A 57,671-nucleotide genomic window follows, 5' to 3' on the forward strand; every position below is an offset into this window, starting at 1 on the left:
AGAGTTCGGTTTCACCGTGGACAACGTGGTGGCCAAGGCGCAGGCGCTGCTGAAGTAAGTCACGGCAGGGGCGGCTTATGCCGCCGCCCTGAACATGACGACGCCAGGCCCGGCAATTTTGCCGGGCTTTTTTATGCCATAATTCGGTGAATTTGCAGGTATTGCAGCAGCATAATGGTTTTGCCGTCTTTGATCCTGCCGTCGGCGATCATCGCCACCGCCTCGGTGAACGGCAGCTCCACCACTTCGATATCTTCGTCTTCGATACCACCGCCGGCAGCACGGCGCTCATCGTCATGGTATTCGGCGATAAAGAAATGCACGATCTCGGTCACGCCGCCCGGCGACATGTAGGCCTCGAAAATCTTCTTCACGTCACCGACCTGAAAACCGGTTTCCTCCACCGCTTCGCGGCGCGCGCACTGCTCCGGGGAATCGGCGTCCAGCAGGCCGGCGCAGGCTTCCAGCAGCATGCCGCTGTCGTTGCCGTTGACATAGGTCGGCATGCGGAACTGATTGGTCAGCACCACCGTACCCTTGGCGCGGTTATACAGCAAAATGGTGGCGCCATTGCCGCGATCGTACACCTCGCGCATCTGCTGAACGGAACCGCCATCCTTGCGCTTCAAATCAAAGGTGTACTTGTGCAGCACATACCAGTTATTCGACAGCAGTTCTTTTTTCACATTCTCAATTTTCGCCGACATGAACCCTTCTTCTTTTCCGTTAGCTGGATCGCAAAAATGATACCGCGATTGAGTCCCCAAGCGACAACGGATTTGCAACAAAAAACCCCGCGGCTCCGGGAGAACGGCGGGGCTATGGGTCTTGAAGGGTTTAAAACCCGTTGGGGACGTCGCGCATATCCGGCAACTTGTGGGCGATGCCCTTATGGCAATCGATACAGGTTTTGCCTTCGGTTACCGCCTTGTCATGCATCTTCGCCGCCACGGTTTTCTGCGCGGTGAAGTCCATATACTCGAAGTTATGGCAGTTACGGCACTCCTGCGAATCGTTGGCCTTCATCCGCGCCCATTCGTTGCTGGCCATCGCCAATCGGTGCTGGTCAAACTTCTGCGGCGTATCGATCAGGCCGAACGCCTTGGCGTACAGTTCCTTGCTGGCCTTCAGTTTGCGCAGCATTTTCGGTGCCCATTCGTGCGGCACGTGGCAATCCGGGCAGGTGGCGCGCACGCCGCTGCGGTTGTTGTAATGCACCGTGCCCATGTATTCCTCATACACGTTTTCGCGCATTTCGTGACAACCGATACAGAACTGCTCGGTATTCGCCGCTTCCATGCCGGTATTAAAACCGCCCCAGAAGATAATCCCGGCGCCAAAACCCAGCAGCAACAACGTGCCCAAGGCCAGGCGGCTGGGCCTGCGCCACCAGCGCCACAGCCGCAGCAACGGGCCGGCTTTTTTTTCGGTCGGGGTGTGATCAGGTTCTGCCATAAGGCCTCCGTTTAGCGCCCAAAGCCCGGCATGGGCTGGAAATCATTGCCGACAATCGGCGCCGCATCGGTTTGCAGCACGTGGCACTGCAGGCAGAAATAACGGCGCGGCGCGACGTCGCTCAGCACCCGGCCATCACGATCCATAAAGTGCGTCGGGCTGATACGCGGCGCGCCTGTGGTGCGGTAATGCTCCACCCCATGGCACTGCAGGCAGCGGTTGGTGTTTTTGCTGACCTGATAACCGTCCACGCTGTGCGGGATCATCGGCGGCTGATTGACATAGTTCAGCGCCATCCGTTCCTGCTGTTTAGGCGTGGAGATTGGCCCGACGGCGGTGGCGGAGACCTCCGGCGACTGGCTGAGATCGACATCGCCGGCGGCAAAGGCCAGGCCGGCAAACGCCAGCGACAACGCCGCCGCCCACAGGACAAGCGTCTTTTTCACGACAGGGCTTTTCATTTTTATTTGGCTCCCGGGTAATAAAATGGGGGTCGAACGCACCGAGGCGCACTCACACCTTCTCCAACTTCACCGCGCATTTCTTGAAATCGACCTCTTTCGATAGCGGATCGGTGGCGTCCAGCGTCAGGGTGTTCACCAACTGCGCGGCATCAAAGAACGGCATATACACCAACCCACGCGGCGGACGATTGCGGCCACGGGTTTCAACCGTGCTGATCACCTCGCCACGGCGCGACAACACTTTGACTTTATCGCCACGGCGCAGATTACGGCTCTTGGCATCCAGAGGATGGATAAACAGCACCGCCTCCGGGAAGGCGCGATGCAGCTCCGGCACCCGCCGGGTCATCGAACCGGTATGCCAGTGTTCCAGCACCCGGCCGGTAGACAGCCAAAGGTCGTATTCGCCGTCCGGGCTTTCCGCCGCCGGTTCAAACGGCAGCGCGAAGATCACCGCCTTGCCGTCCGGTTTGCCGTAGAAACGCACCGCTTCCCCCGCTTTGACATAAGGATCCGTACCTTCGCGGTAGCGCCACAGCGTCTCTTTGCCGTCGACCACCGGCCAACGCAGGCCGCGCGCCTGATGGTACATATCGAACGCCGCCAGATCGTGGCCGTGGCCACGGCCAAAGCCGGCATATTCTTCGAATAACCCTTTTTGCAGATAGAAGCCAAAGGCGCGCGCTTCGTCGTTGAGCTGGTCCGCCGGGATTTCCGTCAGCGGGTATTTATTCACCTCGCCGTTGGCGAACAGGACGTCGTACAGCGTTTTGCCCCGGTATTGCGGGTTTTGTTCCAGCAGTTGCGCCGGCCACACCTCTTCCACCGTGAAACGCTTGGCGAACTCCACCAGTTGCCACAGATCGGATTTGGCCTCGCCCGGCGCTTTCACCTGCTGGCGCCAGAACTGGGTGCGGCGCTCCGCGTTGCCGTAAGCGCCCTCTTTCTCCACCCACATGGCGGTCGGCAGGATCAGGTCGGCGGCCAGGGCGCTGACGGTCGGATAAGGATCCGACACCACCACAAAGTTGCGCGGATCGCGCCAACCCGGCATCCGTTCCTCATTGATGTTCGGCCCGGCCTGCATGTTGTTGTTGCACATCACCCAGTAAGCGTTCAGCTTGCCGTCTTTCAGCGCACGGTCCTGCGCTACCGCGTGCAGCCCGACCTTTGCCGGAAGGGTGCCGGCCGGCAACTGCCATTTCTGCTCGGCTGTCTGGCGGTGTTTTTCGTTGGTGACCACCATGTCGGCCGGCAGACGGTGGGCAAAGGTGCCTACCTCGCGCGCGGTGCCGCAAGCGGAAGGCTGGCCGGTCAACGAGAACGGCCCGCAGCCCGGTTTGGCGATCTTGCCGGTCAACAGGTGCAGGTTGTAGCACAAGTTATTGGCCCAAACGCCGCGCGTATGCTGGTTGAAGCCCATGGTCCAGTACGACACCACCTTGATGTTCGGATCGGCATACAGCTTCGCCAGCGCTTCCAGTTGGTCTTCCGGCACGCCGCTCATTTTGGCGACTTTTTCCAGCGTGTATTCCGCCACGAAAGCCTTGTACTCGTCGAAGCTCATAGGTTCGGAGGCATCCGAACCTGGGTTTTTCGCCGCTTTTTCCAGCGGGTGGGTCGCGCGCAGGCCGTAACCGATATCCGTCGCTCCCCGGCGGAAATTGACGTGCCGATTGAGGAAATCCTGATCTACCGCGTTGTTTTGAATGATGTAGTTGGCGATGTAGTTCATGATCGCCAGATCGGTCTGCGGCGTGAACACCATGCCGTTATCCGCCAGTTCGAAGCTGCGGTGCTCATACGTCGACAGCACCGACACGTTGACCTTCTCGTTGCTCAAACGGCGATCGGTAATGCGCGACCACAGGATCGGGTGCATTTCCGCCATGTTGGAGCCCCACAGCACGAAGGCGTCAGCCTGCTCGATATCGTCATAGCAGCCCATCGGCTCGTCCATGCCGAAGGTGCGCATGAAGCCCACCACCGCCGAAGCCATGCAATGGCGGGCGTTCGGATCCAGGTTATTGGTGCGCAACCCGGCTTTGAACAGTTTGGCGGCGGCATAGCCTTCCCACACCGTCCACTGGCCGGAGCCGAACATACCCACCGCGTCGGGCCCCTTCTCCTTCAAAGCCTGTTTGAATTTTTCGGCCATGATGTCGAAAGCCTGTTCCCAACTGATGGGAGTAAACTCGCCTTCTTTATGGTACTGGCCGGCTTTCATGCGCAGCAGCGGCTGGGTCAGACGATCTTTGCCGTACATGATTTTCGGCAGGAAATAGCCTTTGATGCAGCTCAACCCACGGTTGACCGCCGCATCCGGATCCCCCTGCGAGGCGACGATACGGCCATTTTGGGTACCGACCAGCACACCGCAGCCGGTGCCGCAGAAGCGACAGGGCGCCTTGTCCCATTTGATGGCATCCGCGCTGCCCGCCACCGCCTGCGCTACCGTTGGAATAGTCAGCCCGGCCGCCGCCGCAGCGGCCACCGCGGCGTTAGCCTTCATGAAGTCTCGACGACTGAGTTTCATGGCATTACCTCACCTTGCAAGTCCTGCTGGTGATAAACCAGCGATACCGCCAGCACGCCGTCCAGATTGCGCACTGACTCAATTTTTTCCAGCAGCGCCTGGGAGCAAGCCGCCTGCATCACGACCACCAGCTTGCCCTGCGGACGATCCTGCACCGGGATTTCCGTGTCCGTGATCGCCAGCAGCGCCGTGACAAGCCGCGGAATGTTTTCCGGCCGGGCCTGTACCACCAGCCCGCTTACGTGCCATTCGTTATTCATTGTTTTCGCTCCGGATTAGGGTGACGGCATTCGCCGGGCAGCCGGCGACACAGGCGCCGCAGCCGTTGCAGGCCGCCGTATCCAGCATCGGCTGCGCCATCTCGCCCAGCCGCGGCCGAAAGCGGATCGCCTGCGGCTCGCAACTGTCCTGACAACTGCGGCATTCAACGCCCCTGCGCGCCAGGCAATCGGCGCCAAACGCCGCATATTGCCGCCAAGGGGTTTCCGCCAGCGGGCGAAACAGCGGCGCTTCGCAGGCCTGTGCGCAACGCCCGCAAAACGTGCATTCCGCCCGCTGGAAATCAATCTCGGGAAAGCCGCCGCGGCCGCCGATCAGCACGCCGCTTTCACAGGCGCGAATGCAGGCCTGGCAGCGGGTGCAACCGGCAATGAAAAGGGATTCTTGATGCGACCACGGGGGGCGGATCGCCGCCGAAGAGAGACGCCATTGTCCGCCGAGCAGCCTGCGCCGCGACAATACGGTCATGCTGTTTATCCTTGAGGTTGCAAACATGCCCACACGCCAGTTTGCGGGCAGCGGCTATAGCCTATGGATTTAAAACCCTGAAAAATACGGGGGTAAAATAAGAGGAGTCCGAGGGGTATATAATCACCCTAAAGGGGTAAATGCGGGGGTAGCTTGCGCCAGATCAATCTATTACTGTGCTTAAGGGCAGTTAGCCGCCCGCTTTTCGCTGATTCGTTATCTATTTAATTATACAACGCGCGTTTTTTCCGTTGCTTACATCTTGAGATAAAACCCGGCGAATTTTAGTTGCAAAACTTATAATTTTGCTTTCGAATGAAACCTGACGATGCGCATCGCCCGTGAGAAAAGGATCCGTGATTGCTTGTTAAACGTTCAGTGACCGGCAGCCTGGCCAAGGCGCTGTTTTGCATCGTTATTTTGTCCGTGATCTCCACCGGGCTGGCGTTGACTACCGTCGCCGGCAGCCTGCGTGACGCCGAAGCGATAAATATCGCCGGTTCGCTGCGCATGCAGAGTTATCGGTTGGCTTACGATCTCACCCGGCAGGCTACGGGGCTGGATCAGCATCTGCAGCAATATCAACACTCCCTGCAGGCCCCGGCGCTGCAAAAGCTGGATCGTTTTTACGTGCCTGCCGACGTCCGTGAGAAATACCTGTCGCTGCAGCAAACCTGGCAGCGGCTGGCGCGGCAGATCCAGGCCGGGCAGTCGGCAGACTATCAGGCCAACGTCGCCGGTTACGTTAACCAGATTGACCATTTCGTTTTAGCGCTGCAACGCTATTCCGAACTCAAGCTGGCCATAGTGGCGACCATCAGCGTGGTGGGTTATATCGCCATTATCGGGCTGGTGCTGTTTTGCATTCGCTTTATGCGCCGCCAGGTTGTGGCGCCGCTGAAACACCTGGTGGATGCCAGCCAGCGCGTGCAACAGCGGGATTTTCACCACCCGCAGTTGGATATTGCGCTGCCGAACGAGTTGGGCGTGCTGTCGCTGGCCTTTGCCGCCATGTCGGACGATCTGGCCAAGCTGTATCAGTCTCTTGAGTTAAAGGTTCAGGAGAAAACCCAGCGTTTGCAACAGGCGAACGAGACGCTCGAAGTGCTCTACAACTGCTCACAGGCGCTGAGCGTGCGGCAAATTGGTCGGCAGGCCTTTGAGCAGGTCCTGCACATCGTGCGCCAGAGCGAGCAGTTGCTCTGCATCCGGCTGAACGTGGCGGACAGCCTCAGCGAATGGCAACTGACCAGCGGCACGCCGTCGCCAACGCAGGCCTGGCAGCGGCTTACCATCGTTCAGGACGGCAAACCGCTGGGGGAACTTTGCTGGCAGCACCAGGATCAACCGCCGCATCCGCATTTGATGCAAAGCGTGGCTAACATGCTGAGCCGCGGCGTTTATTTCAATCGCGCGCAGAAACAGCACATGCAGTTTTTGCTGATGGAAGAGCGTGCCACCATCGCCCGCGAGCTGCACGATTCATTGGCCCAGGCGCTGTCGTTTTTGCGCATTCAGTTGACGTTGCTGAAACGCACGCTGGCGGGCGGTTCACCGCAGGCGCAGGAGATCATTAACGATTTTGACCGCGCGCTGGCCGACGCCTACCGCCAGTTGCGCGAGTTGCTGACCACCTTCCGCCTGAACATTCAGGAGGCCGATTTGAACGCCGCGCTGCACCAATTGCTGGCACCATTAAAGGTTCTAACCGGCGCGCGGATTCAGTTACACTGTCGGCTTTCCTCCCAGGCGCTCGATGCCCAACAACAGGTGCATGCGCTGCAGATTGTACGGGAAGCGGTGGTCAACGCCATCAAACATGCCGATGCACGGGAGATAGTGATCCGTTGCGAGGTCACCGCGAGCGGTGATAATGCCATCAGCATTGTTGACGACGGCTGCGGCATCGCCAGCCTGAGCGAGCCGGAAGGCCATTATGGGTTGAGCATCATGAGCGAACGCGCCGCGCGGCTGGGAGGCACGCTGCTCATCCAGCGAGGTGAACCCAAGGGCACGGAAGTCCGTTTGACATTTCCGCCATAAATCGGGGCCATTCCTCCCCTAGTGACCTTTTAGGCGGGGATGAGGGCTATTTCGGCGTTGATTGCCACTATTTTATAAGAGTCTGTCCCACTGTGAAGCGCGCTGCACAGCGTGTTTGAGTGGCTTTACTCGCTACAGGGAGCATATGTCATGGTGATGAAGAATTACCGAGTATTGATCGTCGACGACCATCCTCTGATGCGCCGCGGCATCAAACAGCTGCTGGGGCTGGACCCGTGGTTTACCGTGGTGGCCGAAGCCAGCGACGGCAACGAGGCCATTGCCCTCGCGTTGCAGCACACGCCGGACGTGATCCTGCTCGATCTGAATATGAAAGGGCTGTCCGGCCTGGACACGTTGAAAGCGCTGCGCAATGAGAGCATAGATGCGCGCATCATCGTATTGACGGTGTCCGATTCGCGCAGCGACGTCTATGCGCTGATCGACGCCGGCGCCGACGGTTATCTGCTGAAAGACAGTGAGCCGGAACAGCTGCTGGAACATATTCGCGCGGCGGCGGAAGGCCAGAACGTGATTAGCGATGCGGTGGCGGACTATCTGTCATCCCGCAGCGAACAGCACGATCCCTTCGCCGAACTGACCGAACGCGAGCTGGACGTCTTGCAGGAAGTGGCGCGCGGTATGTCCAACAAACAGGTGGCGGCACAACTGCACATTTCCGAAGAAACGGTGAAAGTGCATATCCGCAACATGCTGCGCAAACTGGACGTCCGTTCACGCGTGGCGGCGACGGTGATGTATCTGGAACACAAAAGTCAATGATGCTTCCCCCGGCATGCCGGGGGAAGTTTACTCGATGGCGGCCAGCAGCGTCTGATGATGCTGGTGGATCCAGCTCTTGTTGAGTGGCCCCCAGTTTTCCAACCGGTAAAAACCGTCGTTATTGCGCACGCCCTGCTGCACAAACTGCAACTCCACCCCCAGGCCAGGCAAGGCTTTCAGCACGTCTTGCAGAGTACGGCGCGGCCAGCCGGTCACTTCCATCAGACGCGGGACGTTCGGCCGCTCACTGTGACTGATCAGCCAACACAGATAAAGGCGTCGGGCAAATACCGGGTTAATTTCCATGCCAAGCTCCTGCTTTGCGGTAAGTCCTGATTATTTTCCGGGAACCTTGATCGGCCAGGCCCTTGATAGTCATAAAATTGTCTTAATGATGCTTTTCACTGTCGCCGGGACGTCATTGCCGGTTTCTACTACCGTTATTTACATTATCTCCTTTTTTTCTCCACGCTTTACTCCCCCTTCGCGAGTAAAGTGCAGTAACGCCGGAATCCTTCCCAGCCGCTGGTAAACGCAATCCAGATGCGTCTTAAAGATAGAACAAGTCATAACGAGGTTCGCGCTGCATGGCCAATTTTTTTATTGATCGCCCGATTTTCGCTTGGGTTTTGGCAATTATTCTTTGCCTGACCGGCGCTTTGGCGATCTTTTCCCTACCCGTCGAACAGTATCCGGACCTCGCGCCGCCGAACGTTCGCATTAGCGCCACTTACCCTGGCGCCTCGGCGCAAACGCTGGAAAATACCGTTACCCAGATTATCGAACAGAACATGACCGGCCTGGACAACATGATGTATATGTCGTCGCAGAGCACCAACACCGGGCGAGCCACGGTGACGCTGACCTTTGAGGCCGGCACCGATCCCAACGAGGCGATGCAGCAGGTGCAAAACCAGTTGCAGGCGGCGATTAAACGGCTGCCGCAGGCGGTGCAGACTCAGGGCGTGACGGTATCAAAATCCGGTGATACCACGCTGATGATGGTGGCATTCGTCTCGACCGACGGCAGCATGGACAAACAGGATATCGCCGATTATCTGGTGTCCAATCTGCAAGATCCGCTCAGCCGCATCAACGGCGTGGGCAGCATGGACGTTTACGGTTCGCAGTACGCCATGCGCATCTGGCTCGATCCCAACAAGCTGACCAGTTACCAGCTCACGACTGAGGACGTGGTAACTGCCATCAAGTCCCAGAATGCCCAGGTGGCGGTCGGCCAACTCGGCGGCACGCCGTCCGTCGACAAGCAGGCGCTTAACGCCACCATTAACGCCCAATCGCAACTGCAGACGCCGGAACAGTTCAAGCAAATCACCCTGCGGGTCAATCAGGACGGTTCGCTGGTGACGCTGGGCGATGTCTCCACCATCGAGCTGGGCGGCGAAAACTATGACTTCCTCAGCCGTTATAACGGCATGCAGGCCGCCGGCATGAACATCAAGCTGGCTTCCGGCGCCAACGAGCTGCAGACCGACCAGTTGGTGAAGGACAAAATCGCCGAGCTGTCGCAGTATTTCCCGCACGGGCTGGAGGCGAAGGTCGCCTATGAAACCACCCCGTTCGTTAAAGCCTCCATCAAAGACGTGGTGAAAACCCTGCTGGAAGCCATTGTGCTGGTGTTCCTGGTGATGTACCTGTTCTTGCAAAACTTCCGCGCTACGCTGATCCCCACTATCGCCGTGCCGGTCGTATTGCTGGGCACCTTCGCCATTCTTTCCGCCTTCGGATTCAGCATCAATACCCTGACCATGTTCGCCATGGTGCTGGCGATCGGCCTGCTGGTGGATGACGCCATCGTGGTGGTGGAGAATGTCGAGCGGGTGATGAGCGAAGAAGGCCTGCCGCCGCGCGAGGCCACGCGTAAATCCATGGGGCAGATCCAGGGCGCGCTGGTCGGGATCGCCATGGTGCTGTCGGCGGTGTTTATCCCGATGGCGTTCTTCGGCGGCACCACCGGCGCGATTTATCGCCAATTCTCGATCACCATCGTGTCCTCCATGGTGCTGTCGGTACTGGTGGCGATGATCCTGACCCCTGCCCTGTGCGCCACGCTGCTCAAGCCGCTCGCCAAGGGCCATCACCACGGCAAGCGCGGCTTCTTCGGCTGGTTCAACCGCATGTTCAATCGCAATGCCGATCGCTACGAGCGCGGCGTGGCGCGCGTGCTGCATTTCAGCTTGCGCTATATGGCGATTTATCTGCTGTTGCTCGCCGGCATGGCGCTGCTGTTCATCAAGCTACCGAGCTCGTTTCTGCCGCAGGAAGACCGCGGGGTATTCACCGTACAGGTGCAATTGCCGCCGGGTTCTACCCTGCAACAGACCGCCAAAGTGGTGGAAAAAGTCGAGCACTACTTCCTGACCAAAGAACAGCAGGATGTGCTGTCGGTGTTTTCCACCATCGGTGCCGGGCCGGGCGGTAACGGGCAGAACGTGGCGCGCATGTTTATCCGTTTGAAAGACTGGGATCTGCGTACTTCCGGCGCCAATACCTCTTTCGATATCATCGAACGCGCCACCCATGCGTTCAGCAAGATTAACGAGGCGCGGGTGATTGCCAGCAGCCCACCGGCGATTACCGGCCTGGGCAACTCCGCCGGCTTCGATATGGAGCTGGAAGACCACGCCGGGCTGGGCCACGCCAAGCTGATGGCGGCGCGCGACCAACTGCTGCAATTGGCGGGGGACAACCCGCTGCTGGCTCGCGTTCGCCATAACGGCCTGGACGACAGCCCGCAGTTGCAAATCAATATTGATCAACGCAAGGCGCAAGCGCTCGGCGTGGCTGTCGATGACATCAACAACACGCTGTCCACCGCCTGGGGCTCGACCTATGTCAACGACTTTGTCGATCGCGGCCGGGTGAAAAAGGTGTACGTGCAGGCCGCCGCGCCGTTCCGCATGTTGCCTGGCGATATCGACAAATGGTATGTGCGCAACAGCGCAGGCGACATGGTGCCGTTCTCGGCCTTCTCGACCTCACATTGGGAATATGGCTCCCCGCGCCTGGAGCGTTACAACGGCAGCTCGGCGGTGGAGATCGTCGGCGAGGCGGCGGAAGGCGTCAGCACCGGCACCGCCATGGCCGAAATGGAGAAAATCGTCAGCCAACTGCCGACCGGCTTCGGCCTGGAATGGACCGCCATGTCCTATCAGGAACGGCTCTCCGGCTCACAAGCGCCTGCGCTGTACGCTCTCTCGTTGCTGATTGTGTTCCTGTGCCTGGCTGCGCTGTACGAGAGTTGGTCGATTCCGTTCTCGGTGATGCTGGTGGTGCCGCTCGGGGTGATTGGCGCCGTCGCCGCGACCTGGCTGCGCGGGCTGGAGAATGACGTTTACTTCCAGGTTGGGTTGCTGACCATCATCGGGTTGTCGGCGAAGAACGCCATTCTGATCGTCGAATTCGCCAACGAGCTGAATCACAAAGGGCAGGATTTGATGTCCGCCACGCTGGAGGCCTCACGCATGCGCCTGCGGCCGATTTTGATGACCTCGCTGGCCTTTATCTTCGGCGTATTGCCGATGACCATCAGCAGCGGTGCCGGCTCCGGCAGCCAGCATGCGGTCGGCACCGGGGTCATGGGCGGCATGATATCCGCCACCCTGCTGGCGATCTTCTTCGTGCCGCTGTTCTTTGTGCTGGTGCGGCGCCGCTTCCCGGGTAAACCCTCGCCGGCGGCAAACACGGAATAGCAGGCATAAAAAAGCAGCATCGGCAAACCGATGCTGCTTTATCTTGAACGAGAATGTCGCTCCCAAGGTGTTTCAAATACCGACAAATAAACCAACCTTGTTCTCAGCTTCAGCGCAGTGTCAGTTGCCTAACATCTCATCAATGAAGTCTTTCCAGTTTCCTAACTCACGATCAACCATAATACTTTACAACCTCAATTATTAGACGAAGCGAATTCTACGCCTGTTTTTTGAGCAAGTGAAGCCTTTCGGGAACGATGCCGGCCACGGAAACCGGGGTTGGCGCACATTTTCGTATTAATCCTACCCAAGGGCATTTCGGCATATTCCCCGTTGCGATAAGCGTCATCGCTACCACGTGCAGAAAGCATAAAAGCCGGTGCTGCGCCGTAAAATACCGGCCGCTGCCGGCCAGCGACCGGGTAAATCGCTCAAAAACGTTTAGAAGTCCACGCGCAAACCAAGGTTGTAGCGGCGTCCTTCAAGCTGCGGATATTCGCCCCAACTGGTGGTGCGCTTGGGTGCGGTATCGAAAATGTTATACACGCCGGCCATCACCTGAGTGTGCTTGTCCAGGCGGTAAATGGCCCCGGCGTCCAGCAGAGCATAAGCGCCATAACGGGTATGGTCGCCGGTATCCTCGTTGCGGCTGCGATAATTGACTTTGGACCACAGGTCCAGCGCCGAAGCCGCCGCCCACTTAACGGATAAGTTGGCCATGTGTTTCGGGAAGTCGTTCAGCGCATAACCCTTATTGACGCCGTTTTTCTGCTCGCTTTTGTTGAAGGTGTAGTTGGCGTTGAAGTTCAGCCGATCCGTGGCCTGCCAATCCGCATTGAGTTCCACGCCGTAAACATTGGCCTTGCCGATATTGAAATATTTATCAATGGATTCAGCGCTGTAACCGTTAACCACGCAAGGGGCATTCTCGCTCGCCTCGCAGATATTGACTTCAGCAATCTTGTCCTTGAAGTCGGTATAAAATACCGTGCCGTCCAAAGACAGATCGCGGTTGTTATTCCAGTACAACCCCAGTTCGGTATTCAGGCTGGTTTCTGGCTTCAGTTCGCTGTTGCCTACCGACAGGTAAGGGTAAGGCGGGTTGCTGCCGCGCGGGGTGATGAATCGATCCGAATTTTCCCGCAACGACGGTTTTTTATAGCCGGAAGAGATCCCGCCCTTGAGCGCCCAGGCTTCGTCCAGCATCCAGTTACCGTAAAGTTTCGGGCTGATGTGAGTGCCGAAATAGTTATCTCGGTCCATGCGCGCCGAGGTGGTCAGCGAGAAGTCATCGATGTTCCATTGCCCTTCGGCGAACAACGCCCAGCTGTCACGCGAAATTTTCGTCACCGGGTCGATCCCCGGCGCCCGTTTGTTGTCGGCGTAGAAGTCGTCATTGAGCGTTTCGCGGCTGTAGTTGCCGCCGAGAGTCAGGTTGTGCTCACCGAGGCTCAGCTTGGCCTGGCTGTTCAGAACGTAATTCTCGGTCTGAATATGCTGCGGCGCCAGTTGGGCGCTGTGGTAGGTGGATTCGCCTTTCTCATACTGGAAATAGCTGGTGGTGGCGACGGTATCTTCCGCATACCAGCCCGAGTGGGTCAGGCTGAGTGCGTCGCGATCGAAGTCCCATCCCCACGGCGTGCCGCCGCCTTTGGCCGAGCGACTGCGCTTTTTCTCCCCTTTGGCGAGGTTCAGGTCGAACAGGTTGGTTTCGTTGGCGGCAAAGCCCAGCGTCATGTCGAGGGACTTTTTGTTGTTCTTGCTGAAAGCGTTGGGTTTTTCATCTTCGCGGCGATCGAGGTAATCCGCGGAAAGGTTGAGTCCCAACACGTCAGGCACCAGCGGCCCCATCAGGAACAGGTTGGCCTGCTGGGTATTGCCGAAATCCTGATGTTGCTGCAGGAAACTGTTACCGGCAATGGATCCTATCCATTCCCGCACGCCAAACGGCTTTTTGGTGATCACGTTGACCACGCCGCCAATGGAGTCGGAGCCATACAACGAGGACATCGGGCCGCGGATCACCTCAATGCGTTCAATGGCGGCCAAGGGCGGCAAAAAGCCGGCTTCGGTACCGATATTCTGGCCATACGGGCGCGACTCGCCGGTATTTTGCTTGATGCTGTTCACCATGAACGAGGTGTAACTCGAGTCCATGCCGCGGATCATGATATCCCCTGACACCTCGCTGCCGGCACCGCTGCTGACGAACACCCCGGAGACATCCTGCACCGCTTCGGCGACATCGCGGCTGTTTTGCTTTTCGAAGGATTTTTTATCGATAACCGAGATACTGGCGGGCGCATATTTCTTGTTCTGTTTGAACCCGGAGGCCGTAACCACCAGTTGGTCTTCCTGCGAAGCGCTGTTTTCCTTCTCGGCCCCCTCTTCCTGCGCGTAAACCTGAGGCGCGCCCATCAATGCCAAAGCAATGACCGTCGCGATGCTGGAGCGTTTTCCCATGGATTGTTGATAAATCATCACTGTTCCTAATCGAGCCTGTTTCCGGTTGGTGTTGTAGCTCACAGAGCGCCCAATGCGGCAAACGCAGAGCGCGGGCACGGCCTTGGCAGCCACTGCGCACGGCGCTGTACCCACTTCTGAATGTTGTATTTTTATTTACAGTTCTTAACAAAAGCCGGGCGAATATAGCGGATATCTGCCAGCAATAAAAACGAAATGAAAATCATTACATCTCATAAACAAGCAGAAAAAAGACGTAACAACCGGAACATAAAATCCAAAAACCAAAGAAAATACATTTAATTTCAATGAGTAATATCAATACGCATCAATGATTAATTAAATGATATTGATATTAATTATCAATATCATTAGCATCAACAAATCGTAAATTGATGTAAAGGAATGTCTATGTCCATGCCCCTGTTCGCCCCCACCAAAGGTTTCTCTCTCAGCGCCCTGACGTCTGCCCTGCTGCTGTTGTCTTGCTCAACGCTGGCAGCCGAACTGCCCGAAAGCCATTTCCAGACCAAACCGGTAGGATATGGCCTGTACGAACTGGCTTTTGACGGCGAAAACAACACCCTGTTTGCCGCCTCTACGCCTTCATTCGCCAAAGGGAAAAACACCGGTATCGTCTATCGGGTCAACCCGGCCACACTGGCCACCGACGCCAATATTCAGACCCAGCGCCGCGCCTTCGCCACCGCGTTGGATGAACAACGGCATCTGCTGTATATCGGCAATACCGTGGACGGATCGGTGACGGTGATCGACACCCAGACAGGCAAAGAACTCGCCACCATTCAGCTCGATGAAAGCGTAAAAGAAGACCAGTTCACGCCAACGCGCGAGATGGTGCTCGACAAGAAAAACCAGCGTTTGTATGTCTCCGGCACCGCGAAAAAAGGCGTGTTGTGGGTTATCGATACCGCCAATCGGAAGAAAATCGCCACCCTGAGCAACATGGGCGAATACCCGACCGGCATGGCGCTGGACAGCGAACGTGGCCGTCTCTACTGCGTCAACGGCGGTGGCGAACTGATCACCCTGGACACCGCCAGCCACAAAATCCTGAAACGCGTGGTGGTTGAACCCGCCAAGAAACACTTCTTCCTCAACATCAGTCTGGACAGCAAAACCGGCCGCGCTTTCATCACCGATCCCGATCTGCCGAAGGTGCTGGTTGTCGATGTTAATAGCGGGAAAATCCTGCACCAGATTGACGTGATCAATTCCCTGGCTGTGTTGTTCAACCCTGCCCGCAATGAGATCTACATCAGCCACCGTGAAGCCAAGCGCATCAGCATCGTTGACAGCAACAGCTACCAGGTGAAAAACAGCATCACTACCACCGCCTTGCCCAATAGCCTCGCGCTGTCCGCAGACGGCAATACGCTCTTCGCCAGCATCAAGCAGTCCAAGGAAGAGATGGAGAAGAAGCAGGACTATCTGATTAAGATCAACCTTGGCGGACTGTGAGACTTATCCATGGCTAGTTTTATGATTCGCCTTTCCGGGGGAGCGCTGCTGTGCCTCCCGGTCATGGTTGCACAAGCGGCGGATACCGAGCAGACCGCCCGCACTCAGAAAGAAGATACCCTTGAGGTGGTCGCCTCGCCCTTTAGCGATGACGGCAGCACCGAGAACACCGGCTCCTATACCACCAAACAGATGACCACGGCGACCGGGTTGCCGCTGAGCATCAAGGATACGCCGCAGTCGGTCTCGGTGATAACTCGCCAGCAAATGGACGATCTCAACGCGACGTCGCTGAAGGAAATCCTGCGCTGGTCCACCGGGGTCAGCGAAAGCAACTACGATAGCGAACGCTCCTCGTTCAACTACCGTGGTTTCAGCGTTGATAACTACCAATACGATGGCGTCCCCACCTTCTTTGACTCCGGCTATTCCGGCGGGGAATCGGAGATTGACGCGATCACGCTGGATCACGTGGAAATTGTCAGGGGCGCTGCGGGTTTGCTGAACGGTAACGGCAATCCGGGTGCCGCCATCAACCTGGTCAGAAAGAAAGCCTCCAGCCTTTCACCTTTTGCCCGAGCCGAACTTTCCGCAGGTTCCTGGGACCGCTACCGGACCACGGTTGATGTCGGGACGCCGCTCAATGACGAAGGCACCGTCAGAGTACGTATCGCCGCTGCCGGCGAACGCGGCCGCTCCTTTATGGAACGGCATCAGGAGCGCAAAGGCACCGTCTACGGCACGCTGGAGGCCGATCTGAGCAGCAATACCCTGCTGCGCCTGGGGGCCGATTATCAGCAAAACAGGCCGAAAGCCTCCACCTGGGGCGGCGCTTTGCCGACAGGCTGGTTCAGCGACGGCAGTGAAATTAACTGGGATCGGCACTATAACGGCGCCTCTGACTGGTCGAGCTGGGATACCACCCTGACCACTCAGTTTGCCACCCTGGAACATGAGTTCGATAACGACTGGAAAGGCGTGGTCAACTATACCCACAGCCGCCAGGCGTTCGATGCCAAAATGGCGATGAGCCTCGGCGGGCTGATCGATCCGGCAACCTGGGAGGTACAACCTTCAAACCCTTATGCCGGTCGCTATGAAGGCTACCGTGATCAACATGCGATAGACATGAAGTTGAACGGTGACTTCACCCTGCTGGGCCGCAGCCACAAATTTGTGGTGGGTAACTCTTCCGCCTGGCAGCACAGCTACAGCACCTATCGCAGCGCCACTTACTCGCAGCAGTTCAGCGGTAGCCTGCGGGATTGGAACGGCGGCCAGGGCGAGCCTGAGTGGTCGGATAAAATGCCGCAAATGGATTACCGCACGCGGCAGATCGGCGTTTACGGCAGCGCCGACTTCTCGCTGACGGATCGGCTGGATCTGGTGCTCGGCGCCCGTTTCAACAGCTTTAAAAACACCACGACCACCATCGCGAACAAAGTCACTCCGTTCGTGGGAACCGCCTATAAGCTGACCGAACAGGTCTCCGCCTATGCCAGCTACACCGACATATTCAAGGATCAAAACCTGCTCGACAGCAGCGGCCACTACCTGGCGCCGATTGAAGGGGTGAATAAAGAGGTGGGTATCAAGGCCGCGCTGCTGGATGACCGGCTCAACGTTTCGCTGTCGGCGTTCCGCATCACGCAGGACAACCTTGGGGTGCTGGACGAGAACACAAGCGATCTGAACTGGTTGCAGCAGACTTATCATGAGAGCCAGGGCGCGACCAGCAAAGGGGTCGAGTTCGAACTGAGCGGTGAACTGGCGCAGGGCTGGAACGCCCAGCTCGGCATCACCCATTTCTCACTGAAAGACAAGGACAAGGTTAATCTCAACACCGAACAGCCGCGTACCCGCATCAACCTGTTCACCACCTATCAGCTGACGGGCGCTCTGCGCGATCTGACGCTGGGCGGCGGCGTACGCTGGCAGAGCAGCATTTACGCCAACGTCACCGGGGCCAACAACGGCGAGTTTGTGGAGCGCAAGGCCGAACAAGGATCTTATGTCCTGTTCGATGCGATGGCGCGTTACAAACTCACCCCGCAGACCTCAGTGCAGCTTAACCTGAACAACGTTTTTGACGAGAAATACTACTCGCAGACGAATTTCTACAGCACCCGCAACTATGGCGATCCGCGTAATCTGATGCTGACGCTGAAGCACGAGTTCTGATCGTCCTGCCCTAAAAAACCGGCCCCGGATAACGGGGCCGACCACGTTCTGATGCCTATATTTCTTGTAGGATGAATTCTTCCGTAGTAGCGTGCCAAGGGGAGAAAATCCTCCACTTTTCTGAGGCCATAACATGTCCCCTACGCTGACTATCGAACAATTGAAACAGCTGGGCCGCTATCAGGAAGCGACCGAACTGGCACGGCAACAGTTGCTGCAAAAACCGGAAGAGGCCGCGCTGCATTACCAATTGGCCTGCCTGTATGACGTGCAGGGATTTGAGCAGCAGGCGATCTCCTGCTACCTCTCCGCGCTGGCGCGCACTCTGCCGGCGGCGCAGCGGCAGGAGGCCTGGCTTGGTCTGGGCAGCACCTACCGCGCACTCGGGCTGTATCAGCAATCGCTGGCCGCCTTCGACAATGGGCTGGCCGAATTCCCGCAGGCCAAGGAGCTCACCCTGTTCCGCGCCATGACGTTGTACAACCTGGGGGAAACCAAACAGGCGGTGGCCGATCTGTTGCTGCTGTTGGCGGAAACCTCCTCGTATCGCGACATCAGCAGCTATCAGCGCGCTATCCGTCAATACGCCGCCGATCTGGACCGCATCGGCTAGGAGAGAAGCATGGAGATGGTGACCGACCCAAACCGCTACCGCATCGACTGGTCGCAATTGGCCGCGTTGTTGGCCGCCGCCGGGCTGGGCCAGCGTGATCCGCATCAGCTGCAGCGCGTTTATCAGCACAGCCAGTTTTGCTATTGGGGTTACCTCGACGGCGAACTGGTGGCCACCGCCCACGCCATCAGCGACATGACCTCGGTAGCTTACCTCGCCGACGTGGCTATCCATCCCCACTATCAGGGCCGCGGTCTGGGCAGGCTGCTGATGGATCGGGTCATGCAGGATTTGGCGCCGCTCGGTAAAGTGTTTATCTATTCGGTGCCCGACAAACTGGAATTCTATAAAAAGTACCACTTCCGCGAGCTGACTACCGGCATGGTCTATGCCGAAGGCCCGGCGTTGGATCGCCTGCAACAAAATGGCTATGTGCGGTAAAACAAGGGAAACCCAAAGTGATTATCGAGAACAAACTTTCTCCGCAAGATTGTGCGGGCATGGGCGATATCCGCGCGGAAATCGACATGCTGGACGAACACATCATTAAATTGATCGCCCAGCGCTTTGCCTACGTGAAGGCCGCCGCCAAATTCAAAACCAGCCCCGATGCGGTACGAGCCAAAGAACGCTTCGAAGCCATGCTGCAACAACGAAGAGTCTGGGCCGATGAGCAGGGCTTAAGCCCGGAAGTGATAGAAAAAATGTATCGCGACCTGGTCAATTATTTTATTGGCGAAGAGATGAAACACTGGTCGCGTGAAAACGGCGAAATGTGAACACAAGGGGAAATAGAGGCAAATGTCCGACTCATCCTGGCTTATCGAAACCGAGCTGAAAAGCAAAACCGTCAGCCTGATCCCGCTGCGTAAAGAACATGCGGCGGCGCTGGTGGAGGCGGCCGCCGATGGGTGCCTCTGGGAACTTTGGTTTACTTCGGCGCCCAACGAAAGCACCGTCGATGATTATGTCGATTTCGCCCTGAGCGAACAGGTCGCCGGGCGGGCGCTGCCGTTTGTCGTGGTGCATAACGACACGCAAAAGATTGTCGGCACCACCCGCATTTGCAATGCCGATGGGCACAACCGCCGCGTTGAAATTGGCTATACCTGGTACGCCAAAAGCCATCAGAGAACCGCCGTCAACACCGAGTGCAAACGCCTGCTGCTCGGCTATGCGTTCGAAACGCTGGCGGTGATTGCCGTTGAATTTCGCACCCACTGGCACAATCACGCATCGAGAACGGCTATCGCGCGTTTGGGCGCCAAGCAAGACGGCGTGCTGAGAAACCACCAGAAAAATGCGGATGGCAGCTATCGCGATACGGTGGTTTTCTCGATCATCGACCATGAATGGCCGATGGTTAAAAAAAGTCTGGAGTATAAATTACGCCAGACCAGAGAGTGATTGCCGCGGGTCAAAGTTATAAGGTCTTCGACATAAAGATTCGGCTGGTGCCTGCCGGTAGGCAAGGCACTTCGCCAAAGCGCGTCCACCCGTTCAGTTCGTAAAACCTCGGTGCCTGGAAGCTGATGGTGTACAGCACTGCGGAAACGCACCCCCTACGGCGTCCTTCCAGCTCGAAGCGGCGCAGCAGTTCGCTGCCCAGGCCAGCCCCCCGCATTGATGCAGGCAGGTAAAACAAATCCACAAACAGCAAGCCCAGCGAAGAGCGCCCGGTAATGCCGCCAAGCACTTCACCGCTGATCGGGTCTTTCACCGTCACGGCCAGCGGGCGACGATCGCTGCTGCCGGTCACCTCATCGTTATACTGATTCAGCCCTTCCGCGATCAGCGCTTCTATTTTATCGACGGCGTACTCGGTGGTTTCGATACGGTATTTTTCCACATTACTCTCTCCGATAGGATGGCAGGCTGCCGCATTCAGATTAGCAAACATTCGCCGCACTGAATGCGGCCCGAATTTTTTCGCCCTTTCCCTGGTTTTCGGACCATTGGACGGTGGAACTCCCCGCCATTTTTCGGCATGCTGGGCGCTGGTTTTCATTTTACCGCCACGGCGGTTTACCACTGGCGCCATGCCGGTGTTGGGTTGCAGAGAAGGTTCTTATTCCATGACGTTGACCATGTACGGCATCAAAAATTGTGACACCATCAAAAAAGCGCGCCGCTGGCTGGAAGAGCAAGGCGTGGCTTATCAATTTCATGACTACCGCGCCGACGGGCTGGATGAACAGCAGTTGCGCGGGTTCGTCGAACGTCTGGGCTGGGAACCGCTGCTGAACACCCGCGGCACCACCTGGCGCAAGCTGGATGAAGCGCAGCGCAACGCCTGCGACAATGCCGATGCGGCCATCGCGCTGATGCTGGCGCAGCCGGCAATCATCAAACGCCCGCTGCTGGACGACGGCAAGGGGCATGCCCTGCTCGGCTTCAGCGCCGAAGGCTACCAGCAATTTATTTCTGAGGTTACAGCATGATTTGCCCGGTTATCGAACTGGCTCAACAGCTCATCAAACGCCCGTCCCTCAGCCCGCACGATGAAGGCTGCCAGGCGCTGATGATTGAACGTCTGGAAGCGATTGGTTTTACCGTTGAGCCGATGCCCTTCGGCGACACTCTGAACTTCTGGGCCTGGCGCGGCGAAGGGCAAACGCTGGCGTTTGCCGGCCACACCGACGTGGTGCCCACCGGCGATGAAAAACGCTGGGACAACCCGCCGTTTGAACCCACCATTCGCGACGGCATGCTGTATGGCCGCGGCGCGGCGGACATGAAAGGTTCGCTGGCGGCGATGGTGGTGGCGGCGGAGCGCTTTGTGGCGGCCAACCCGCATCATGGGGGCCGCCTGGCGTTCCTGATCACCTCCGACGAAGAGGCCAGCGCCACTCACGGTACGGTGAAAGTGGTGGAAGCGCTGATGGCGCGCAACGAGCGCCTGGATTATTGCCTGGTCGGCGAGCCGTCCAGCACCGAACGCGTCGGCGACGTGGTGAAGAACGGCCGCCGCGGTTCGATCACCGCTAACCTGCACATTCACGGCATTCAGGGCCACGTCGCCTATCCGCACCTGGCGGATAACCCGGTGCATCGCGCCATGCCTGCGCTCAATGAGCTGGTGGCGACCGAGTGGGATCGCGGCAACGAGTTCTTCCCGCCGACCAGCATGCAGATCGCCAACGTACAGGCCGGCACCGGCAGCAACAACGTGATCCCGGGCGAGATGTTCGTCCAGTTCAACTTCCGTTTCAGCACCGAGTCAACCGACGCGACGATAAAACAACGCGTGGAAGAGCTGCTGGAGCGGCATCAGCTGAACTACAGCATCGAATGGCGTTTGTCCGGCCAGCCGTTCCTGACCGCGCGCGGTGCGCTGGTGGACGCGGTAGTTAACGCCGTCGAACACTATTCTGAACTGACGCCGCAGTTGCTGACCACCGGCGGGACCTCGGACGGCCGCTTTATCGCCCAAATGGGGGCGCAGGTGGTTGAACTGGGGCCGGTCAATGCGACCATCCACAAGGTCAATGAATGCGTACACGCCGCCGATTTGCAACTGCTGAGCCGCATGTATCAGCGCATCATGGAGCAGTTGGTCGCATGATCACGCCCACCATGCTGACCGGGCTCTCGACCGAACACCTGGCGCCGCTGAGCGGTCACCATCGCCTGCAACCCGCAGCGGTAACCGCGTTCCTCGCCATGCAGCAGGCGGCGTTGGCGGCCGGGTTCGATCTGCAACCCGCCAGCACATTTCGTGATTTCGATCGGCAACTGGCGATCTGGAATGGCAAATTCTGCGGCGAGCGCCCAGTATTAGATAAAGACAGTCGACCGATCGATATCGAGACGCTGTCCGCCGCCGAACGCTGCGAAGCGATCCTGCGCTGGTCCGCCCTGCCGGGCGCCAGCCGCCATCACTGGGGCAGCGATCTGGACGTGTACGACCCTTCGTTGTTGCCGGAAGGGCAAAAGCTGCAGTTGGAGCCGTGGGAATATGAGGAAGGCGGTTACTTTTATCCGCTCAATCAGTGGATGACGGAACATATGGCAGAATTTGGCTTTTACCGCCCGTTCACCGAAGGCGGCGACGGCGTGGCGGTAGAACCCTGGCATCTGAGCTACCGGCCGCTGGCGCAGGAAGCCGAGCATCTGCTGACGCCTGCGCTGCTGCTGGCCGCTTGGCAAAATAAGGACGTTGCCGGTGCCGAATGGCTTGAACGCCATCTGCCCGCGATATTTTCACGTTTCATACGCAGTGAAGGAAAGGAGTAAACATGCAATGGTTAGCTGACTACTGGTGGATTATCCTGCTGATTTTAGCCGGGATGATCATCAGCGGGATCAAAGAGCTGCGTCGCGTCGACGTAAAACGTTACCTCGCCGATAAGCCGGAATTGCCGCCACACCGCGATAATAACGCCCAGTGGGACGACGAAGACGACAACTGGCCGAAGAAAAAACCTTAACCGCCTGTGTGCGCCGTCCCCCGAGGGCGGCGCTTCATTTTCTCCTCTTTCCCGCAGAAAAAAGAATCGACTTCTCAAAAAATTGCCTCTAGATTTAACCCTAATTGGTTAACGTGATGGTCATCACACTCCCAGCAGTTAAAACGGTCTGAATACAGACGGGGGTTAACCAAAGCACCACCCTCCACGGTAACGGCTACAGCATGGCATCAGCAGACTGATGTGACCCGATTTCAGATTCCCCTATTCTGAGGCTCGAGCTTATGGCTATTAATATTGCGCTAAACCACGTTACCGAATATCGCTACGACCGACGCATCAACCTGGGTCCCCAAGTCATACGCCTGCGCCCTGCCGCACACAGCCGTACCTCCATTCTGGCCTATTCGCTGAAAGTGACCCCGGAAAATCACTTTATCAACTGGCAGCAGGATCCTAACGGCAACTACCTGGCCAGGCTGGTGTTCCCGGAAAAAACCGACCACTTCCGCGTGGAAGTGGATATGCGGGTTGAAATGTCGGTGATTAACCCCTTCGATTTCTTCCTGGAGCCGCAGGCGGAACATATTCCGTTTTGCTATTCGGAAGAGCAGAAAATCGAACTGGCGCCCTATCTGCACTGCCAGCCGCTGACCCCCGAGCTGGAAAGCTACCTGAGCGGTATCCCCGATGAAGCCCAGCGCAGCGCGGAATTCCTGGTGGCGATCAACCAGCAGTTGCAGCAACACATCGGTTACACCATCCGCATGGAACCGGGCGTACAGACGCCGGAAGAGACGCTGACCCTGCGCAGCGGTTCGTGTCGCGACTCCGCCTGGCTGCTGGTACAGATCCTGCGCAACCTCGGGCTGGCCGCTCGCTTCGTGTCCGGTTATCTGATTCAGTTGACGCCGGACGTCAAATCGCTGGATGGCCCGTCGGGGCCGGAGGAAGACTTTACCGATCTGCACGCCTGGACCGAGGTTTACCTGCCCGGTGCCGGTTGGATTGGCCTGGATCCCACCTCCGGGTTGTTTGCCGGTGAAGGACACATCCCGCTGGCCTGCACGCCGGAACCTTCCAGCGCCGCCCCCATCAGTGGCGCGATTGATGAGTGCGAATGCGAATTTGAGCACCTGATGGCCGTCGCCCGCGTGGACGAAGTGCCGCGTGTGACCAAGCCCTACAGCGAGAAACAATGGCAGGCCATCGACGCGCTCGGTTATCGGATTGACGGCGATTTGCAGGCCAACGGCGTTCATCTGACGATGGGCGGTGAGCCGACGTTCGTCGCCGTCGACGATCCTGACGGCGATGAATGGAATACCGACGCTCTGGGGCCAACCAAGCGCCTGCGTGCCGCCGAGCTGTTCCAGCGTATGCGTGAGCGCTACGCCCCCGCCGGGCTGGTGCATTTTGGTCAGGGCAAATGGTACCCCGGCGAGCAACTGCCGCGTTGGTCACTCAACTGCTTCTGGCGCCGGGACGGTGAGCCGCTGGCCGATCCGGCCATGTTTGCCGATGAACGCGAACCTTCTGCGGTCACCACCGGGCAGGCGGCGGATTTCCTGCAACGCGTCGCGCAGTATCTGGAGGTTTCCGGTCAGCATATCTTCCCGGCTTATGAAGACCCGCTCTACTACCTGTGGCGCGAACGGCGTCTGCCGGACAACGTCGATCCGTCGGATTCCCGGTTGGAAGATCCGCTGGAGCGAGCGCGGTTGCACAAGGTGTTTGAACAAGGTCTGGGGGCTATCATCGGCCACGTTCTGCCACTGGCCAGAGAAGAGAACCAACCGTGGCAAAGCGGTTCCTGGTTCCTGCGCAGCGAGCACTGCTACCTGCTGCCGGGCGATTCGCCACTGGGTTACCGCCTGCCGCTGGATTCCCAACCCTGGGTGCATAAAAGCGACTATCCCTACATTCACAGCGCCGATCCGCATCAGTCTTTCCCGACTCTGCCGGCCTACCGCCAACGGCTGCAACCGCATTCATCCGCAGCCGACCATGACCAGCCTCAGCCGGTAACCCAGCGCCCGGAGCAAAAACAGTCAGCGGACTGGATTACCCGCACCGCGCTGTGCGCCGAGCCGCGCAACGGCATTCTTTATCTATTCATGCCGCCGACGCGCACACTGGAAGACTACCTGCAGGTGGTGGAGGCCATTGAGGCCACCTCGCTCTCGCTGGGCATTCCGGTGGTGCTGGAAGGTTACGAACCGCCTTCTGACCCGCGTCTGACCTGTTTTCGCATCACCCCCGATCCCGGCGTCATCGAAGTCAACATTCAGCCGGCGGCCAGTTGGGGCGAACTGGTGGAGCAGACCACCTTCCTGTACGACGCCGCGCGCCAGTCGCGCCTGACCACCGAAAAGTTCATGATCGATGGCCGCCATACCGGCACCGGCGGCGGCAACCATATGGTGATGGGCGGCGCCACCCCGGCGGAAAGCCCGTTCCTGCGCCGCCCGGACGTGCTGCGCAGCCTGATCGGCTATTGGCATAACCACCCGTCGCTGTCCTATTTGTTCTCGGGCCTGTTTATCGGCCCGACCAGCCAGGCGCCGCGCATTGACGAGGCGCGTAACGACTCGGTCTATGAAATGGAGATCGCCTTTAGCCGCTTCCCGGAACCGGGCGAGGAAGCGCAACCCTGGCTTATCGACCGCCTGCTGCGCAACCTGTTGATCGACTCCAGCGGCAATACCCACCGGGCGGAGTTCTGCATCGACAAACTCTATTCGCCGGATGGCCCCAGCGGCCGCCTTGGGCTACTGGAACTGCGCGCTTTTGAAATGCCGCCGCATGCCCGGATGTCGCTCACCCAACAGTTATTGCTGCGGGCGTTGCTGGCCCGTTTCTGGCAGCAGCCTTATCAACCGGAGCGGCTGCGTCGTTGGGGCACCGAACTGCACGATCGCTTCATGTTGCCGCACTTTGTGCGTCAGGACTTTAACGACGTGCTCGCCGAACTGCGTGAATTTGGCTACCCGTTTGAAGCCACCTGGTTCGACGCACACTTTGCCTTCCGCTTCCCGCAGCATGGCGAATTTTCCGCCGACGGCGTCCAGGTGCAAATCGATCATGCACTGGAACCCTGGCATGTGATGGGCGAAGAAGGTGCAAGCGGCGGAACCGTGCGCTATGTTGACTCATCCGTCGAGCGTCTGCAGATCAGAGTCACCGGGTTTAATGACGACCGCCACCAGGTGACCGTCAACGGCCGCCCGGTGCCGCTGCAACCCACCGGCAACGTCGGCGAGGCGGTCGGCGCCGTTCGCTACCGGGCATGGCAACCCGCAGCCAGCCTGCATCCCACCATTGGCGTACACGCGCCGCTGACCGTGGAACTGGTGGACACCTGGATGCAACGTTCGCTGGGCGGCTGCCAGTACCACGTCGCCCATCCGGGCGGACGCAGCCACGATACCCACCCGATCAACGCCTATGAGGCGGAGGGCCGCAGGCTGGCGCGTTTCTTGCAAATGGGTCATACGCCAGGAAAGTTAACCATCGAACCCCAGACGCGCAATCCGAACTTCCCGTTCACGCTCGATTTGCGCTGGAAATAGGGGTTCGATACCGAGGAGGGCGCAAGTCGGTACCAGGAAGGTGCCGGCCTGCGCCGCAAGGGAGTTGCCGTCGCAAGGCCTCATGGAAAACGGGAACGCAATGCCTATGCCGCAATCACTATTTACCCGCTATCGCCACTCGCAAGCGCACTATGACGAGCTGTTTGCCGGCGAGGCAACCTTTCGCCCGCACTGGCAGCGTTTTGCCGCCGAGCTGGCCGCCTATCCGGACGAACAGCTGCAAAGCCGCCTCAACCACGTGGCGCGCCAGATTTTCGAAAACGGCGTCACTTATAACGTCTACGCCGATCCGCAAGGGGTTAAACGCCCCTGGGAACTGGACCTGCTGCCGCAAATTATCCCCCACGACGAATGGCAGCAGATAGAATCCGGCATTGTCCAGCGTGCGGAACTGATGAACCGTATTCTGGCCGACGTGTACGGCGAGCAGACCCTGCTGCGCGACGGCCTGCTGCCGCCTGCGCTGGTGCATGGGCATGCCGGTTTTCTGCGCCCGGCGCACGGCATTCGCTGCCCGGGCAACGTTTACCTGCATCTGTACGCCGTCGATTTGGCCCGTTCCGCCGATGGCCGCTGGTGGGCGCTGGCCGATCGCGCCCAGGCCCCTTCCGGCGCCGGCTACGCGCTGGAAAACCGCACGGTGATTTCCCGCGCCTTCCCGGAACAGTTCCGGGACCTGAAAGTGCAGCGGCTGAATACCTTTTTCCGCACGCTGCAACAGAGCCTGCGCCACTGGGCGCCGTTCGCCGCCGGTGATGGCGAAGCCCCGCACATCGTGGTGTTGACCCCCGGCCCTTATAATGAAACCTATTTCGAGCATGCCTATCTGGCGCGGCATCTGGGATTCCCGCTGGTGGAAGGCCAGGATCTGATGGTGTCCCAGGGGCGCGTCTGGCTGAAAACCCTGGACGGCCTGCAGCGCGTGCATGTGATTTTACGGCGGCAGGATGATGACTTCTGCGATCCGCTGGAGGCGCGTCCCGACTCTTCGCTGGGCATTCCGGGGCTGATCCAGGCGGCGCGAGAGGGCCAGGTGCTGATCGCCAATGCGCTCGGTTCCAGCCTGATTGAAACCGGCGCGCTGTACGGCTTTCTGCCAAACCTCAGCCAACAGATCCTCGGGCAGCCGCTGCTGTTGCCTTCGGTCGCTTCCTGGTGGTGTGGGGAAAGCACCGCACGGGAAACGGTACTGGAAAACCTGCCTAACCTGATTGTCAAAGGCGCTTTCCCGCAGTTGCGCATCAGGACCTGCATCGCCGGCGATCTGAGCGCCACCGAGCTGGCTCAGCTAAAGGAACGCATCCGCGCACGCCCTTACAACTATGTCGCCCAGGAGTTGATCGGCCTGTCGCAGGCGCCGGGTCTGTCCCCGCGCCCGCCCTACCAGTTGCAAAACCATGCCACCTGCCTGCGGGTATTCGCCGTCGCCACCCCGGACGGCTACCGGGTGATGCCTGGCGGCCTGACCCGCATCTCCGGCCCCAACAGCCGCCAGATCGTGACCATGCAGCAGGGCGGCGGCAGCAAGGATACCTGGGTGCTGGCACCGCCTTCCGCACCGCCGCCACGGCCCGGCGTGCTGAGGCAAGAGTTGCCGCCGAGCGGCCACAGGCTGTCGACGCGGATGATTGAAAACTTGTTCTGGCTGGGCCGCTATACCGAACGCTGCGACAACATCGCTCGCCTGTTGCGTACCACCCTCACCCTGCGGCTCGACGAAGACGAAGGCAGCGAACAGCAGCATAAGGCCGTGATGCAGCTTTGCCTGCACTACGGTCTGTTGCCGAACGACGAAGCCTCTCCGCTTGAAGAACTGGCGCCGCAACAGTTGAACGCCCTGCTGCTGGAAGCGCTGTTCAACCCGGAAATCTCTCAGGGGTTTGCCGGCACGTTGCAGCAACTGCTGCGTATCGGTTTTCAGTTGCGTGAGCGGCTTTCGCTGGACAACTGGCATATCCTCAACCGACTGGCCAAGGATCTGGAACAGCGCCATCAGGCCCAGCGCTGGAACCTGGCGGAGGCGCTGGCGTTTCTCGATCAGGCGATCGGGCATATGATGGCGCTCTCCGGTTTTGCGCTGGACGGCATGACGCGTGACGTGGGCTGGCGTTTCCTCAGTATTGGCCGTCGGCTGGAACGCCTGCAACAGGTGACGCATATGCTGACGCTGGTGCTGGACGATGACGAAGTGCGCGACGCCGGGCTGGAATGGTGGCTGGAGTTGTGCGACAGCACCATCACCTACCGCTCCAGTTATCCGCAACGGCCGGAGCTGGTCACCGCCCTGCCGCTGTTGTTGACCAGCCAGGAGAATCCGCGCTCGGTGATGTTCCTGCTCAAGGGGCTGGTGGAGTACTTGAAAAAACTGACCGACCAGTTCGGGCCTTTTACCGATCAGGCCATTTTCGATCTGCCGGAGAAAATGGCCGGCCTGGGTAATGCCGGGTTTGCCGGCGGCCTGCAACCCTTGTCAGAATCGGTGTCGCAGTTGCAACTGGCGCTGGACCGGCTGTCCGATCAGATTGGCCTGCGCTTCTTCAACCATGGCCCCCACTACAGCACGGGAAACGACGAATGAGCCAGAGCCAAACTCAAACTGCCGGCCAATCTCTCACGCCCGCCGACGGAAGCCGCTATAGCGTCAGTCACGTGACCGAATACCAATACAGCCTGCCGGTGCCGCATTCGCGCCAGTTGCTGCGGCTGTCGCCGCGCAATCTGGCCTGGCAACAGTGTCACGCTTCGCGGATCCAGGTCGATCCGCAGCCCGATGAATGGTTTGAACTGGACGATTTTTATGGCAACCACCTGGTGCAATTCGCTCTGCGAACCCCGCATACCCAACTGACCGTCCGGGTGGATTCGCAGGTGCTGGTCCTGCCGCACGCCGCGCAGTGGGTGGCGGAAAACAGCCTGTCCTGGGAGCGGGTACGCCAACAGTTGGCCAATGGGGGAACCGAAGTGCTGGATCCCATTCAATACCTGTTTCCTTCCACTTTTATTCCCATCGATAGCGCACTGAGCCACTACGCCCTGCCAAGCTTTACCCCGGAACGGCCGCTGCTGTCGGCATTGCTGGATTTTACCGGGCGCATTTTCAACGACTTTACCTTTGATCCGACGGCCACCACCATCGCCACGCCGGTAGTAACCCTGTTGCGGGAGAAGAAAGGGGTTTGTCAGGACTTTGCTCACCTGCAAATTGCCTGCCTGCGTTCGCTGGGGTTGGCGGCACGCTATGTCAGCGGCTATATCCTCACGCAGCCGCCGCCGGGGGAGGAGCGAATGATTGGCGCCGATGCCTCTCACGCCTGGGTGTCGGTGTATTGTCCGCCCTATGGCTGGGTAGATATCGATCCGACCAACAATGTGTTGGCCGATACCCAGCACATTACCGTGGCCTGGGGCCGCGATTTCGGCGATGTCAGCCCGATGCACGGCATTATTTTTGGCGGGGGCGCTCACCAGTTGGACGTTCAGGTTACGGTGATGCCGCAATGACAGCGGGCGCAGCATAGCCGCGCCCGTCAGGGAGAATATTAACGAAAGGCGATCAAATCGCCGCGTTTGCCAAACAGCGCTTCATCCCAGTAGCGTTGAGGTACGTAGTAGTGCAACCGCTCGAGGGCATTATTCATCATGCCCTGATTGATGCCATGCCCGACGCCCTGCTCCACGTCCAGCGTGAAATCCACGCCGATGGCCTGCAACCGTTCCGCCGCCGCTTTGGCGTGCTGCACGGCGATAACCGCATCCTCTTCGCCGTGGATCAAATGCACGACGCTTTCGCCGAAAGCTTGCTCCGGCAAGCTGGCAAAGCGCCCGCTGAAAGCCACCACGCGGCCGGCCAGTTTAGCTTCCGCTTTCAAGGCTTCCAGCGCCATGATCGATCCCTGAGAAAAACCGACCAACGCGATCCCGGCGTAACCGACGCCGCTCTGCTGTTGCCAGTACCGCACGGTTTCGACGAACTGCGGCATGACCTGTGCAATGCGCTCGGCGCGGTTCTCTTCGGTCACGCCCTGCACCGAGAACCATTGGCGACCCTTGCCGTTATCGAAAGCCTCGGGGCCGCCAATGCTGACGACCAGCGCCTGCGGGAAATCTTTGGCGAAGTAGCTGCCGATTTCGCCCATTGCCACCGGGTTATCGCCGACACCGTGAAACAGCAAGATCAGCTGTACCGCCGGTGTTGCCGGGCTTTGGACAACGAAATGCTCATGTTTCATGGTGACTCCTCGTCTTCATCAGATGTCGCCCGGAGGCTCCGGGCCGTTGGCGCCTACTATACGCCGTCGAGACATCAGGAAAATCGGGTTTTATTGAACAACATTGTCGATTTATTGCAATGACTGCGACTGCGCCCAGTTGCGCCAGCGCAGGCAGTGCTGCGCATCCAGCTGTTCGAGCGCCTGCGCCGCCTCGTGCCGCCAGTGGCGCAGCAAGGCTTTTTGGCCACTGAGACCAAACTGCGTCACGCAGTCTGCCGTCGTCCTTTGCTGTTGCAGATGCCCGCGCAGCGCGGGCAGCGGCAGGCCGCTCGCCAGCAGCAAGCGTTGCAGCGCGCCCAGGCTGGCCTCCAGCGGCCGATGGGCGAAGGAAAATCCGGCCAGTTCACGCCAGTCGTCCTCACTCAACTGCGTATCGCCGTCATCGCCGGTGATCTCCAGTTGCAGATCAACCCGTTGCTGCAACCAGCGCCAATCGCGCGCCAGGTGCTTATGCGCCGCATGCCGCAGCGCCTCACCCTGCTCGCTCAACGCCAGGATGGCCATGGCGGTATAACAACCGCTGCTGGCCTCCGTCTTGCTGCCGATGCGCACCAGCTCAAAACCGCAGGATTGCCAAAAACGCCACAGCGGTTCGGTGTAGCCAAAACTGACCGAAAGGAAATCCAGCCCCTGTGCCCGTTGGCGCTGCTGCGCGATCAGGCTGCGGGCAATGCCCTGTTGGCGCAAGGCGGGCAGCACCGCAATGCGGGTAATGCGGCGCGAACGCAGCGTCGGCGCCCACCACTGGCCGCCATGCGCCGCCAGCGACTGAGCCACCAGGTTACCGCGCGGCCGCCGTCGGCCAGCCCAAACCTCATGCGCCAGTTCGGCGCTCAGGCCCCCTTCATCCACCAGCCACAACGCGCCAACCACTTCTTCTTCCACCTGCGCCACGCCAAAGTGCATGCCGGGGGCATCCATCAGCCGCCGTAGATCGAGCGGCGTGGTGCGGTAATGGGCGCTGCTCAGCAGAGCGTAAAAGCGCGTCAATCGTTGGGGATCGGCGCACAGCGCGTTCTGTTCGACCAGATTGAAACTGGCGGCCTGCGCGGTCGCCTGCCATTCCGGTTGTTCATTGAACAACAGAGCATTATCTATCACCCGTTCCAGCGCATCGCCCGCAGCCCAGCGCATGGGGTGCTGTAAAGCTAACGGCCGGAACGACGGTAGCCCGGCACAAAACTTCAGCAAAAATCCCCGGCCGGTGCCTTCATAGCCCTGTACCGTGGTAGTCAGCAAGACACGGGGGAAATAACTGACCAACCGCTGCAACAGCGGACCTGGAATAGCCGCCGCTTCATCCACCAGCAGCCAACCCACGTTGCTGACGTCATGCTCGCGGCAATGTGCCAGCAGCGCGTCCGGCGCCCAGAACTGCGCTCGCCCCTGCGCCCATTCGCCGGCGACGTCGGTGGCGGCACGGCTCGGCCCGGTCATCCAGCAGGTGAGCGGCGTATTCGCCACCAGCATGCCTGCCAGCGTTGACTTGCCGCGCCCCCGTGCCGCGGTCAGCACCCAAACGCCCACCGAGGCATTCAGCAGTCGTTCCAGCAGCCTTTGCTGTTCTGCAGTGGGGTGGCCATCGGGTGCCTGCCAGGGCGGGCGCTCCGGCAATGCCGCCAACGCCAGCGCCTCACCCTGTCGCCAGAGCGTGACTTCGCTGTCCGCCGCCAGATGGCGTTGCAGATGACGGATAAAATACGGGGTGGTGATAGGCTGCGGACAATCGCTCCAGCGCAGGCTGTCGGCGTCCGGTTGCTGATGCCATTCACGCCAGGGCGGCGTCAGCAACAACAGCCAACTGCCGGCGCGCAGCGTGCCCGCCAGCGCTGCCAAGGCTTCAACATCCAGGCCCATTGTCGCGTCAAACACCGCATGCAGCCGCTCTTGGCCCAACAGGGTTCGCACCGCGCCGCTCGCCAGAGGTTGCAAGCCGGTTGGCGGGTTTTCTCCCACCCACGGCCAGTCGCCCGGCAGGCTTGCAGCCAGCTGTTGCGCTTGTTGGCGGCACCATTGCGGCTCACCGCTGAGCACCAGCAGGCGCCTGATGCCCTGCTGCCGCATGAGTTGTTGCATTGCCTGTAGCAAGGCTATGTTCCCACCTAAAAAAAATGCCGGAGTCAGGCTCCGGCAGGGTATATCAACGGGATGCGAAGGTGTTGCAGGTGTTCGGATCGCCGCTGTCGAAGCCCTGTTTAAACCAGGTGTAACGCTGTTGCGAGGTGCCGTGAGTGAAGCTGTCCGGCACTACGCGCCCCTGGCCCTGCTGCTGTAAACGGTCGTCGCCGATCGCCTGCGCGGCGTTCAATGCCGCCTGCAAGTCACCCTCTTCCAGCATCTGCTGCTTCTCGGCATATTTGCCCCAAACGCCGGCAAAGCAGTCTGCTTGCAGTTCCATTTTTACCGACAGGCGGTTCACTTCAACCTGGCTGGCACCCTGTTGCATCTGACGCACTTTAGGCTCAATGCCCAGCAGGTTCTGCACGTGGTGGCCGACTTCGTGCGCCACCACGTAGGCCTGCGCAAAGTCACCGCCGGCGCCCAGCTTGGTTTTCATATCCTGGTAGAACGACAGATCGATATACACCGTTTTATCGCCCGGGCAATAGAATGGCCCCATCGCAGACTGGCCGGTGCCGCAGTTGGTGCGCGTCACGCCGCGATACATCACCAGTTTGGGCGGTTGATAGGTTTTGCCCATACGCTGGAAAACTTCTTTCCAGTTATCTTCGGTAGAAGCCAGCACTACCGAGGTAAACTTGGCCAACTCATCGTCTTTTGGACTGATGCTGGCGCTCTGTTGCTGAGTTTGCGGGCTAACGTCACCGCCGTTCAACAGCGGTGAGAGATCGATGCCGTAATAGCCGGCCACCAGCACCACCACCAGAATGACGATGCCGCCTTTGCCGCCGATTGGCGCGCGAAAGCCCCCGCCGCCGCCCAGACCTGAAGACTCCCCGCGACGATCCTCAACATTGTCACTTTCCCGACGCCCTTGCCAACGCATAAGTAAACTCCAGATTAGGTTTTTAATAATCGTAGGAAACTAGCCCACTGATTGCCATTATAAATGGTTAACGAGGCGGGAAATGTAGAATTTTTCTGGAAATGCAGGCGGAAGGGAAAATGAATAAATGACGGGGCGCTCCGGCAGGATAGCCCCGTATTGCGGGAGGACGCTTAGTCCAGTTTCACGCCAATGCGGCGCGCAACTTCTTCGTAGGCTTCAATCAGGCCACCCAGGCTCTGACGGAAACGGTCTTTGTCCATCTTGTCCAGGGTGTTTTTGTCCCACAGGCGGCTGCCGTCCGGCGAGAACTCATCGCCCAGCACCACTTCGCCGTTGAACAGACCGAACTCCAGCTTGAAGTCGACCAGGATCAGGCCCGCATCGTCAAACAGCTTGCTCAGCACGTCGTTCGCTTTGTAGCTCAGCTCACGCATGCGCGCCAGATGCTCTTTGTTCACCCAGCCGAAAGTTTCGCAGTAGGATTCGTTGACCATCGGATCGTGCATCGCATCGTTTTTCAGGAACAGATCGAACAGCGGCGGGTTCAGCACCAGGCCTTCTTCAATGCCCAAACGCTTCACCAGCGAACCGGCGGCGCGGTTGCGGATCACGCATTCGACCGGCACCATGTCCAGCTTCTTCACCAGCACTTCGTTGTCGGACAGCAGGCGTTCCATTTGCGTCGGAATGCCGGCTTCTTCCAGTTTGCTCATGATGAAATGGTTGAACTTGTTGTTCACCATGCCCTTGCGATCAAACTGCTCAATGCGCTGACCATCCAGTGCTGACGTATCGTTGCGGAACTCTAACACCAGCAGATCGGGGTTTTCGGTGGTGTAGACGGTTTTTGCCTTTCCGCGATACAACTCAGCTATTTTTTGCATCTTATTACTCCAATAAAAGAATACCCTTCATCTTTCAAACAACAGCGTTGTTGGCTGTCGCTTGAAATCTACTGGGTATAAAATTTATACAACGAATGCTTTAACAACACACATGGGCATATTGTGCCAAACCTGGAACGCAAACGATACCGTGCAGATAAAACAAAAAGGGGCCGCAGCCCCTTTTTTAGTTATTTAACGCTGGTTTTACTGAACGCAGCCTGGAATGCCGCAACCAACCCGTCGTTTTGCGACTGGGTCAACGGCTTCCCTTTCGGATCGATAAATTGCAGGCTGGTACGGTTGTTCAAATCACCGACCTGCAGTTTGTAATCGCCTTCGGTCAGTTCAGGATCCTTGGCGCCCAACGCATCCCAGTCGCTACCGCTCAGGGATTTGTAGGTCACGGCGACGGTGCCCTGCGGACGGCTGCGGTCACCCACTTTCATCCCCAGTTTTTCCAACGCCGCAGGCAGGCGATCCCACACTACGGTATAAGGACCGCGCACGACCAACATCGGCAAGCCGGTGTCATCCGCGCCACTCTGCACGTCCAGCGCGCCGAAGCGGTTAGCGGTTTGGCTGCTCACCAGGTTGTCCTGCTTGTCCAGGCCTTCAACGATGGTGTTCATCATCATGCCGTTGTAGCGCTGCACTTCGGAAGGATCGGTAATCTGCTCGGTTTTACCCTGCTGCTGCAAACCGACGGTTTTCACCACCAGCGCCTGCTGGTAACCCTGCTGCTGCACGCTGATCTGGTAGCGGCCTTCGTACTGGTTGTCTTCATCCAGACGGTTCCATTTCACCCAGTCGGTAGTCAGGGTCTGACCGGCGTCCTGACGCGAGGCAATCGCGATATTTTTCGTCTGCAACATGCTGACGACGCGTGACCACAGGTTCTGGTTCTGCGGGCTGTTTTCCAGCAGCAGCGTACCGCTGTCGCCGGCATACTGCGCGCGTGAACCGCTCAGCAACGCCAACGGCTGCACAGGTGGGCGAATATCCAGTTGCTTGCCAACGCCGCCTTTCTGCGTGGTTGCCGGAACATCATAATTCCCGCTCTGCACCGGCAGGATCATACCGGCCGGCGCGTTCAACGGTTTGAGCTCCGACGCGTTGAGATAAGACTCATCGCCGCTGACCTGGCGTTTGTAACGCTGATCGGTGGTACAGGCGGCCAGCATCATAACCAGCGAAATACCCACGACTTTTGCTACCGTCGACTTTTGCAATGAATAAACCATCAAATTTCCCTTAGAGTTACAGCAAACCGGCGCTTTTTAACGCGCGCTCAACGATCGGACGAGCAGCGTCGGTCAACGGCGTCATAGGCAGACGCATCGTATCGGTTGCCATCAATCCCAATGCCTTACAGGCCCATTTCACCGGAATTGGGTTTGCTTCTACAAACAAATCCTGATGCAACGGCATCAAGCGCTGATTTAGGCGGCGTGCTTCAGCAAAGTTGCCCTGCGCTGCCAGCGTGCAAAGCTGCGCCATTTCACGCGCCGCCACGTTGGCCGTCACGGAAATCACCCCTTTGCCGCCCAGTTGCATGAAATCCAGACCGCTGGCGTCATCGCCGCTCAGCAAAATGAAATCTTCATCATCAACCAGCACTTGGATCTGACTTACACGACTTAAGTTCCCTGTTGCCTCTTTAACGGCAACAATATTCTTAATTTTTGCTAAACGCGCAATCACCGGCGGCAGCATGTCACAACCGGTGCGTGAAGGCACGTTATAGAGGATCTGCGGCAGCTCGGTGCTTTCGGCAATCGCCTTGAAGTGCTGGTACAGCCCTTCCTGGGTCGGCTTATTGTAGTAAGGCGTTACCGTCAGGCACCCTACTACGCCGGTGTTTTCGAAGCTTTTGGTCAGCGAAATGGCTTCGGCGGTGGCGTTGGAGCCCGTACCGGCGATCACCGGAATGCGGCCCGCGGCCAGTTCCAGCGTCTGCAATACCACCTCAACGTGCTCGTCATGGGCAAGCGTTGCGGACTCGCCGGTCGTCCCTACGGAAACAATGGCCGAGGTCCCACTGGCTACATGATAATCAATCAGTTTTTTTAGGCTCGCACGATCGACAGCACCTTTGTCGTCCATCGGCGTAACCAGTGCAACAATACTTCCCGTAAACATTGGCCGTCCCCTCCACAAACAAGTCACTCATGGTACTTTTGCTACCTATCCAAAAGCAAGCAAACAACAGCGTTGTAAGCGCTTGGCAGGCGGTTTTTTTTATGTTTACCATGGTAACCCCATTGAGCACGACAGGAAGATCCATTTTGCCTAAGCCAGATGAACACTATCTCGTGATTACCGCGCTCGGCGCCGACCGCCCCGGAATCGTTAATGCCATCACCCGCCACGTCAGCAGCTGCGGGTGCAATATCGAAGATAGCCGTCTGGCCATGCTGGGTGAGGAGTTCACTTTCATCATGCTGCTTTCCGGCAGTTGGAACGCGATTACCCTGATTGAATCCACTCTGCCGCAAAAAGGCGCGGAGATGGAGCTGCTGATTGTGATGAAACGCACCAATTCGCATGAAAGGCCGCCGATGCCGGCCACGGTGTGGGTGCAGGTTGAGGTGAAAGACTCACCGCACATCATTGAACGCTTCACCGATCTGTTCGACTCCAGCCAGATGAACATTGCCGAGCTGGTGTCCAGAACCCAACCGGCGGAAGGTCACCTGCCGCCGCAGCTTTACATTCAGATCACCGCGCACAGCCCCGGCAACGCGGATGCATCAAATATTGAGCAAGCCTTCCATCACCTATGTACAGAATTGAACGCACAAGGCAGTATTAGCGTTGTTAACTATCCACAGCATGATGAGAAAGATGGAGAGTAGTGATGAGCCCATTGAAAGCCGGTGACACAGCGCCGAAATTTAGTTTGCCTGACCAAGACGGTGAGGAAATTAATTTGGCCGACTTCCAGGGACAGCGAGTGCTTGTTTATTTTTATCCGAAGGCGATGACGCCGGGTTGCACCGTTCAGGCCTGCGGTCTGCGGGATAACATGGATGACTTGAAAAAAGCAGGTGTCGAAGTGCTGGGCATCAGCACGGATAAACCAGAGAAGCTGTCGCGTTTTGCCGAGAAAGAGTTGTTAAATTTCACGCTGTTATCTGATGAGGATCATCAGGTGGCGCAGCAGTTCGGCGTTTGGGGTGAAAAAACCTTTATGGGGAAAACCTATGACGGCATTCACCGTATCAGCTTCCTGATTGATACCAAGGGTAAAGTCGAGAAAGTGTTTGATGATTTCAAAACCACCAATCATCACGACATCGTTCTGAGTTACCTGCAGCAATAATGCTCACGAAGCGCAGCGGCCTGCTGCGCTTCGTCATTTCCGCTTAATCTTGTTCCGTTTCCACCCGCAGTTCATCCGGCCAGGCGTGTATCACCGCCTTCACCAGCGTGGCTAATGGGATAGCAAAGAACACCCCCCAAAAGCCCCACAGTCCGCCAAAGATAATCACCGACAGAATAATCACCAGCGGGTGCAGATTGACCGCTTCGGAGAACAGGATTGGCACCAACAGGTTGCCGTCCAGCGCCTGCACCACCAGATAGGCGACGATCAGCGTCCAGAAATCGGCGCCGACGCCCCATTGGAACATCGCCACCACCACCACAGGAATGGTCACCAACACCGCGCCGATATAAGGGATCAGCACCGAGAAACCGACCAGCACCGCCAGCAGCAGCGAATAGCGCATATCCAAAATAACGAACACCAGATAGGTCGCCACGCCGACGATCACCATCTCCAGCACCTTGCCGCGGATATAGTTGGTGATCTGCTGGTTCATCTCGATCCACACCTGGCCCGCCAACCCGCGATTGCGCGGCAGCACGCGGCGCACCGCGTTGAGCATTTGCTCTTTGTCCTTCAGCAGGAAGAACATCATCATCGGCACCAGAATCAGGTAAATCGCCAGCGTCAGCAGCCCGACCAGTGAAGCCAGCGAGAATTTCACCACCGACTCCCCCATGCCCGACAGCCGTCCGCGCAGATTCTCCGCCATCATATCGATGATGCCGGCATCGACCAGCGCCGGATAACGCTTCGGCAGCGTCGCCGCAAAGTTATAGAATTGATTGAGCATCCCCGGCAGATCGGTCATCAGGTTGATGCCCTGCTGCCAGGCGGTCGGCGCCACCACAAACACCAGCAGCATCGCGATGCCGGCGAACATGATCATCACCAGGCTCGCCGCCCAGTTGCGCGAACAGCCGATACGCTGCAGCCGCGCGGTCGGCCACTCCAGCAGATACGCCAGCACGATGGCCACCAGCAGCGGCGTCAAAATACCATGCAGAAAATAGAGAATGAGGAACCCGGCGACCAGAATCACCAGCAGGGCGATAGCCTGCGGATCGGTGAAGCGACGACGGTACCACTGTAATAACATCTCCAGCATCAGAGAGTGCTCCTAGAGGTTTGACTGGCAGGCATTGCGGTTCCTGGGGTTGGTCTTTTCATGAAATGAATGGGGTACAGGTTTGGGCACGCCAACACGCAAAGTACCCGACGAGCTCGCTGTGCTTCAACACCAAACGGATTGGATTTGCCGCTCCGGAGAACATCCAACTCACAACACGCTCCATAAGAATACCAGAGCCCAGGGCAAGCGTATCCTTAAACCGAGACGAATCGCAATCCGCACATCCCGGCAACGCGCAGGGCATTCCGTCGGCAGAAAATACTCTTTATTCTCATTTAGCCCCCGCGTCTCGGCCATTAAACGAAAACGGGGCGTAAAAACGGCGGGTCATTCAATAACTCTTATTTATCTTAGCAGCACAATATTAATTATTTTTTGGATGTATTGATTATTGAATAAATAAATCAGATAATTTAAACACCGACTCAGAGAGTCTGATCATCATCGCCCTATGTCATACAGTAAACATTCACTTGCCAATGAGAAAATCTCATATATTGTTACATATTATCGGCCATGATCATTATTCATCACTAAAACAATCACAGCCAAAAGTAAGCTACCAGGGAGTAGTAAACCCATGATTATTCGCCCAAACCAACACTGGTTTCTCCGCCTGTTTGACTGGCACGGTTCGGTGTTGTCAAAAATCACCTTCCGCCTGTTTTTAAATATCCTCATGTCTATTGTCGCCATTATCATTTACCAATGGTATGAACAACTTGGCATACATCTCACCATTGCCCCCTTCAGCCTGTTGGGGATCGCCATCGCTATTTTTCTGGGTTTTCGCAACAGCGCCAGCTACAGCCGCTTTGTTGAAGCGCGAATGTTATGGGGAACCCTGCTGATAGCGGAGCGCACATTATTGAGACAATTAAAAAACCTGCTTCCGGAAGATAAAAAAAATCATGAGGAAATAGCAAAATATCTTATTGCGTTTAGCTGGAGTTTGAAGCACCAATTAAGAAACACCGATCCCACGGCTGACTTATATCGCATTTTACCGCGAGAGGCTTTCTCGGAGATCATCGCCAGCCCAATGCCCACTAACAGAGTCTTGTTATTATTGGGCGATGAGATTGGCAAATTGCGTCTGGCGGGTAAATTAAGCGACGTCACCTATAAAATGCTCGATAATAAACTGGATGAACTCGCACATGTTCTCGGCGGTTGCGAAAGAATAGCCAACACGCCGGTGCCTTTCGCCTACACGCTGATCCTGCAACGCACCGTATATTTATTCTGTTCCTTGCTGCCGTTTGCGCTGGTTTCTGATTTGCATTACATGACGCCGTTCGTTTCCGTGTTTATTTCCTATACCTTTTTATCCTGGGACTCACTGGCCGAAGAGCTGGAAGACCCCTTTGGTACCAGCGCCAATGATCTGCCATTGAATGCCATCTGCAATACCATCGAACGTAATCTGATGGAAATGAACAATCAAAAACCTCTGCCTGCCCTGCTCAAACCCGACCGTTATTTCAATCTGATCTGACGCCGCTCTTCGGCACGGTGTACACCGTGCCGAAGCCTGATGGGAATCAAATGTTCAGATAACTACCAACGTTCAACTGCCGCGCAATCTTTATCCCTTGCGGCAACCCATAGTTCGCCCTGCGGCGTTGATTCCTTTTTCCAGAATGGCGCTTTGGTTTTCAAATAATCCATAATAAATTCTGCGGCAAGAAAGGCGTCGGCTCTATGAGCGCTACTGACGCCGACCAAAACGATGCCATCGCCTGCCCGCAACTCGCCAATGCGATGAAACACGACCACCCGCCCCAGTTGCCAACGGAAGCGGGCTTCATCAACAATCTGCGCCAACAACTTTTCGGTCATGCCGGGATAATGTTCCAACGTCAGGGCATTGACATCAAAGCCCAGATTATTGTTTCTTACTTTGCCGACGAAAGTGACCACGGCGCCCTCGGTCTCTGAGGCTGATAGCCATTGATGTTCCCGTGCGATATCAAAACTCTCGGTATCGACGATGATTTTGTTTTGCATCTCAACCCCCGGTTACCGGCGGATAAAAGGCCACTTCATCACCGGCATTCAAGGGGTGATCGAAAGGCACCAGCGTTTGGTTTACCGCAGCCAAAAGTTTATCGCCCTCCAGCGCCAGTGCCCAGCGGTCGCCTTTTAGCGACAGCGCCTGACGTAACGTCGCCACCGTGGCGTAGTCGGCAGGGAGTTGCAGATGGTTGCAACCGATCAGCTCACGTACCTGAGCAAAGAATAAAACGTCAATCATGATCCCCCCGTGTGGTCATGGTCTTTCTCCAGTAAAATTTACCCCCCGATAAACGACAGGTTTTGCGTGATGCCGGTATTCCCCTGATGCAGGAAATGCGTTTGCTTTTTCTGCAATAAACTGTGCGCAATACGCTCCTGCAACTCTTGCTGGCTGCTGTCGGCCTGCAACAGGTCACGCAAGCCAATGCCGCCGTCACCAAACAGGCACAGGTGCAACTTCCCCGTTGCGGAAACCCGCAGCCGGTTACAACTGGCGCAGAAGTTTTTTTCGTACGGCATTATCAGGCCGATTTCCCCCTGGTAATCCGGGTGGAAAAACACCTGAGCCGGGCCTGCGCTGCGCTCTCGTTCCCGGCGCTGCCACCCCATGGCGACCAGGCGTTCGCGGATCACCTCTCCCGAAATATGATGTTGGCGAAACAGGTCTCGTCCTTCCCCGGTTTCCATCAGTTCGATAAAACGCAGCTGAATCGGGCGGTGCTTAATCCAGTCAAGGAACGTCTGCAGGCTATGATGATTGATCCCGCGCATCAAAACGGCATTGACCTTGACCTTGTCAAACCCCGCCGTAAAGGCGGCGTCAATGCCGTCCATGACCTGCCTGAACTTGTCCTGGCCGGTTATGGCGTGAAACTGGTTGGCGTCCAGGCTATCCACGCTGACGTTAATGGACGTCAACCCAGCGGCCCGCCAACGTGCCACATCACGCGCCATGCGGTAACCATTGGTGGTCATGGCGATATTGCTGATTTCCGGGTTTTGTCTGACGGTTTCAATGATCTCGACAAAATCTCTGCGCAGTGAGGGTTCGCCACCGGTCAGACGGATCTTTTCCGTGCCGCAGGCGGCAAAAGCCCGCGTAACCCGCCGAATTTCATCCAACGTCAGAAAGCTTTTGTTGTTGCCCCCGGTGGGACGATACCCGTCAGGCAAACAGTAGCTGCAACGGAAGTTACACACATCCGTAATGGAGAGCCGCAAATAATAGAACTTACGTTCCCAGGGATCGGTAAATGTCGACATCTGCAATACCTTCCAAATGAGCGGTAACAAGAAATCATCAGGCACTTATGACTTAAGTGTCAGAGCGGAAAATAATGGCGTTGCTGTTGATTGCCCCGGGGCTGACCGAAAAGCAAAGCCAGGCTATCTGTTAACCCCATAGCCTGGCTGCTTGTTTTTTCAGTGAGACTTCATGCCGGCTGCGACCATCAGCAGTTTAAATACCGATGCCACTACGCCGAGGGCCAGCACGCTGGCGGCCCAAATGGCCATCATCCACATCAAGCGCCGCCAAAAGGCCGGGTGGCTGTCTGTCACAGGTTTCATGATATTCATCTCCTGGCAACGTTATCGATCAATGGTAACCTTCGTCCGGTTTGATTTTTCCGCGGAACACGTAATAGCTCCAGCAGGTGTAAGCCAGGATGACCGGGATAATCAGCAACCCGCCGACCAACATAAAGCCCTGGCTTTGAGGCGGTGATGCCGCCTGCCAGATGGAGATCGACGGTGGGATGATATTCGGCCAAATACTGATCCCCAGGCCACTGAAACCAAGGAACATCAAGCCCAGGGTCATCAGGAACGGACCATAGCTGGCCCGGCGGTTATACGCCGCCCGCACGATGCCCCAGGCAAAGGCCAGAACCAACAACGGCACCGGCAGGAACAAGAAGATATTCGGCGCGGTGAACCAGCGCGCGGCAATATCTCGGTGCGCTAACGGCGTCCAGATGCTGATGATGGCAATGGCGGCCAGCAGCACCAGCGTCAAGGGGATCGCCAGCTCGGACATCTTGCGGTGCAAGGCCCCTTCCGTTTTCATAATCAGCCAGGTGCAGCCCAATAACGCATAGGCGACCACCAGGCCGAGGCCGCAGAACAGCGGGAACGGCGCCAGCCAGCTCAGTGCCGAACCGCTGTAGACGCGGCCGGTGACCTCGAAGCCATTCAATATTGCCCCGACGGCAACCCCCTGGCTGAAGGTCGCCAGGATCGAGCCGACAATAAACGCCTTGTCCCAAAACGGACGATGCTCCGGCGTGGCCTTGAAGCGGAATTCAAACGCCACGCCGCGAAAGATCAGGCCAATCAGCATCGCGGTCAGCGGAATGGACAACGCATCGGTGATAACGGCATAGGCCAGCGGGAAAGCGCCATACAGCGCCGCACCGCCCAACACCAGCCAGGTTTCGTTGCCGTCCCAGACCGGCGCCACGGTATTGACCATCATGTCGCGCTCGGTGGCATCCTTATTAAACGGAAACAGGATACCAATCCCGAGATCGAAACCATCCATCACGATATACATCAAGGTGGCGAATACGATGATGGTGAACCAAATAATTGAAAGATCGATGCCCATGTTAGTTTCTCCCTTCCGGCTTGTTCAAAGGATCCTGAACCGCAGACAGCGGACGAGCCGGCGTGCCGTCGACAACGGCGCCATGCGTATCGTCGCTCCCCGGGCCTTTCTTGATCAGACGCATCAGGTACATATAGCCAACGCCGAACACCGAGCAATACACCGCGATAAAGGCCAGCAGACTGAAGGTCATATGCATATCACCGTGCGCGGAAACGGCGTCGCGGGTCCGTTGCACCCCATAGACCACCCAGGGTTGACGACCGATTTCAGTGGTGAACCATCCGGCCAACAACGCAATCAGGCCTGAAGGCCCCATTAACAACGCGAACCACAAAAAAGGACGCGACTGATACAAACGGCCTCTCCAACGCAGCCATGCGCTGACGACGCCAAGCAGAATCATCAGCATGCCCAAACCGGCCATCACGCGGAACGACCAAAAGATGATGGTGGAATTCGGGCGATCTTCCTTAGGGAAGCTTTTCAACGCCGGTACTTGCTTGTCGAGACTGTGCGTCAGGATCAGGCTGCCCAGATAAGGAATTTCCAGCTTGTAACGGGTTTTTTCCTGTTCCATATCCGGCACGCCGAACAGCACCAGCGGCGTGGCTTCACCCGGCTTGTTCTCCCAATGGCCTTCAATGGCGGCAATTTTCGCCGGTTGATACTCCAGGGTATTCAAGCCGTGAGCATCGCCGATAACCGCTTGAATCGGGGCGACAAACAGCGCCATCCAGAGCGCCATGGAAAACATTTTGCGCACCGCCGGCGAATCATTGCCCCGCAGCAGGTGCCAAGCAGCCGATGCCCCGACGAAGAAGGCGCTGGCCAGGAAAGCGGCGGTAGACATGTGCAATAAACGGTAGGGGAATGACGGGTTAAAGATAATTTTCAGCCAGTCGACCGGGATCACAATGCCGTTTTCGATCGCATAGCCTTGCGGCGTGTGCATCCAGCTGTTCGAGGCCAGGATCCAAAAGGTCGAGATGAGCGTCCCCAGCGCGACCATACAGGTCGCAAAGAAATGCAGCCCGCGCCCTACCCGGTTCCAGCCAAACAGCATAACCCCGAGGAAACCGGCTTCCAGGAAGAAAGCGGTAAGCACTTCATAGGTCAATAACGGCCCGGTAATGCTGCCGGCGAACTGCGAAAAACCGCTCCAGTTGGTGCCAAACTGGTAAGCCATTACCAGACCTGACACCACCCCCATACCAAAATTGACCGCAAATATCTTCGACCAAAAATGATAAAGCTCACGGTAGGTGTCATTACGCGTTTTCAGCCACAAACCTTCCAGCACCGCCAGAAAACTCGCGAGCCCGATGGTAATAGCCGGAAAAATAATATGAAAGGAGACAGTAAAGGCAAACTGTATCCTCGCTAAATGGAAGGCATCTAATCCCAACATTGTTCACCCCTGTGTATCACCATTTTGATAAGTTTATAAACCATGAGTTATATTGCTATTCCAGGTCACTGCACGATATCCATTAAAAAGCTGGCCACCACTTTTACATGAGCCACGCAAAAAATGAGGAAAACCTCATGCCGTAATTTTTTAATGCCGATAATTTTCTTTCCTGGCCGTGTTTTTATCGAAACAGGCCTGCGGGTGCCCCAAGGGTTGGTTTATGGGCACGAACATAGTTAGAACCGGGCTAATTAATTAGCCTCGACGCGCCTCAGCGACGCAGATGATTTTATTTTAAATTTTAACGGCATGTCTTCCGAACTTACCGCCCTTTTTTCTCAGCTAATTTTCTCTTGGTTTTTCTCAGTTTCCCTCGCCTTGTGAATTAATTTTACCTGCCAATAACATTTCGTCAAATTGGTTAATTTTATTGCGCAATAGATACAATCTATCACGCACCTTGTTAAGTTTTGATATGCTATTTGGAAAGGTTGTTTCAACATTGACAATGCAAAGTAAAAAAGGTAGCTCTATATTTAATGCGTTTTACATCAGTTATTGTTGCTTTTTAAATATCATATTTAACCTTTACTGGATGGTAGACGACTTATGAGCACGTATTATGATGATTCACAGGCAGTTTTTAGCCCTGTTACGCGCAGTGCCATCTTCATTGTCGCGACAATAACAAACACGCCGGAACACCACGCCACCGTACGTAACTGGTGTGCCGACGTGGCGGCGGTAGTGCGCTCGGTAGCGAAAAGATCGCCGGATGGGCGGCTGTCATGCGTCTGCGGATTCGGTTCCACCGCCTGGAATACGCTTTTCGGCCTTCCGCGCCCGGCGCAATTGCATCCTTTTCGTGAAATAGGATCCGGCGGCCGTGTCGCCGTCGCTACGCCCGGTGACATTCTCTTACATATTCGTGCCGAAGAGATGGATCTGTGCTTTGAGCTGGCGACCCAGTTGCTGAATAAACTCGGCGATGCCGTCACCGTCGTGGATGAAGTTCAGGGTTTCCGTTATTTCGATCAACGCGCCATGATCGGCTTTGTCGACGGCACCGAAAACCCCGAAGGCCACGGAGCCATCGACTTCACCGTGGTGGGTGATGAAGACCGCGCCTTTGCCGGCGGCAGTTACGCCTTGGTGCAGAAGTATCTGCATGATATGAAAGGTTGGAATGCACTGACCGTTGAACAGCAAGAGGGCATTATCGGCCGCCATAAACAATCCAATATTGAGCTGGATGCCGACGTAAAACCTTCCTCATCCCACAGCTCCCTCACCACGCTGGAAGACGAGAACGGCAACGAAGTAAAGATCCTGCGCGATAACATGCCGTTCGGCAGACCCGGCATGGGCGAGTTCGGCACCTACTTTATCGGCTATGCCCGCTCCCCGGCGCCGATCGAACAGATGCTTGAAAATATGATTATTGGCCTTCCACCGGGTAATTATGATCGTTTACTGGATTTCAGCCATGCCGTTACCGGCGGATTATTCTTTATTCCATCGCTGACATTATTAGAAGCCTTGTCGACGCGCAGTGTGCCGCCCAATAGTCATTAACGTCACTACCGATAAAAGCACAATCAAGGGTAACGCATTCAGCATTTTACTGAAAAATGCTGAATATCCCTTATTTCGTCATCTGGCATTGTAATAACGATGCCTTAACTCACCACCATCCATAAGGAGCCGGCATTAAATTCGCTAACACCATTATTTAATCCGACAAGGTTAAATAAATAACAGACATATCCAAAACGCCTGTTTTATTGAAGTTAAATCGCTTTAACTTGATAGGAGTTAATTCACCATGCCTATTTTATGTGATATTTGTCATGCCCGCCCGGCATCGGGCCGTGTGACAGTAATGCAAAATGGTCAGAGGAAATCCATTGCCATCTGTGATTACGATTACCGGCAATTGACGCGCCACCAAAATATTCTCAATCCTTTCGACTCCCTGTTGGGTGGCGGCGGTGCCTTATCGCGTTTCTTTAATGAGTTAACGGAAGACGAAGCGGCGGAAGAAGCGTCCGGGTTTTCTGCGGAAGTCCCGCGCGAATCCGTCGATGCCACCGACGCCTTCAGCAAACAAACGCTTGAGCTGCTGCAACGCGCGGCAGAAAAAGCGCATGAACTGCACCGCAGTGAACTTGATACCGAGCACCTGCTGTATGTGTTGGCGGATACCGATGTCTGTTCCGCCCTGCTGACAGAACTCAAATTGTCGCCGCAGGACATCAAGGCTTACATTGACCAGCATGCTTACAAGGGGGCCGCCGAAACCGGCGCCACTCTGGAAGACATGACGGTCTCCCCACGGCTGAAAAAAGCCTTCATGTACGCTTTTCAGGTCTCCCGCGATTTGGGCCATTCCTACGTTGGCCCGGAGCATTTGCTGATCGGGCTCAGTGAAGTGCCGGACAGCATTGCCGGCGCCCTGTTGAAAAAATACGGCGTCACCCCAGCCGCTCTGCGCCAGAAAGTAGTGAAGCTTGTGGGGAAAGGTGCGGAAGACGGCCGTATCGACACCCCGACGGGCACGCCAACGCTGGATAAGTTTGGCCGCGATCTGACTGAAATGGCGCGCCAGGGCAAGCTGGATCCGGTGCTCGGCCGCGCGCAGGAGATTGAAAGTACCATTGAGGTGCTTGCCCGCCGCAAGAAAAACAACCCGGTGCTGATCGGCGAACCTGGCGTGGGCAAAACCGCCATAGTGGAAGGGCTGGCGCAACGCATTGTCAAAGGTGACGTGCCCGAAGTGCTGCGGGGCAAACGCCTGGTCGAAGTGAATATCAACTCCATGGTGGCGGGCGCAAAATACCGCGGCGAATTTGAAGAACGCGCCAAACAGTTGATTGATGAAGTCAGCGAGAAAAATGCCGAACTGATTTTGTTTATCGACGAACTCCATACCATTGTCGGTGCCGGTCAGGGCGGCGGCGAAGGCGGCCTGGACATTGCCAACGTGCTGAAACCGGCGCTGGCGCGCGGTGAACTGAGCCTGATTGGCGCCACTACCCTCAATGAATACCAAAAGCATATCGAGAAAGATGCCGCGCTCGAACGCCGATTCCAGCCGGTTTTAGTACCGGAACCGACCGTCGACCAGACCATCGTCATTTTGCGTGGCCTGCGCGACAAGCTGGAAGCGCACCATCAGGTGACCTTTGTTGATGAAGCGTTCGTCGCTGCGGCCGAACTGTCCGATCGCTATATCACGTCACGCTTCTTGCCGGACAAGGCCATCGATCTGATTGACCAGGCGGCGGCCCGCGTTCGCATTTCCGCCACCTCCCGGCCGGCTGATATTCAGGAACTGGAAGCGGAAATCGCCCACCTGAAACGCGAGCAAGACTCGGCGTCTTCCCGTAAAAAGTTTGACGACGTTAAAAGCTTCGAGACGCAAATTAGTGACAAACGTGCGCGTCTTGATGAGTTAACGGAAGCCTGGCAGCGCAAAACGGGGTCAGAAACGCTGGAAGTCACCCTGTCTTCCGTCGCTGAAGTGGTGTCGCGCCTGACCGGCATCCCGGTGACCGAGTTAACCCAGGAAGAGCGGAAAAAACTGCTCAATATGGAAGACAAACTGCGTGAACGCGTGGTCGGGCAAGATGACGCGGTCGAGGCCGTCAGCGACGCCGTACGCCTGTCGCGCGCCGGGCTGAGCCAGGCACACCGCCCTATCGCCACCTTCTTGTTCCTCGGCCCTACCGGCGTCGGCAAAACCGAGCTGGCCAAGGCCATCGCCGAAACGGTGTTCGGTGACGAACAGGCCATTATCCGTATCGACATGTCGGAATACATGGAGCGCCATGCCGTAGCCCGCCTGATCGGTGCCCCTCCGGGGTACGTGGGTTATGACGAGGGCGGCCAGTTGACCGAGCGTGTAAGACGCCGCCCTTACAGCGTAATTTTGCTCGACGAGATCGAGAAAGCGCACCCGGACGTCTACAACGTGCTGCTGCAGGTATTCGATGATGGCCGCCTGACGGACGGTAAAGGGCGCGTGGTCGATTTCAGCAACACCACCATCATTGCTACCAGCAACCTCGGTTCTGCGGTGATCATGAATAACGCCTCGCTGCCGGAGGCGGAACGCAAGTCAGACAAGGCGATTCACGATGAATTAATGCAAGTGCTCAAGGGCCACTTCCGCCCTGAGTTCCTGAACCGCATCGATGAAGTCATCGTGTTCAACTCCCTGTCTCAGGAAAACATTCGTTTAATCGTGAATATCCAGCTTGAGCATTTAACGCGCACGGCGGCGGCTCAGAATATCACCCTCAATATTGCCGATTCGCTGGTGGAACACCTGGTGGACGTGGGCTATCAGCCTGACTTCGGCGCCCGTGAATTGAAACGCAGGATCCGCCAGGAAGTGGAAACCCGATTGGCGAAGGAAATTCTTGGCGACAACCTGAAGTCAGGCGACAGCGTCGAGATTGGCTATGATCAAACAACTGACAAGGTCGTGTTTAACAAACCTATCCCCACGAGCAAGGAGAATCCAGCCCCACCGGCAACACCAGAACCGCCTGTTACTCAGGCTGGGCCGCAAACGCCCGCGGAGCCGCAGGCATAAGTGAAAAAGCCGTCTTGCGGCGGCGAAATATCGGGCGTGAAGTTACCGGACGTCTTTTTCACGCCCGGTGACTCACCCGCAAAAGATTTATTGCCGCCTGAGCACCCGCTCCGTCTGGCCACCGGCGCAGACAGAGAAATGGCAAAGCGCACGTAGCCATTATCAGGCCGCAATAATAGTTGTCGGTTATCCCGCCTCCCGAGGGGAACACCGAATAGACCTGGTCTCAATAAGATATCGCCCACTCAGGGGCGGTAGGAGTTCATATGATGAAGAAGAAACGCGCCGTTCCCGGAATAAGGCCCTATGATGGGCCGGCAGGTGGCTGGGGTGCCTTGAAAGCGACGGCTATCGCCGTGAAAACGCAAATGGAAACCTTCGAAGCGCCGGCCACGCTGATGCGGACCAACCAACCGGACGGCTTCGACTGCCCCGGATGCGCCTGGCCTGACAAAGAGCACCACTCGACCTTCCAGTTCTGCGAAAACGGCGCCAAGGCGGTCACCTGGGAAGCCACCAGCAAGCGGGTAACGCCGGAGTTTCTGGCGGCCAACACCGTGACTTCCCTGCTGGAAAAAACGGATTTTGAGCTGGAGGGCTACGGCCGTCTGACGCACCCGCTGGTTTACGACAGCGCCAGCGATACGCTGCGCCCGGTCGAATGGGAGGATGCCTTCAAGCGCATCGGCGAAGTCTTGCGCGGCATGCAGTCGCCGGATCAGGTTGAGTTCTACACCTCCGGCCGCGCTTCCAATGAAGCCGCCTACCTGTTCCAACTGTTTGCCCGTGAATTCGGAACCAACAACTTCCCGGATTGCTCCAACATGTGTCACGAACCGACCAGCGTTGGCCTGCCGCAATCCATAGGTATCGGTAAGGGCACGGTGTCATTGGATGACTTCGACAATACCGAACTGGTGATTTCCATTGGCCATAACCCGGGCACCAATCACCCGCGCATGATGGGAACCCTGCACGAACTGGCGCGGCGCCAGATACCGATTATCGTCTTCAACCCGCTGCGTGAACGCGCGCTCGAGCGCTTTGCCGATCCGCAAAACGTTATCGAGATGGCGACCTACAGCTCCACCAATATCGCTTCAACCTACTATCAGGTTAAAGCCGGCGGCGACGCCGCCGCATTGAAAGGGATCGCCAAGGCGCTGTTGGAATATGACGCCGCTCAGGGCGCGGGCAGCAACGTTATCGATCGTGATTTCATTGCCGAACACACCCAGGGTTTCGAACAATTCGCCACGGATTTGGCCGCCACCCCGTGGAAAGACATTGAAGCGGAGAGCGGTCTGACTCAGGAAAATCTGGAGCAGGTAGCGCTGGCCTATGCGAAATCCAAAGCCACGATCATTACTTACGGCATGGGCATTACCCAGCACAACAAAGGAACGGCAAACGTACGTTTGATTGCCGATCTGCTGTTAATGCGCGGCAACATCGGCAAGCCCGGTGCAGGGATTTGCCCGCTGCGCGGCCATTCCAACGTTCAGGGCAACCGCACCGTCGGCATCACTGAAAAGCCTTCGCCAGAGTTCCTGGCCAATCTGGAAAACGTGTTCGGCTTTGTCGCCCCGAAAGAGCACGGGCATGATGCGGTAAAAGGCATGCAATCCATGGTGGAAGGCACCTCCAAAGCGCTGATCTGCCTTGGCGGTAACTTCGCCGTGGCCTTGCCGGACCCGGATCTGTGCTTCCCGGCGATGAAATCGCTGGATTTAAGCGTCCATCTCGGCACCAAGCTGAACCGCTCACACCTGCTGGTAGCCAAGGAAACCTACATCCTGCCTTGCCTGGGGCGTACCGAACTGGATATGCAGGACAGCGGTCGCCAGTCGATCACGGTGGAGGATTCCATGTCGATGGTGCACGCCTCTTCCGGCAAACTGAAACCGGCATCCCCGTTCCTGCTTTCAGAGCCGGCGATCGTCGCCGGTATGGCCAAGGCAACCCTGCAAGACAGTAAGGTGCCCTGGATGGAACTGGTGGCCGATTACAGCATCATTCGCGATCTGATTGAAAAAACCATTCCCGGTTTCGATAAATACAATGAGCGTATCGCACAACCCGGTGGGTTCCGCATGCCGCTGCCGCCAACCGAGCGCATATGGCCGACGCCAACCGGCAAAGCCATGTTCTCGGTGTTCAGCGGCGTAGAAGAAGACGCCGAGGTTCAGGGCGACGACGTGCTGCGGCTAATCACCCTGCGCAGCCATGACCAGTACAACACCACTATTTACGCAATGGATGACCGTTATAGAGGCGTATTTGGCCGTCGCGATGTTCTGTTCATACACGACATCGATCTCGAGAAGCGGGGCCTGGAACATGGTGATCTGGTGGATATCGAAACCGTGGTGGCCGGGCGCAAACTGCGGCTGGAAAATATCACGGTGATCTCCTACAACATCGCTCCAGGCTCCGTCGGGGCCTATTATCCTGAAGCGAACGTGCTGGTTCCGCTGGATTATATCGACAAGGAAAGCGGCACCCCGTCTTATAAATCGGTGCCGGTTCGCGTAACTCACGCCACGGCCAGCTAACGGCTTAATAGATCCGCCGTTAACGAGTCTGCATCGAAGGGGGGAAGTCACATTCCCCCCTTTTTATTTGAAGGCCTGCCCGGCGAGCAAACCAATGGCAATAAACAGCATGGCAGCGCCGGAAATGCGGCTGACGATACGGGCGGCTTGCGGACGTGTCTGCAACAGGGACTGCGACCCCCATCCCACCAGCAGATAAACCAGCCCGCAACTCACCAGATGCAACAGGCCCAACGCGAGGATCTGCATCGGAATCGACCAGGCGGCATTGGCATCGGTGAACTGCGGCAACAGCGCCAAAAACAACAGAAAAACCTTGGGGTTCAGGCCGCTGATGCATATCCCTTTACCGGCCCAACGCAGCCAGGAGCCGGACGGCTGCCCTTCACCCGCGTTGGGCGCGGAGGGATGAAGCAGCATGTTAAAACCGATCCACAACAGATAAGCCGCGCCAATCAGGGTCAACACCGTGAGGGCCAGCGGATTGCCCGCCACCAGCGCACCCACGCCGGCCGCCACGATCGCTATCGCCATCAGATGCCCCAACAGCAAGCCCGCCACCGCAGGCACCACCACCCGTCCGCGTATGCCTGCCGATATGATGTACGCCCAGTCCAGCCCCGGCGTAATGACAAACAGCATGGATACCGCCCAGAAGGCGGCGAAAATAGCCGGCGTCATATGCGCGACGCCTTTTGCGGCCACCGAAGCGCGGTGCGTAGGCTTATCCGTTTTATCATTTCACTTTCCTCCACAGGACACGGCTTTCCGGCTCCAAAAGCCAGGAATGTCTAAAATTGTTCAATTATTGAAAAGAATATCCCCAAGTTGTTAGAATGTGGTTTCAATTATTTGCGTATAAATTGCAGATTGAGGGAAATTATTCCAAATGGATAAGATCGACCGCAAAATCCTTGCTGAACTCCAGTTCGATGGGCGTCTTTCCGTTACCGAATTGGCTGACCGGATTGGGCTCAGCGTTTCCCCCTGCCATCGCCGGGTACGCGCTCTGGAGCAATCCGGGGTGATCAGGGGCTACCGCGCACATCTCGATCCCGGCTGCCTTGGCTTTAACTTTTCTGCATTGGTGTTTGTCACTATGCGGGAAGGGGATCGCCAGGCCGTTGAAGCCTTCGAGAATGCCATGCTGGACATTCCCCAGGTCATCCAGGCGCAGCGGCTGTTCGGCGACCCCGACTATCTGCTGCACGTCATCGCCCGCGATCTGCCGGCTTTTCAGCGGCTTTACGACGAACGGCTTTCCGCCCTGCCCGGCGTACAGCGCCTTACCTCCACGCTGGTCATGAAAAGCGTGGTGCAAGACCGGCCTTTTCTGCCGTTGTAGATTCAAATCAACCCCAAGAGGAAACAGTCATGAGCAGCGGTTTCGAGGATTCAAAAGCCTTATACATCGGCATCTGCACGGTGGTAGGCGATGCGTTCCTGGCATTGGCCAATGAGGAGCGTGAAACGCAAAAAGCGGACGTGATTAATGAGCTAAAAACGGCGATTACCCGCGAAGGCCGGGATATCGGCCTGGATGAAGCGCGCGAATTGGCGATCGAGTGGCTGGAGCGATAACGGTGCCTAGAATAAAAACCGGAATTGGGCCGCGTTCTTTTTTACCCTCGGGAAGCTGGCAATAAAACGGGAGCGTCTCCGCTCCCATATGCTGCTCAGGGCACAATCACAAAGTCCGGATTGGCAACGGCGAAAAGCGCATCGCGGTCCGGCGCCGGTGGGTAGATCCACTGCGTATTGATCTCCTGCTTAATCTTTTTGCCCTCCTGCCGGGTGAAGCGTACCTGGCGATCCCACCCTTCGGTGTAGAGCGCCCCCCAAGGGCCGAGATCAAGACAAGTGACATATTTCGGCTGGCTGTAAGGGTGTACCGGCAGCCCCGTCAGTTCTGCCGCCGCGTTATGGCCGGCAACGCGGCCGAGGCTCATGGCGTGCTGGCAGGACATCAGGTTGTAGTTGCCGCAATCGTCGGTCGCTGCTTTCACCGTATCCCCGGTCACAAAGACGCCCGCCGCCGCCGGTGCACGCAGGAACGCATCGCCGATCACCCTCCCGCTGCCGTCGCGTTCGCCGGGGATCTGCTCGGTGAGCGGACTCGCCCGCATGCCCGCAGCCAGTATCACCGTGTTGGTCGCGATGCGTTCGCCGTTCGACAACGTAACGCTGTCCGCATCCATCGCCGTGACGCGCACCCCGGCCCGCGACTCGACGCCGCATTCGGCCAACGCCTGCTGGATCACCGCGGCGGATTCGGCGCCCATTCCGGCTCCGACCTCTGGCGCGGTATCAACAATCACCACGCGAATATCCGCTTGGCTGCCCAAAATGTCGCGTAGCCGCATTGGCATCTCGGCGGCACTTTCCAACCCGGTCAGCCCGCCGCCGACCACCACCACGCTATTGCGCGCCGAGGTTTCCGCTTTATCGGTCAGCGCTTTTAAATGGCTATCCAGGCGCTGCGCGTTTTCCAGCGTATCCACGTTGAAACCGTATTCTGCAAACCCCGGCACCGCAGGAACGAACAACCGGCTGCCGGTCGCCAGTACCAAGCGGTCATAACCCAGGGAGATTTTTTGCCCGTCGGCCTGTCGAACCGTCAACGATTGACTCGCGGTATCAACCTGCTCCACCAGACCCGCCAGATGATGCACGCCGACGGCGGCAAGCTGGGAGGAAATGTCCGGGTTCATGTTTTCCAGCACCGCCTCATAGAGACGTGGCCGTATGGTGACATTTGGCGTCGGCGATACCATCGTCACCTCAATCTCCCCGATTTTACCGGCAAGCGCGATGGCGCGCATGGCGGAAACGGCAGCCCAAAACCCGGCAAAACCCGAACCGGCGATCACTATTTTCTGCGTCATTGGTTTACTCCTTCAAAGATAGATAATCGGGCCTTCAGGCTGCCCGTGACGTTTTCCGGACGAACGGCGCCGCTCCGCCGCCCGTCAACAGGGCGCAGAAGGGCCCCCGCCTCTTCCGGAGAGGCGGGAAAAAGAGTCTTTTCAGGGAAGTACTGCGGCGACGTTAGGGCTTGGTGCGCGCCGGTTTGCCGCTGCGGGTGGTGCGCCCGGTCATGCGTTCATCGATCCAGATATTCACCTCGCTGAAGAAGCCTTGCGGTGCCTTGCGGCCAAAACGGGTGGCAACGGCACCCAGAGTCTGCGCCGCCAGAGCGTCGCGCATGGCTTTTTCCGCCTGCAGCATCACCGCGTGGATCGCGCATTTGCCGGAAACCGCCCAGTCGGGCGGCGAATTGTCGAATACGGCGCAACGGCCACGCACTTCCTGGCAGTCGAACAAGGGTTTGTGCCCTTCAATGGCGTCGATGATTTCCAGGAAACTGATTTCATCCGCCGGGCGCGCCAACCGATAGCCGCCGCGCACCCCTTCGCTGGCCGCAACTATCCCCGCCTTTTCGAGCTTGGGAAAAATTTTGGCGAGGAAGCTGGGGGAAACGCCCTGCAATTCCGCCAGCTCACGGCTGCTTAGGGCGCGCTGGTTATCGCCGACCAGCCAGAGCAAACAGTGGATACCATATTCAACGCTGGTTGTGATGTACGCCATTTTTGAGTCTTCAGTATGATGTGGCCTTCAATAACACAGACTATATGAGTCTCCGTTTGTCTTGTCAATAAAACGCGGATAAACTTAATCCTCGTTTTATCGTGCAGCCTGGATCAATCGAAAAGGGAGCGGCGGGCAGAACGAGATAAAAGCGGGGGGTTCAGAAATGAAAAATAAAACTTTTTTGCCCGGTTATTCCCTGACGGAAGTTTCATTGTCGCCAGCGGCTGACTATGATGTGATCTGTTTAAACGGCGCCGCAGTGCGCCGTTTTGTGAGCCACCGCACTTTCGCGCTGATTGTTTTGGCGAGCCCGGCACGGAAGAAGAACTCTTATGTGATGCTGACGTCTTAGAGATGACTATTTAAGGGAAAGGCCTGACTATGACCACCCGGTTGACCAAAACAGCGATTGCAGTACTGTTGCTCGGCGCGATCAACGCCACGGCGATGGCGCCGGCCAAGGCGGAAACCCAGGATCAACTGCCGGACATGGGCACCTCTGCGGGCGGCACCCTGAGCATCGGCCAGGAGCTGGCGATGGGGGATTTCTATGTGCGCCAGTTACGCGCCAGCGCGCCCCTGATCAACGATCCGCTGCTAACTCAATACATCAACCAGTTGGGCAACCGGCTGGTGGCGAGCGCCTATTCGGTGCGTACGCCGTTCCATTTCTATCTGGTGCGCAACGACGAAATCAACGCCTTCGCCTTTTTTGGCGGCAACGTGGTGCTGCACTCCGCCCTGTTCCGTGAAACCGACAACGAAAGCCAACTGGCCTCGGTGCTGGCGCATGAAATCTCGCACGTTACCCAACGCCATCTGGCGCGGGCGATGGAAGACCAGCAGCGCAATGCCCCGCTGACCTGGGTAGGCGCTCTCGGTTCGATCCTGCTGGCGATGGCCAACCCGACCATGGGCATGGCGGCGCTGAGCGGCACGCTGGCCGGCACCCAGCAGGGCATGATCAGCTTTACCCAATCGAATGAGCAGGAAGCAGACCGTATCGGCATTCAGGTGCTGCAACGCGCCGGGTTCGATCCGGAAGCGATGCCCAACTTCTTGCAGAAACTGTCCGACCAATCGCGCTATGCCTCCAAGCCGCCGGAAATGCTGCTGACACACCCCTTGCCCGACAGCCGCCTGTCCGATGCGCGCAACCGCGCCAACCAAATGCCCAAGCACCTGGTGCAGTCCACACAGGATTACCTGATGGCCAAGGTGCGTTCTCTGGGCATGTACAGTACCGAAGGCTACAGCCTGAATGAAGAGCTGCTCGACGCCTACAGCAAAGGCAACGTACGCGAGCAGGTGGCCGCCAAATACGGCCGCGCCATCCTGTTCTATGAAGCGAAAAAATACGACGACGCCCGTAACATCCTGCTGCCGCTGCTGACGCAAGATCCGAAAAACGTCTGGCTGCTCGATCTGATGACCGACATCGATCTCGGTCAGAAACGCGCGCCGCAGGCCATTGCGCGGCTACAGGCCGCCAACGCCGCACAGAGCAACAACCCGGTGCTGCAGCTCAATCTGGCCAACGCCTACGTGGAAGGCAACCAGCCGGCGCAGGCGTCAAAAATACTTAACCGCTACACCTTCGCCCACCCGGACGATCCCAACGCCTGGGATCTGCTGGCCCAGGCCAGTGCCGCACAGGGGCTGCGCGATGAAGAGCTGTCCGCCCGCGCCGAAAGCCTGGCGCTAACCGGCCGCCTCGATCAGGCGATCGGCCTGCTCAGCAACGCCAGTTCGCTGCAAAAACTCGGCAGCCTGA

The 57,671-nt window shown here is 57.4% G+C and carries 52 protein-coding genes (1 of these 52 running past the window's edge); 26 read left to right on the plus strand and 26 right to left on the minus strand.

Annotation, left to right across the window (positions count from 1 at the left end):
• Positions 1–131 precede the first annotated feature (131 nt).
• The 6 genes from nudK to napF form a co-directional block, all read right to left on the minus strand.
• The gene (gene nudK / locus ACUTQW_RS19305; protein ID WP_006327138.1) at positions 132–707 is read right to left on the minus strand and encodes a GDP-mannose pyrophosphatase NudK; all 576 of its coding nucleotides are present in this window, start codon (positions 705–707) and stop codon (positions 132–134) included.
• Between the two features lie 130 nt (positions 708–837).
• Positions 838–1,455, minus strand: coding sequence for a cytochrome c-type protein NapC (gene napC, locus ACUTQW_RS19310; protein WP_037433454.1), 618 nt, complete (start codon positions 1,453–1,455; stop codon positions 838–840).
• Positions 1,456–1,466: 11 nt separating this feature from the next.
• Complete coding sequence (napB, locus tag ACUTQW_RS19315; RefSeq protein ID WP_037433457.1) at positions 1,467–1,916, minus strand: nitrate reductase cytochrome c-type subunit; 450 nt, start codon at positions 1,914–1,916, stop codon at positions 1,467–1,469.
• A gap of 52 nt (positions 1,917–1,968) precedes the next feature.
• Positions 1,969–4,455: a nitrate reductase catalytic subunit NapA gene (gene napA / locus ACUTQW_RS19320; protein ID WP_004951779.1), complete on the minus strand. Its 2,487-nt coding sequence runs from the start codon at positions 4,453–4,455 to the stop codon at positions 1,969–1,971.
• Complete coding sequence (napD, locus tag ACUTQW_RS19325) at positions 4,452–4,715, minus strand: chaperone NapD (protein WP_006327141.1); 264 nt, start codon at positions 4,713–4,715, stop codon at positions 4,452–4,454. Before napD ends, napA begins: the two co-directional genes overlap by 4 nt.
• Positions 4,708–5,202, minus strand: coding sequence for a ferredoxin-type protein NapF (napF, locus tag ACUTQW_RS19330; protein ID WP_004951783.1), 495 nt, complete (start codon positions 5,200–5,202; stop codon positions 4,708–4,710). Before napF ends, napD begins: the two co-directional genes overlap by 8 nt.
• A 360-nt stretch (positions 5,203–5,562) precedes the next feature.
• On the opposite strand from napF, the gene narQ reads away from it, so the two are divergent.
• Both narQ and narL read left to right on the plus strand, forming a co-directional pair.
• Entirely contained in the window at positions 5,563–7,245 is a 1,683-nt protein-coding gene (gene narQ, locus ACUTQW_RS19335) for a nitrate/nitrite two-component system sensor histidine kinase NarQ (protein WP_006327142.1), read from the plus strand.
• A gap of 150 nt (positions 7,246–7,395) precedes the next feature.
• The gene (gene narL, locus ACUTQW_RS19340; RefSeq protein ID WP_004951788.1) at positions 7,396–8,028 is read left to right on the plus strand and encodes a two-component system response regulator NarL; all 633 of its coding nucleotides are present in this window, start codon (positions 7,396–7,398) and stop codon (positions 8,026–8,028) included.
• Between the two features lie 27 nt (positions 8,029–8,055).
• Here narL and ACUTQW_RS19345 read toward each other — a convergent pair whose 3' ends face one another.
• A complete protein-coding gene (locus ACUTQW_RS19345) occupies positions 8,056–8,334 on the minus strand; it encodes a winged helix-turn-helix domain-containing protein (protein WP_004951791.1) in 279 nt (92 codons plus the stop codon).
• A gap of 281 nt (positions 8,335–8,615) precedes the next feature.
• On the opposite strand from ACUTQW_RS19345, the gene acrD reads away from it, so the two are divergent.
• Positions 8,616–11,741: a multidrug efflux RND transporter permease AcrD gene (gene acrD / locus ACUTQW_RS19350; protein ID WP_445654933.1), complete on the plus strand. Its 3,126-nt coding sequence runs from the start codon at positions 8,616–8,618 to the stop codon at positions 11,739–11,741.
• Positions 11,742–11,861: 120 nt separating this feature from the next.
• Here acrD and ypfM read toward each other — a convergent pair whose 3' ends face one another.
• Complete coding sequence (gene ypfM, locus ACUTQW_RS19355) at positions 11,862–11,921, minus strand: protein YpfM (protein ID WP_100396732.1); 60 nt, start codon at positions 11,919–11,921, stop codon at positions 11,862–11,864.
• A gap of 261 nt (positions 11,922–12,182) precedes the next feature.
• Positions 12,183–14,222, minus strand: coding sequence for a TonB-dependent receptor domain-containing protein (locus tag ACUTQW_RS19360; protein ID WP_006327145.1), 2,040 nt, complete (start codon positions 14,220–14,222; stop codon positions 12,183–12,185).
• 393 nt (positions 14,223–14,615) lie between these two features.
• Between ACUTQW_RS19360 and yncE the strand changes: the two genes are divergently transcribed.
• From yncE to ACUTQW_RS19390, 6 genes are all read left to right on the plus strand, one after another.
• On the plus strand, positions 14,616–15,686 hold the full coding sequence (gene yncE / locus ACUTQW_RS19365; RefSeq protein ID WP_020439546.1) for a 7-bladed beta-propeller protein YncE: 1,071 nt from the start codon (positions 14,616–14,618) through the stop codon (positions 15,684–15,686).
• Between the two features lie 9 nt (positions 15,687–15,695).
• Positions 15,696–17,867 carry a TonB-dependent siderophore receptor gene (locus ACUTQW_RS19370; protein ID WP_445654934.1) on the plus strand — a complete coding sequence of 724 codons (2,172 nt, stop codon included), beginning with the start codon at positions 15,696–15,698 and terminating at the stop codon, positions 17,865–17,867.
• 133 nt (positions 17,868–18,000) lie between these two features.
• Positions 18,001–18,480, plus strand: a complete 480-nt coding sequence (locus tag ACUTQW_RS19375) for a tetratricopeptide repeat protein (protein WP_006327151.1) — start codon at positions 18,001–18,003, stop codon at positions 18,478–18,480.
• A gap of 9 nt (positions 18,481–18,489) precedes the next feature.
• Positions 18,490–18,921 (plus strand): GNAT family N-acetyltransferase, encoded by a 432-nt coding sequence (locus ACUTQW_RS19380; RefSeq protein WP_004951801.1) that lies wholly within the window; start codon positions 18,490–18,492, stop codon positions 18,919–18,921.
• Positions 18,922–18,938: 17 nt separating this feature from the next.
• Positions 18,939–19,259, plus strand: a complete 321-nt coding sequence (locus ACUTQW_RS19385) for an isochorismate lyase (RefSeq protein ID WP_006327153.1) — start codon at positions 18,939–18,941, stop codon at positions 19,257–19,259.
• Between the two features lie 22 nt (positions 19,260–19,281).
• Complete coding sequence (locus ACUTQW_RS19390; protein ID WP_006327155.1) at positions 19,282–19,887, plus strand: GNAT family N-acetyltransferase; 606 nt, start codon at positions 19,282–19,284, stop codon at positions 19,885–19,887.
• A 16-nt stretch (positions 19,888–19,903) separates the two neighbouring features.
• On the opposite strand, the gene ACUTQW_RS19395 is transcribed toward ACUTQW_RS19390, so the two are convergent.
• Positions 19,904–20,329, minus strand: coding sequence for a GNAT family N-acetyltransferase (locus ACUTQW_RS19395; protein WP_006327157.1), 426 nt, complete (start codon positions 20,327–20,329; stop codon positions 19,904–19,906).
• 226 nt (positions 20,330–20,555) lie between these two features.
• On the opposite strand from ACUTQW_RS19395, the gene ACUTQW_RS19400 reads away from it, so the two are divergent.
• The 7 genes from ACUTQW_RS19400 (at position 20,556) to ACUTQW_RS19430 (ending at position 29,983) form a co-directional block, all read left to right on the plus strand.
• Positions 20,556–20,921, plus strand: coding sequence for an ArsC family reductase (locus ACUTQW_RS19400; RefSeq protein ID WP_037431537.1), 366 nt, complete (start codon positions 20,556–20,558; stop codon positions 20,919–20,921).
• On the plus strand, positions 20,918–22,045 hold the full coding sequence (gene dapE / locus ACUTQW_RS19405; RefSeq protein ID WP_064799082.1) for a succinyl-diaminopimelate desuccinylase: 1,128 nt from the start codon (positions 20,918–20,920) through the stop codon (positions 22,043–22,045). The genes ACUTQW_RS19400 and dapE overlap by 4 nt, the downstream gene beginning before the upstream one ends.
• Positions 22,042–22,716: a M15 family metallopeptidase gene (locus tag ACUTQW_RS19410; RefSeq protein ID WP_006327163.1), complete on the plus strand. Its 675-nt coding sequence runs from the start codon at positions 22,042–22,044 to the stop codon at positions 22,714–22,716. Before dapE ends, ACUTQW_RS19410 begins: the two co-directional genes overlap by 4 nt.
• Before the next feature lie 2 nt (positions 22,717–22,718).
• Complete coding sequence (locus ACUTQW_RS19415) at positions 22,719–22,910, plus strand: YpfN family protein (protein WP_004951808.1); 192 nt, start codon at positions 22,719–22,721, stop codon at positions 22,908–22,910.
• Positions 22,911–23,173: 263 nt separating this feature from the next.
• Positions 23,174–26,461 (plus strand): transglutaminase family protein, encoded by a 3,288-nt coding sequence (locus tag ACUTQW_RS19420; RefSeq protein ID WP_020439550.1) that lies wholly within the window; start codon positions 23,174–23,176, stop codon positions 26,459–26,461.
• Between the two features lie 106 nt (positions 26,462–26,567).
• On the plus strand, positions 26,568–29,060 hold the full coding sequence (locus ACUTQW_RS19425) for a circularly permuted type 2 ATP-grasp protein (RefSeq protein WP_006327167.1): 2,493 nt from the start codon (positions 26,568–26,570) through the stop codon (positions 29,058–29,060).
• Positions 29,057–29,983, plus strand: coding sequence for a transglutaminase family protein (locus ACUTQW_RS19430; RefSeq protein ID WP_004951814.1), 927 nt, complete (start codon positions 29,057–29,059; stop codon positions 29,981–29,983). The genes ACUTQW_RS19425 and ACUTQW_RS19430 overlap by 4 nt, the downstream gene beginning before the upstream one ends.
• 38 nt (positions 29,984–30,021) lie before the next feature.
• Here the strand turns inward: ACUTQW_RS19430 and ypfH are convergent, their stop codons facing one another.
• From ypfH to dapA, 6 genes are all read right to left on the minus strand, one after another.
• The gene (ypfH, locus tag ACUTQW_RS19435; RefSeq protein ID WP_445654935.1) at positions 30,022–30,711 is read right to left on the minus strand and encodes an esterase; all 690 of its coding nucleotides are present in this window, start codon (positions 30,709–30,711) and stop codon (positions 30,022–30,024) included.
• A 111-nt stretch (positions 30,712–30,822) separates the two neighbouring features.
• The gene (locus ACUTQW_RS19440; protein ID WP_006327175.1) at positions 30,823–32,817 is read right to left on the minus strand and encodes a tRNA(Met) cytidine acetyltransferase TmcA; all 1,995 of its coding nucleotides are present in this window, start codon (positions 32,815–32,817) and stop codon (positions 30,823–30,825) included.
• Positions 32,818–32,893: 76 nt separating this feature from the next.
• A complete protein-coding gene (gene ypfJ, locus ACUTQW_RS19445; RefSeq protein WP_004951822.1) occupies positions 32,894–33,760 on the minus strand; it encodes a KPN_02809 family neutral zinc metallopeptidase in 867 nt (288 codons plus the stop codon).
• Positions 33,761–33,933: 173 nt separating this feature from the next.
• Positions 33,934–34,647 carry a phosphoribosylaminoimidazolesuccinocarboxamide synthase gene (gene purC / locus ACUTQW_RS19450; protein ID WP_004951825.1) on the minus strand — a complete coding sequence of 238 codons (714 nt, stop codon included), beginning with the start codon at positions 34,645–34,647 and terminating at the stop codon, positions 33,934–33,936.
• A 191-nt stretch (positions 34,648–34,838) separates the two neighbouring features.
• The gene (gene bamC, locus ACUTQW_RS19455; RefSeq protein WP_004951828.1) at positions 34,839–35,891 is read right to left on the minus strand and encodes an outer membrane protein assembly factor BamC; all 1,053 of its coding nucleotides are present in this window, start codon (positions 35,889–35,891) and stop codon (positions 34,839–34,841) included.
• A 16-nt stretch (positions 35,892–35,907) separates the two neighbouring features.
• Positions 35,908–36,789, minus strand: coding sequence for a 4-hydroxy-tetrahydrodipicolinate synthase (gene dapA, locus ACUTQW_RS19460; protein ID WP_004951829.1), 882 nt, complete (start codon positions 36,787–36,789; stop codon positions 35,908–35,910).
• Between the two features lie 110 nt (positions 36,790–36,899).
• Between dapA and ACUTQW_RS19465 the strand changes: the two genes are divergently transcribed.
• Positions 36,900–37,505, plus strand: coding sequence for a glycine cleavage system transcriptional repressor (locus ACUTQW_RS19465; RefSeq protein ID WP_196229885.1), 606 nt, complete (start codon positions 36,900–36,902; stop codon positions 37,503–37,505).
• A 2-nt stretch (positions 37,506–37,507) separates the two neighbouring features.
• Positions 37,508–37,972: a thioredoxin-dependent thiol peroxidase gene (gene bcp / locus ACUTQW_RS19470; RefSeq protein ID WP_006316879.1), complete on the plus strand. Its 465-nt coding sequence runs from the start codon at positions 37,508–37,510 to the stop codon at positions 37,970–37,972.
• Between the two features lie 43 nt (positions 37,973–38,015).
• On the opposite strand, the gene ACUTQW_RS19475 is transcribed toward bcp, so the two are convergent.
• A complete protein-coding gene (locus tag ACUTQW_RS19475) occupies positions 38,016–39,086 on the minus strand; it encodes an AI-2E family transporter (protein WP_004951839.1) in 1,071 nt (356 codons plus the stop codon).
• Between the two features lie 604 nt (positions 39,087–39,690).
• Here ACUTQW_RS19475 and ACUTQW_RS19480 point away from each other — a divergent pair.
• Complete coding sequence (locus ACUTQW_RS19480) at positions 39,691–40,608, plus strand: bestrophin family protein (protein WP_004951843.1); 918 nt, start codon at positions 39,691–39,693, stop codon at positions 40,606–40,608.
• Between the two features lie 62 nt (positions 40,609–40,670).
• Here ACUTQW_RS19480 and moaE read toward each other — a convergent pair whose 3' ends face one another.
• The 6 genes from moaE to ACUTQW_RS19510 all read right to left on the minus strand — a co-directional run bounded on the left by moaE (position 40,671) and on the right by ACUTQW_RS19510 (position 45,148).
• The gene (moaE, locus tag ACUTQW_RS19485) at positions 40,671–41,120 is read right to left on the minus strand and encodes a molybdopterin synthase catalytic subunit MoaE (protein ID WP_020439555.1); all 450 of its coding nucleotides are present in this window, start codon (positions 41,118–41,120) and stop codon (positions 40,671–40,673) included.
• 1 nt (position 41,121) lies between these two features.
• On the minus strand, positions 41,122–41,367 hold the full coding sequence (gene moaD / locus ACUTQW_RS19490) for a molybdopterin synthase sulfur carrier subunit (RefSeq protein WP_004951848.1): 246 nt from the start codon (positions 41,365–41,367) through the stop codon (positions 41,122–41,124).
• A gap of 38 nt (positions 41,368–41,405) precedes the next feature.
• Complete coding sequence (gene moaA, locus ACUTQW_RS19495; protein WP_004951851.1) at positions 41,406–42,392, minus strand: GTP 3',8-cyclase MoaA; 987 nt, start codon at positions 42,390–42,392, stop codon at positions 41,406–41,408.
• A 159-nt stretch (positions 42,393–42,551) separates the two neighbouring features.
• Positions 42,552–42,698, minus strand: a complete 147-nt coding sequence (locus ACUTQW_RS19500; RefSeq protein WP_006327183.1) for a DUF2474 domain-containing protein — start codon at positions 42,696–42,698, stop codon at positions 42,552–42,554.
• A 28-nt stretch (positions 42,699–42,726) separates the two neighbouring features.
• Positions 42,727–43,737 carry a cytochrome d ubiquinol oxidase subunit II gene (gene cydB, locus ACUTQW_RS19505; protein WP_062789548.1) on the minus strand — a complete coding sequence of 337 codons (1,011 nt, stop codon included), beginning with the start codon at positions 43,735–43,737 and terminating at the stop codon, positions 42,727–42,729.
• 1 nt (position 43,738) lies between these two features.
• Positions 43,739–45,148 (minus strand): cytochrome ubiquinol oxidase subunit I, encoded by a 1,410-nt coding sequence (locus ACUTQW_RS19510; RefSeq protein WP_004951855.1) that lies wholly within the window; start codon positions 45,146–45,148, stop codon positions 43,739–43,741.
• Positions 45,149–45,760: 612 nt separating this feature from the next.
• On the opposite strand from ACUTQW_RS19510, the gene ACUTQW_RS19515 reads away from it, so the two are divergent.
• The 3 genes from ACUTQW_RS19515 (at position 45,761) to ACUTQW_RS19525 (ending at position 52,306) form a co-directional block, all read left to right on the plus strand.
• Complete coding sequence (locus ACUTQW_RS19515) at positions 45,761–46,726, plus strand: Dyp-type peroxidase (RefSeq protein ID WP_006327185.1); 966 nt, start codon at positions 45,761–45,763, stop codon at positions 46,724–46,726.
• A 250-nt stretch (positions 46,727–46,976) separates the two neighbouring features.
• The gene (locus tag ACUTQW_RS19520) at positions 46,977–49,751 is read left to right on the plus strand and encodes an ATP-dependent Clp protease ATP-binding subunit (protein WP_004951859.1); all 2,775 of its coding nucleotides are present in this window, start codon (positions 46,977–46,979) and stop codon (positions 49,749–49,751) included.
• Positions 49,752–50,017: 266 nt separating this feature from the next.
• Positions 50,018–52,306, plus strand: a complete 2,289-nt coding sequence (locus ACUTQW_RS19525) for an FdhF/YdeP family oxidoreductase (protein ID WP_445654936.1) — start codon at positions 50,018–50,020, stop codon at positions 52,304–52,306.
• A 63-nt stretch (positions 52,307–52,369) separates the two neighbouring features.
• On the opposite strand, the gene ACUTQW_RS19530 is transcribed toward ACUTQW_RS19525, so the two are convergent.
• The gene (locus tag ACUTQW_RS19530) at positions 52,370–52,987 is read right to left on the minus strand and encodes a LysE family translocator (protein ID WP_122290197.1); all 618 of its coding nucleotides are present in this window, start codon (positions 52,985–52,987) and stop codon (positions 52,370–52,372) included.
• 208 nt (positions 52,988–53,195) lie between these two features.
• On the opposite strand from ACUTQW_RS19530, the gene ACUTQW_RS19535 reads away from it, so the two are divergent.
• Both ACUTQW_RS19535 and ACUTQW_RS19540 read left to right on the plus strand, forming a co-directional pair.
• Positions 53,196–53,651, plus strand: a complete 456-nt coding sequence (locus ACUTQW_RS19535; RefSeq protein ID WP_004951866.1) for an Lrp/AsnC family transcriptional regulator — start codon at positions 53,196–53,198, stop codon at positions 53,649–53,651.
• Positions 53,652–53,680: 29 nt separating this feature from the next.
• Positions 53,681–53,887, plus strand: a complete 207-nt coding sequence (locus tag ACUTQW_RS19540; RefSeq protein ID WP_004951869.1) for a DUF2767 family protein — start codon at positions 53,681–53,683, stop codon at positions 53,885–53,887.
• 95 nt (positions 53,888–53,982) lie between these two features.
• Here ACUTQW_RS19540 and ACUTQW_RS19545 read toward each other — a convergent pair whose 3' ends face one another.
• Positions 53,983–55,191, minus strand: a complete 1,209-nt coding sequence (locus ACUTQW_RS19545; RefSeq protein ID WP_006327191.1) for an NAD(P)/FAD-dependent oxidoreductase — start codon at positions 55,189–55,191, stop codon at positions 53,983–53,985.
• Between the two features lie 163 nt (positions 55,192–55,354).
• Entirely contained in the window at positions 55,355–55,894 is a 540-nt protein-coding gene (locus tag ACUTQW_RS19550; RefSeq protein ID WP_004951873.1) for an RrF2 family transcriptional regulator, read from the minus strand.
• 166 nt (positions 55,895–56,060) lie between these two features.
• Between ACUTQW_RS19550 and ACUTQW_RS19555 the strand changes: the two genes are divergently transcribed.
• Together ACUTQW_RS19555 and ACUTQW_RS19560 are read left to right on the plus strand one after the other, a co-directional pair.
• Positions 56,061–56,249, plus strand: a complete 189-nt coding sequence (locus ACUTQW_RS19555) for a hypothetical protein (RefSeq protein ID WP_006327204.1) — start codon at positions 56,061–56,063, stop codon at positions 56,247–56,249.
• 29 nt (positions 56,250–56,278) lie between these two features.
• On the plus strand, positions 56,279–57,671 hold the 5' portion of the coding sequence (locus tag ACUTQW_RS19560; RefSeq protein ID WP_004951876.1) for a beta-barrel assembly-enhancing protease. 77 nt of this gene lie beyond the right edge of the window; the window shows 1,393 of its 1,470 coding nt (coding positions 1–1,393); the start codon lies at positions 56,279–56,281; the stop codon falls past the right edge of the window.

The sequence above is a fragment of the Serratia sp. TSA_7 genome, from assembly GCF_052692135.1.

What these genes read in the sequence shown, in the direction of transcription:
- ACUTQW_RS19370 (WP_445654934.1), top strand. Translation starts at nt 15,696, where the DNA reads ATGGCTAGTTTTATGATTCGCCTTTCCGGGGGAGCGCTGCTGTGCCTC.
- acrD (WP_445654933.1), top strand. Translation starts at nt 8,616, where the DNA reads ATGGCCAATTTTTTTATTGATCGCCCGATTTTCGCTTGGGTTTTGGCA.
- ACUTQW_RS19410 (WP_006327163.1), top strand. Translation starts at nt 22,042, where the DNA reads ATGATCACGCCCACCATGCTGACCGGGCTCTCGACCGAACACCTGGCG.
- ACUTQW_RS19380 (WP_004951801.1), top strand. Translation starts at nt 18,490, where the DNA reads ATGGAGATGGTGACCGACCCAAACCGCTACCGCATCGACTGGTCGCAA.
- ACUTQW_RS19520 (WP_004951859.1), top strand. Translation starts at nt 46,977, where the DNA reads ATGCCTATTTTATGTGATATTTGTCATGCCCGCCCGGCATCGGGCCGT.
- napA (WP_004951779.1), bottom strand. Translation starts at nt 4,455, where the DNA reads ATGAAACTCAGTCGTCGAGACTTCATGAAGGCTAACGCCGCGGTGGCC.
- ACUTQW_RS19390 (WP_006327155.1), top strand. Translation starts at nt 19,282, where the DNA reads ATGTCCGACTCATCCTGGCTTATCGAAACCGAGCTGAAAAGCAAAACC.
- ACUTQW_RS19400 (WP_037431537.1), top strand. Translation starts at nt 20,556, where the DNA reads ATGACGTTGACCATGTACGGCATCAAAAATTGTGACACCATCAAAAAA.
- ACUTQW_RS19555 (WP_006327204.1), top strand. Translation starts at nt 56,061, where the DNA reads ATGAAAAATAAAACTTTTTTGCCCGGTTATTCCCTGACGGAAGTTTCA.
- ACUTQW_RS19345 (WP_004951791.1), bottom strand. Translation starts at nt 8,334, where the DNA reads ATGGAAATTAACCCGGTATTTGCCCGACGCCTTTATCTGTGTTGGCTG.
- ACUTQW_RS19540 (WP_004951869.1), top strand. Translation starts at nt 53,681, where the DNA reads ATGAGCAGCGGTTTCGAGGATTCAAAAGCCTTATACATCGGCATCTGC.
- ACUTQW_RS19430 (WP_004951814.1), top strand. Translation starts at nt 29,057, where the DNA reads ATGAGCCAGAGCCAAACTCAAACTGCCGGCCAATCTCTCACGCCCGCC.
- ACUTQW_RS19535 (WP_004951866.1), top strand. Translation starts at nt 53,196, where the DNA reads ATGGATAAGATCGACCGCAAAATCCTTGCTGAACTCCAGTTCGATGGG.
- dapA (WP_004951829.1), bottom strand. Translation starts at nt 36,789, where the DNA reads ATGTTTACGGGAAGTATTGTTGCACTGGTTACGCCGATGGACGACAAA.
- ACUTQW_RS19475 (WP_004951839.1), bottom strand. Translation starts at nt 39,086, where the DNA reads ATGCTGGAGATGTTATTACAGTGGTACCGTCGTCGCTTCACCGATCCG.
- ACUTQW_RS19415 (WP_004951808.1), top strand. Translation starts at nt 22,719, where the DNA reads ATGCAATGGTTAGCTGACTACTGGTGGATTATCCTGCTGATTTTAGCC.
- ACUTQW_RS19375 (WP_006327151.1), top strand. Translation starts at nt 18,001, where the DNA reads ATGTCCCCTACGCTGACTATCGAACAATTGAAACAGCTGGGCCGCTAT.
- yncE (WP_020439546.1), top strand. Translation starts at nt 14,616, where the DNA reads ATGTCCATGCCCCTGTTCGCCCCCACCAAAGGTTTCTCTCTCAGCGCC.
- moaE (WP_020439555.1), bottom strand. Translation starts at nt 41,120, where the DNA reads ATGCAAAACAAAATCATCGTCGATACCGAGAGTTTTGATATCGCACGG.
- napF (WP_004951783.1), bottom strand. Translation starts at nt 5,202, where the DNA reads ATGACCGTATTGTCGCGGCGCAGGCTGCTCGGCGGACAATGGCGTCTC.
- nudK (WP_006327138.1), bottom strand. Translation starts at nt 707, where the DNA reads ATGTCGGCGAAAATTGAGAATGTGAAAAAAGAACTGCTGTCGAATAAC.
- napC (WP_037433454.1), bottom strand. Translation starts at nt 1,455, where the DNA reads ATGGCAGAACCTGATCACACCCCGACCGAAAAAAAAGCCGGCCCGTTG.
- ypfJ (WP_004951822.1), bottom strand. Translation starts at nt 33,760, where the DNA reads ATGCGTTGGCAAGGGCGTCGGGAAAGTGACAATGTTGAGGATCGTCGC.
- napB (WP_037433457.1), bottom strand. Translation starts at nt 1,916, where the DNA reads ATGAAAAGCCCTGTCGTGAAAAAGACGCTTGTCCTGTGGGCGGCGGCG.
- ACUTQW_RS19510 (WP_004951855.1), bottom strand. Translation starts at nt 45,148, where the DNA reads ATGTTGGGATTAGATGCCTTCCATTTAGCGAGGATACAGTTTGCCTTT.
- moaA (WP_004951851.1), bottom strand. Translation starts at nt 42,392, where the DNA reads ATGTCGACATTTACCGATCCCTGGGAACGTAAGTTCTATTATTTGCGG.
- ACUTQW_RS19360 (WP_006327145.1), bottom strand. Translation starts at nt 14,222, where the DNA reads ATGATTTATCAACAATCCATGGGAAAACGCTCCAGCATCGCGACGGTC.
- dapE (WP_064799082.1), top strand. Translation starts at nt 20,918, where the DNA reads ATGATTTGCCCGGTTATCGAACTGGCTCAACAGCTCATCAAACGCCCG.
- ACUTQW_RS19530 (WP_122290197.1), bottom strand. Translation starts at nt 52,987, where the DNA reads ATGACGCCGGCTATTTTCGCCGCCTTCTGGGCGGTATCCATGCTGTTT.
- ACUTQW_RS19440 (WP_006327175.1), bottom strand. Translation starts at nt 32,817, where the DNA reads ATGCGGCAGCAGGGCATCAGGCGCCTGCTGGTGCTCAGCGGTGAGCCG.
- ACUTQW_RS19465 (WP_196229885.1), top strand. Translation starts at nt 36,900, where the DNA reads ATGGTAACCCCATTGAGCACGACAGGAAGATCCATTTTGCCTAAGCCA.
- narL (WP_004951788.1), top strand. Translation starts at nt 7,396, where the DNA reads ATGGTGATGAAGAATTACCGAGTATTGATCGTCGACGACCATCCTCTG.
- bcp (WP_006316879.1), top strand. Translation starts at nt 37,508, where the DNA reads ATGAGCCCATTGAAAGCCGGTGACACAGCGCCGAAATTTAGTTTGCCT.
- ACUTQW_RS19515 (WP_006327185.1), top strand. Translation starts at nt 45,761, where the DNA reads ATGAGCACGTATTATGATGATTCACAGGCAGTTTTTAGCCCTGTTACG.
- moaD (WP_004951848.1), bottom strand. Translation starts at nt 41,367, where the DNA reads ATGATTGACGTTTTATTCTTTGCTCAGGTACGTGAGCTGATCGGTTGC.
- ACUTQW_RS19550 (WP_004951873.1), bottom strand. Translation starts at nt 55,894, where the DNA reads ATGGCGTACATCACAACCAGCGTTGAATATGGTATCCACTGTTTGCTC.
- ACUTQW_RS19525 (WP_445654936.1), top strand. Translation starts at nt 50,018, where the DNA reads ATGATGAAGAAGAAACGCGCCGTTCCCGGAATAAGGCCCTATGATGGG.
- ACUTQW_RS19545 (WP_006327191.1), bottom strand. Translation starts at nt 55,191, where the DNA reads ATGACGCAGAAAATAGTGATCGCCGGTTCGGGTTTTGCCGGGTTTTGG.
- ypfH (WP_445654935.1), bottom strand. Translation starts at nt 30,711, where the DNA reads ATGAAACATGAGCATTTCGTTGTCCAAAGCCCGGCAACACCGGCGGTA.
- ACUTQW_RS19500 (WP_006327183.1), bottom strand. Translation starts at nt 42,698, where the DNA reads ATGAAACCTGTGACAGACAGCCACCCGGCCTTTTGGCGGCGCTTGATG.
- ACUTQW_RS19425 (WP_006327167.1), top strand. Translation starts at nt 26,568, where the DNA reads ATGCCGCAATCACTATTTACCCGCTATCGCCACTCGCAAGCGCACTAT.
- purC (WP_004951825.1), bottom strand. Translation starts at nt 34,647, where the DNA reads ATGCAAAAAATAGCTGAGTTGTATCGCGGAAAGGCAAAAACCGTCTAC.
- bamC (WP_004951828.1), bottom strand. Translation starts at nt 35,891, where the DNA reads ATGGTTTATTCATTGCAAAAGTCGACGGTAGCAAAAGTCGTGGGTATT.
- napD (WP_006327141.1), bottom strand. Translation starts at nt 4,715, where the DNA reads ATGAATAACGAATGGCACGTAAGCGGGCTGGTGGTACAGGCCCGGCCG.
- cydB (WP_062789548.1), bottom strand. Translation starts at nt 43,737, where the DNA reads ATGGGCATCGATCTTTCAATTATTTGGTTCACCATCATCGTATTCGCC.
- ACUTQW_RS19420 (WP_020439550.1), top strand. Translation starts at nt 23,174, where the DNA reads ATGGCTATTAATATTGCGCTAAACCACGTTACCGAATATCGCTACGAC.
- ACUTQW_RS19480 (WP_004951843.1), top strand. Translation starts at nt 39,691, where the DNA reads ATGATTATTCGCCCAAACCAACACTGGTTTCTCCGCCTGTTTGACTGG.